Raw genomic sequence first — 57,671 nt, forward strand, 5'->3', positions numbered from 1 at the left:
CTTTCCACCATCCGCCAGGCCCTGGAGGCCGGCCGCTTCATGCGCTCACCTGTCGACATGGACGCATCGCCGGGAAAGGCCCAGGGGGAGGCCATCATCGGCAAGAGCCCGGCCATGCAGGAGGTGTACAAGGCCATCGGCCGCGTGTCGGCCACCGACGCCACCGTGCTTATTCGCGGCGAATCGGGTTCCGGCAAGGAACTCGTGGCCAGGGCGCTTTATCAGCACAGCATCCGGTCGCAAAAACCGTTTCTGGTGATCAACTGCGTGGCCATCCCCGACACCCTGCTGGAGAGCGAGCTGTTCGGTTATGAAAAAGGCGCTTTCACCGGCGCCACCCACCGCCGGGTGGGCAAGATCGAACAGGCCAGCGGGGGTACGGTGTTCCTAGACGAAATCGGGGATATGCCTTTTAACCTGCAGGCCAAAATGCTGCGCCTGCTCCAGGAGAAAAGCGTCGAACGGCTGGGTGGCCGGGAAACCCTCCCCGTGGACGTGCGCATTATCGCGGCCACCAACCGTGACCTGGAGCACCTGATCACCAAGGGCCAGTTCAGGGAGGACCTGTACTACCGGCTCAAGGTGATCACCATCTGGCTGCCGCCCCTTCGCGAACGCACCGGCGACATCCCGCTGCTGGCCAGCTATTTCATGACCCGCTTTGCCACGGAACTGGGCATCGAAAACCCGGGGATCACCCGGGAAGCCATGTCCATGCTTGTCTCCAGCCCATGGCCCGGGAATATTCGGGAACTGTCCAACACCCTGCAAAAGGCATTGATCTTCAACCGGGGCGCGCCGCTCAGCCTGGCGGATATCAGCCTGGCGACCGGCGGCGACGCCAAAAGCCACCATCTCAGCGAAGACGCCTGCGACGACAGCATCCGTTCCTGGATTCGCAACCTGCTTTCAAAGGGGGGGCAGGAGAACCTGTTCGAAAACTGCATGGATCATTTCGGCAGCGTACTGGTGGGAGAGGCTCTCAATCTGACCGGCGGCAATCGCTCCCAGGCGGCCAAGCTGCTGGGCATGTCCCGGCCGACGCTGCATGCCAAGATCGACAAATACGATCTGAAAATCGAAACCAGCGTCAGATAGATACAACGGATGACTGAGGCCAGAAGACAGAGGACGGAATGATGCGCAATCTATAATCACGGCGTTTCGGTTGATGGCGTTCAGGCGGGAATGGTAAATATGGCTTGCAACAGGAGCCGAGAAACGGCCGAAGAAAAGTGACTTCCTTCCCGCCTCGGTCTTCGGACCTCTGGTATCAGTCTCCTGTCTTCCGGCTTCAGTCCTCTGGCGTTCAGCCGGCCGGCACGACACCATTGGTGATCTGTGCGTAGGCGCTGTGGTTGTGAATGGATTCGAAGTTTTCGGCGCTGACGGAAAACCAGGTGATGTTATCGTCGGCCATCAGGCGTTCGGAAACGTCCCTGACCACATCCTCGACGAATTTCGGGTTGGAAAACCCCCGTTCGGTCACATTTTTCTCATCCACCCGTTTCAGCACCGAAAAGACATCGCAGGAGGCGCAGGACTCGACCATCTCGATCATGTCCTCCAGCCAGATAAACTTTTTGAATCGGGTTTGAAGCCGCACGATGCCGCGCTGATTGTGGGCGCCATGGTCTGAAATCTCCTTGGAACAGGGGCAGACCGAGGTGATGGGCACGTTGACTTCGGAAACCAAATCGATGTCGTTGCTGGAATTGCTCGATCCGGTAATCCGGCAGTTGTAGTCCATCAGCCCCGGTGCATGGCTCACCGGGGCCTGCTTTTCGATAAAATAGGGAAAACTCACCTCGATATGGGCCGAGGCGGCGTCCAGGTTCTTTTTCATGGCCTCCAGCAGCACGGAAAATTTCTTCAGCGAGATCTCCGGGTTCAACAGGTGAAGCATCTCGACGAACCGGCTCATGTGCGTGCCCTTGTACTCCTGGGGCAGGTCCACGTACATGTTGATCGAAGCGATAGTGCTCTGGGATCCGTCGCGGCGGTCCTTGACGCGTATGGGGTAGCGCAGGTTTTTAATGCCGACTTTGTCGATCGGGATATTGCGGTGATCCCGCTCGCTTTGTACATCTTTCATGGTCTGCCTGTTCGCTGGCGAATCAGCGCCTTACGTTTATTTCAGCAGGTAATCCATCTTCACATGGCTCATGGCCCGGTAGATGTTGCCCTTGATCTTGCGGTTGGTGCGGTAAAGTCCGTCCAGCATCGTTTTGATTTCCGAACGTTTGGTGTCACCGGCCGATGGACACGGATTGTCAAAAAGGGGAAATGCCTGAGACTTGGCAAAGCGCCGGATGCTGTTTTCATCGACCATCGCCAGCGGCCGGATCACGGTGAACCGACCGTTGAAGAGTTCCTGTCGCGGCACCATGGTGCTGATCTCCCCGGCATAGCATATGTTTAAAAAGAGCGTTTCGATGATGTCGTCTTTGTTATGTCCCAATGCCAGCTTGGTGCATCCCAGCCCGTCGGCGATTTCGAACAGCCGCTTGCGCCGCAGCCGGGAACACAGAAAACAGGGGTTTTCCCGGTTCTCGGCGCTGTGGGCGACGATGCCATGGTCGGTTCGATCAACCGTCAGGGCAAATCCCAGGTGCCGGCAGGTATCGCTCAACCCGTCGGTAAAACCACCCGGGAAACCGGGATCCACGTAGATGGGAAACAGCTCGTAGTGCACCGGCACGCGCTTTTGTCTTTCGGCCAGCGCCCACAACAAGGTCAGGCTGTCCTTGCCGCCGGACAGTCCCAGGGCGATGCGGTCGCCGTCTTCGATCATGCCGTAACGGTGAATGGCCTTTCCAACAAGGCTGTTCATTGCTTTGTATGTGTAGCTGTGCCGGGCCAAAATGAATATATCAGGATCGACGGGCTATTGATCGGCGTCGATCTTTTCCACGACTTTTCCGGCGGCGACTTCCCGAAGGGCGATGACAATATCCTCGTTTTTCGGGGAACTGACCAGGTATTCGGATCCTTCACGGATTTGCCGCACCCGTGCGGCAACCATATGAACCAGCTTGAAGCGGTTCGGTACTTTTTCCAGACAATCTTCAACAGTAATTCGTGCCACGTGAGTCCTCCTGTTTACAATATTTCCACCAGCTCGTAGACCCTTTTGCCAGCCGGTGCGTTGAGCACAATCTCTTCACCGGGTTTTTTGCCGATGATGGCCTTGCCCAGCGGTGAGGTGACCGAAATGCGCCCCTTTTCGATGTCGGATTCCTCGGGACCCACCAGTTGGTATTCCACCTCCTCGCCGGTATCCACATTTTCAAGCATCACCGTGCAGGCGAACACCGCTCGATCCTTGGGCAGGTTGTCCACGTCGATGATTTCTGCGTTTCCCAGTTTGTATCCCAATTCACTGAGCCGGCCTTCGATAAAGCCCTGGCGTTCCTTGGCTGCATGATATTCGGCATTTTCGCTGAGATCACCATGGGCGCGTGCCTCTTCAATGGCCCGGATCACAAGGGGCCTTTCGATGGATTTGAGATGTTCCAGCTCTTTTTTCAGCGTCTGGTAACCTTTTCGGGTCATGGGAATTCTTTCCAAAGGGCGACTCCTAAAATAATTCTCGTTTTCAGTTTTTTTTCCGTTACAGGCTTTACGTTAAATAATCGGAAAAGGCCGTATGGTAATACGGCAACGCCCGATAACGCAGTCCAAACGAATTGTCTTATAGCCTATAGCAGAAAAACAGATCCCCACGGCAAAGGCCATTGGGGAATCATGTGGTTCCGGATTCGAATTACGACAACGGGTTAACGGGCGCTTTTTGCCTGGTCGTTTTTTTTCATTCGCAGGTTGCCCCTGTTGCTACCATTTTCCTAAAATGCTGCTGCCGGCCTGGACACGGTCCCCGACCCCGACCCGGATGTCCGTCTCAGGGGGCAGGTAAATATCCAGCCGGGAACCAAAACAGATCATACCGAATCGCTGTCCCCGTTTCAACTCATCACCGGATTGCACACCGCAGATGATGCGCCGGGCGATTAGACCGGCAATCTGCACGAACCCTACCTTTTTGCCTTCCGGGCTCTCCAGCAGCAGGGCGTTGTGTTCGTTGTCGGTCGACGCCTTGTCGAGGTTCGCGGAAAAAAATTTTCCCGGGTTATAGGTTACCTGCCGGATCGTCCCCTCGTGGGGAACCCGGTTGACATGAACGTTGAAGACGGACATGAAAACACTGATTCGGGTGCAGGCGCCTACGAAGTATGGCGTCCGGTCCACCGGCTCCACTTTTATCACCTTGCCGTCGGCCGGCGAAACCACGATCCCCTCGCCGGTCGGTACCAAGCGATCCGGGTCCCTGAAAAAATAGCAGATGAAGCCGGTGGCAAAAAGTCCCAGGGCAGCCAGCCATCCAACGCCAAGCAACGCAAAAACAGCGGTGGCAAAAGCGGATGCGAATATAAACGGATATCCGGCCTTTGCCACTGGAAATGCGGTCTGACTGGGCGGATCGGACCAGTTCAATTGTGTCATTTCAAGCTCCCCGGCGCCGCTGACTGCCGGTAAAAGTCTTTTTCAAGCCTTTTATTAAAGGGTTATCTATATCCAATGCCTGCGTTCGTGTCAACAGCTACCCGACACCCGACATGAAAACAGACCCAACGCCTGCAAACCGGTCCCTGATGGGGCTGCCCGGGCCCGGCTGGTTCGGCACCCGGTTACTGGCCGGCCATTTGAACCTGGGCGTCGGATTTACGGACATATTCCGGGATCAGGGCATCGACCGGATCGACATCGTTTTGCTTGAACCGCACCGAGGCCAGCATGCCCACGGATGCGGCACGAATGACATGTTGCGTCGCATCGGCGAACCGGATGCCCGGGCAGCGTTCCTCGAAGACACCCCGGTAAAGAAGCGCACCGGAGCCGACCAGGATAGCCTTTTCCGGCAGTGCAGCTGCCGCCTTTTCCGGCGCGCCCACCGACACCCGATTTGCCGGTTGGGCAAACCCGCGGTAAAGGGCATAGTAAACCTCCCCGCGCCGCGCATCGATCATGGCAACCACCGGGCAATCGTTAAGGGCCAGCGGAAAGGCAAGTGCCGCCAGGCTGCTGACCCCGACCACCGGTGCCCGGGTGGCTGCGGCAAGTCCTTTTACCGTGCTGAGTCCGATGCGCAGCCCGGTAAAGGTTCCCGGTCCCCGGGTGACGGCGATGCCGCCGATATCATCGGGTTCGCAGGCGCATCTCTCGAGCACCCGGTGGATCATGGACACGAGATGGCGGGAATGGGTTTTTCCCGCGGTGTAAAGCTCCTCGGCAAGCAAACGGTCGCCACGGAACAGGGCCACGGAGCAACTGGTGGTGGACGTGTCGACGGCCAGAAGGTTCATGACCGGGCTTTACCAGCAGGCTTTTTTTTGGCCTTGGGGGCCTTGGCTTTTTTGGGGGGCGCGGGCTCCAGGGCGATCGCCAGGACCTCGTCCATGTTGCGCACGGGTACAAACTTGAGCTTGCGCTTGACGTTTTTGGGAATCTCCACGAGATCCCGCTTGTTCTTTTCCGGGATGATCACCGTACTTATGCCGGCACGAAGGGCTCCCAAGGCTTTTTCCTTCAATCCACCGATGGGCAGCACACGCCCTCTGAGGGTGATCTCACCGGTCATGGCCACATCCTTGTTGACGGGCCGTTCGGTCAGCGCCGAAATCAGGGCCGTGGCCATGGCGATGCCTGCCGAGGGGCCATCTTTGGGGATCGCGCCGGCCGGCACATGGATGTGGATATCCCGGTTGTCGAAGATCTCGTCCTTCACCTTGAACAGGTCGATATTGGCCCTGGCATAGCTCAGCGCCGCCCGGGCCGACTCCTGCATGACCTCACCCAACTGGCCGGTGAGGATCATCTCCCCTTTCCCGTTGATCAGCGAGGCCTCCACATACAGCACCTCCCCGCCGACCTGCGTCCACGCCAACCCGGTGGAGAGTCCCACCTGGCTGTGCTCCTTGTCCATCTCCGGATAGTACTTGGGGGGCCCGAGATATTTTTCCAGGGACTGCCGGGTCACCTGAAACGGCCCTTTCGCCCCTTCGGCAATTCGTCTTGCCAATTTCCGGCACAGGGTTCCTAACTCGCGTTCGAGGTTTCTCAACCCCGCCTCGGAGGTGTACTCGTTGATCACCTGGACGACGGCCGCATCACTGAAGCGGATCTGGCGGGGCCTGATGCCATTCTCCTTGATTTGGCGCGGTATCAGGTGGGTTTTCGCAATGGTCTTCTTCTCATCCTCGGTGTAGCCGGACAGGTTGATCACCTCCATGCGGTCCAACAGCGCCGACGGGATGGTATCCGAGATGTTGGCGGTCAGGATGAACATGACCTTGGACAGGTCAAAGCTGAGATTGAGGTAGTGGTCGCTGAATTCAAAATTCTGCTCGGGATCCAGTGCTTCCAGCAGGGCCGACGAGGGGTCGCCCCGAAAGTCGGCGCCCAGCTTGTCGATTTCATCCATCATGAACACCGGGTTGTTTGAGCCGGCCTGTTTCAACCCCTGGATGATCCGCCCGGGCAATGCCCCGATGTATGTGCGCCGATGTCCCCGGATCTCCGCTTCGTCCCGTATCCCCCCTAAAGAGATGCGCACGAACTTTCGTTTCATGGCATTGGCGATGGCCCGTCCCAGCGACGTTTTGCCCACTCCCGGAGGGCCGACGAAGCAAAGGATGGGCCCCTTGGTCTGGGGGTTGAGCTTGCGAACGCTCAGGTACTCCAGGATGCGGTCCTTGATGCGTTCCAGGCCGTAGTGGTCCGTGTCCAGCACGGACTTGGCCTTTTTGATGTCGATGACATCGGTCGTGGACTTGCTCCAAGGCAGTTCCACCAGCCAGTCCAGATAGGTTCGAACCACCGACGACTCTGCGGAATCGGGGTGCATTTGCTCGAGGCGGCGAAGCTGTTTCTCGGCTTCCGCCTTGGCATCCTGGCTCATCTTCGCGCGCTTGATCTTGCTTTTATACTCGTCGATCTCCTGGCTGCGCTCGTCCAGTTCCCCCAGCTCCTTGTGAATGGCCCGAACCTGCTCGCGCAGGAAATAGTCTTTCTGACTCTTGGATATTTCGTCCTTCACCTCGGACTGGATCTTGGCCTGCATGGCAGACAGTTCCACTTCGTGGAACAACAGGTCGTTGACTTTTTTAAGGCGCTGAAAGGGGTCGATGATTTCGATGATCGCCTGGGCTTCGTCGATTTTCAGGCGCAGGTTAGAGGCCACCAGGTCCGCCAGCCGGCCGGGATCGTCGATGCTGGTGAGAATGGACCCCACCTCGTTGGTGTACTCGCCCCGCAAGGTGAGAATTCTCTCGGAATACTCCCTCACGTTGCGCATCAGCGCCTCGGCTTCAAGATCAACGGTGGTGGATTCCGGCTCCTCGATGATGTCGATTTTAACGCGGAACAAGGATCGTTTGCGCACATACTTGGCAATCCTGGCCTTGGCGATACCCTGAACGAGCGCCTTGACACGCCCGTCCGGCAGCTTGAGCATCCGTAAAATACGGCTGACCGTTCCGATCTGGTAGATCTCTTCAGGCTTGGGGTTTTCGATGCCGGGGTCGATCTGGGTCGCCACAAACAGGTAACGGTCCTTCGAAATCGACTCTTCAATGGCGTTGACCGACTTTTCACGCCCCACGAACAGGGGCAGCAGCATATCCGTGAAGATCACCACGTCCCGCACCGGCATCATGGGAAGGATCGTTGGAATGGTCGCTTCCGGATCGTCCTCCTCGATAATGCTGATCAGATCATCTTTATCCGTTTCACCCATCTTGGCTCCTGAACCTATCAATACCCGATTTCAATAAACCCTCCCCGCGATCCCAATGAGCGGGGTTTGTGCGTCGCTCCGCCAAGCCGCGGGACATGTTGGGCCGGTACCCGCAACGATTCCCGGCATCGTAAGATGAACATCCCTTCTTCGATCGCCGACCGCTCCCGACGCAAGCGGTGGATAATGCAATGACTATCACGCCTCGCGACCCGGCCAGAACGCCCGTATCGAAAAATGTCTTATATAATAACACTTAATTTTTCTTTGACAATGGCAGGCCGGTTCTTTTAAGAAGCGTTAGCATCGTGGATGGAAACGCTTCGGCAACGGACCGACCTTTCGGGCCCACACGCAAAGACAGGCTGACATGACGACACCACTGGCGGTGAACATCCTGGCATTTATCTTCGGCGCCTGCATCGGCAGCTTTTTAAACGTCTGCATCTATCGCATACCGGCAGCCTTGTCCATCGTTCATCCGGGGTCGAGCTGTCCCCGCTGCAAAACGATGATCCCTTTTTACGACAACATCCCCATCCTCAGCTATCTGCTGCTGATGGGAAAATGCCGTAACTGCGCCGCACCCATTGCCATCCGCTACCCCCTTGTGGAGCTGTTGGGCGGGCTCTTCGCCCTGGCCTGCACCCTCTCCTTCGGCCCCACGCTGCACGCGCTGGCCGTTTTCGCCTTCATCGCGACCCTGATCGTGGTCACCTTTATCGACCTGGACCACCGCATCATTCCGGATTCGATCTCTCTGCCAGGGATCCCCCTCTTTTTCCTGGCCGCGCTTGCCGTCCCCAGCGTCACCTGGCGGGCCAGCGCCATCGGCATCGTGGCGGGCGGCGGAAGCCTTTTCGCCGTTGCCTGGATTTACCAGTCGATCACCGGACGGGAAGGAATGGGCGGCGGAGATATCAAGCTGCTGGCGATGATCGGCGCCATGGTCGGCTGGCAGGGGATACTGTTCACCCTTTTCGCCGCTTCGGCCATCGGCACCGTCGTCGGCCTGCTGGCCATGATCCGTTCCGGAAAAGGCATGCGGCTGGCCATTCCCTTCGGCCCCTTCCTGGCCATGGGGGCGGTCATCTACCTGTTTTCCGGCGAACGCCTGATTTCCTGGTACTTCAATTTTCTCCGGTAATCGGTTTGGACGTCAATCCCGCTCGTGCCCGTCCAGAAATGGCAGGCTGTGGTTCGGATCGGGACCGCAGGGATAGTAAATCCGCAGGCGTAGCAGCGCTGCGTCGAGGACGCCGATATTCCGGGAACGCAGAGCTGGACCACAAAATGCCGTTTCTGCATGGACACGGCCTACTGGATGGAGAGCAAATAGGTGCGCAGGTTGACTTTCTTGCCTTTGATGCCGAGCCGATCGCGGATGGCGTAGCGATATCCTTCGACCGTCCGGGTAGAGATGCCCAGCATGCGGGCGATCTCCTTGGCCTTTTTGCCCTGCTTGACCATGGTGGCCACCTTGATCTCAGTCGGTGTGAATCCGAGGTAATCGAAGGAAAGCTTGCGACTCAGCGGCGAAACGATTTCGTTGAGATTGGATTCCAGGATGTCGAGATAGGCTTTTTGCTTGGCGTTCAGCCCGCTTGTTTTCATCTTGTTCAAATAAGGACGGATCAGCGATTTGACATTGTAAAGAACCTTTTCCTCCAAGGCCTTGCGATCTTCGTCCCGCTTTTTCAAAAGCACCTTAAGCGCCGTGTTCACTTCAGACAGGTTGTCGGATCGAGACTCCAGTTCACGGCCCTTGGCCGCCAGCGCTTCCTTGCTTTTCATCTGGTCGGTGATATCGAAGATGATGCCGTTGACGTAGCTGTCTGGCTGCCCCTTGACACAGGTGGCAACGACATGCATCCAGCGCCATTGGGCCAGGGCACGATGAAAAATCCTGAACCGATGATTGAATTTGAGATCCGTGTAAGCCTTGGCGTAGGCGTAACGCAGCGCCTTTCGATCATCCGGATAAACCTGGAACCACTGGTCGACCGCCTGCGACGGGGTGATGCCGGCGATATCTTTTGCCGACGGACTGACAACAATCGCCTTCAACCGCCTGGGACGGACCGGATTCACCTGAAGCCGGAAGACGGCGAAATCCGAGGCGGTTTCCATGAGCAGCTGCTGGCTGGCGCGGCTCACGGCCAGGTCTTTCTGGATCTGGCGTTCGCGGGTGATATCGCGGCCGCAGCCGACAGTGCCGATCATCGTCCCGGATTCATCCAGAAGCGGCGCCTTGTGGACATCCAGCACCAGATATTGCCCGCGAACCAGTCCGTCCTCGACAAACCGCACGGCCTTTTGCTTGGCTTTGACGATCTCGTCTGAATTCTCACACACTTCGCCGAAGGTGTGCCGTTGGCCGTTCGCCCGTTCCAGGTCGGCGAAGTAGACGTCGTTCTTACCCACCACCGCCTCAGGGCTCTTACACATGAGCAGCCGTTCGCACAGGGCCCGGTTGGCGAACAGGTAGCGGTTATCCATGTCCTTGGCCCAGATCATATCCGGTGCATTATCGGCAATGCGCCGGGTCAGTTTGGCCAGCGCATCGAAATCCGCCTGTCGTTCGGCAAGCGACCGGCATAATTTCCGGTTCTCCGCTTCAAGGGTTTGAACCCGCCTTACCCATTCATCTCGACTCATCGTCTTTCCTATCGTCATATCATGCCTGATCCGTTTGATCGTGCCTGTCCCACCATGCCTGTTTTACGCTTCACCAGCCGGGTTGCTGCGTATTCGTCGTCACAGGAGACTTCGCCCTTCCTCCCGGGCCTCGTTTTCGAATTCGGACGATGGTCAGGCGATGCCGATAAACTCGAAATTCATCTTGGCCTGAAACTTCTCCACCCGTTTGAATATCTCCTTGAGCATGGTTTGTTCGATGTGGGTCAGTTTTTTGGGAGTAATGTAATTGTCCGGCTTTTGATTGTCATCCGTGACCGCAGTGATCTGCCTCACAAAACGAAGCTGCATGAGGAAGCTGTAAGCCTTTTCCAATTCTTCAAATTCCTGGAGAGAAATGACTTTCTTGATCCTGAGCTGATCGAGGCGTTCCAATGTATTGGTTTCATCGACCCCGTTTTTAAGCGCATACACCCGCGCAAAGTCAACGATGGGGGTCATGGCGCTCTTAATGTCGAAGGCATTGCGGTGACGACCCTTGGACTCCACCACAAAACTTCGAAAAAAACCAAGGGGCGGCTTGAAATGAAGGGCATTTTCGGTCATGTGCCGAAAAAACCCGGACCACCCATCCAGGGAGGCGAAAAGATGATTCCGCAATTCGGCAATCAGGGTTTTTTCACCGAATCCACACCGGAAATCAAAAAAAATGCTGGCCTGCAGAAGGTCCTCTGCTTCGGCAGCGTGGATCCAATCGCTGAAGTATCGCTTCCATTGGGAAACCGGTTGGCACCAGAGTGGATTTTTTGCCATGACATCACCGGTACAAAAATCGTAGCCGACCCGATCCAGGTAGGTGCAGGCGATGTCGCCGAATTTTAGAAAATACGCCTTCACCACCTCAGCGGCAGCCGGCTTCGGATCTTGATAAACGATGGCATTGTCCTGATCCGTTTTCAGGGTTTGCTCCTGCCGGCCTTCGCTGCCCAGAATCATGAAGGCGAAGGGTGCCGGAGGCGGACCCATCGCATCCAGGGTCATGGACATCAGCTTATTTAAAATCGCGTCGGACACCGTGGTGATAAAGCGGGTCACATTTTTGGCCGTGGCGCCGCTGTGGATAAGGCTGCGAACCAATCGGGGCAATTGCTGATGCTTTTCGATGATAATATCCAGGCCGGTCGCCATCTGAATTTCGCGCAGCAGAAACAGCGGGGATTGCCCCTGGTAGGCTAAGATGTCCTTGCTGGACAGCATGCCAATAATGTTTTCGGCGGCATCCCTGATGCCCAGATGCTGAAAATCCTCCTCCATCATGGTCATCATGGCCTCGAAAACCAGCGCTTTATCCGATATCGTTCGCAGCGGTGCCGACATGATGCTGCCCACCGGCTGATCGATGGAAAGTCCGCACGCAATCACCTTGCGGGCAAAATCCCTTTCGGTGACAATGCCCACCTGTTCCGGATCATTCGAACGAATGACCGCATAGCTGCTTTTCTGCCGCATCATGGTACCGGCGGCATCCTTTATGGAGTCTACGGCATCGCAGAAAACCGGATTGCGTGAATAGATCTGAGACAGGGGCTGGTTGAAAAACTGAAGGCTGCCCTCTTGTGGCTGCAAGGTTTTGGCAATTATCGCTGCGTATGACCGGCTGAGCATCCGCTTCCCGAAGGTGTCGGAGAAAAAGTCGGAGAATACGCTGTATTTCTCACATAGTTCGAAAAACACACGGCTGGGCAGCACACAAAAGGTGGAGTCTTCGATCACCTCCAGGGTGCGCACAGCCAGCCCGTCATTCAGGAGCATGGAGATACCGCCGAACAGATCACCTTCGGACAGCAAGTCACGCATCTTCTTGGCGCCTTTTTCTTCAAAATACCGTTCCGCGGCACCTTTTTGAAGCATGTACAAGTATCCTACGCGTGTCTTTCCCTGGACAAAAGCGACGGTCCCCCGCGGGTAGGTAATGCGTGAGAGTGCTTGGGCGGCGCGATCCAGTTCATCTTCGGGCAGGAAGGTAAAGGGATCGATGGCGGACAAAAAAAGACGCGCCTGGACGACCCAGGTAATGGCATCCAAGGATTTATCAAAGATGTTATTGCTGAAATTGGCCAGAAAATATTCATAAAAGGCCTTGTTCTTCGTACATATCTCCATGATCACGCTGTCCGGTATGGAGATGGCGTGCAAATCGGTGTCCACCTTGGCCGTCCGCAGGGATATGCCGGCATTCAACATCACCGAAATCCCGCCGAAGACCTCTCCCTGCTTGATATATCCGCTCAATTCCGGTTCCCCGTGATCGTCCTGATAGAGAGAAAGTTGACCTCTCATGATCACCAGCACATTTTCGATGCGGGTCTTTCCCTGCGTGGAAACCGGGTGGCCCTTCGGAAGATGGATCAGTTCGGCTTTGGACACGACCAGGTCGAGTTCTTCCTTGGTGAGAAATGAGAAATGAGGCATGCTGGAAAGAAAACGAAAAATGCCGTCTTTCATCGGGTCATCCTTGTCTTAAAGATGTGAAGGACCGTGTCGAAGAATCAAAATGGGACGATCGACCGGTTCTTGCAATAGCCGATCATCGGTTGCAAAGATTAAACCATCAACACCAAGCAATGTCAACTTCCAGATGTTGGCGATATCATGGTATTCAGGGATGTTATACAATCAACGAGTCGGCAGCGGCAAGCCAGGATCGGCCCACCGTCAATAGGGATAGAAGGCCTCTGGGAGGGGCGATCCAGCACCATCCAAAATCGACGGGTTGATGGCGCTGGAAGGAAGGAATGATTGGTTTACAATGGCTGTGCCATTTTCCGGGCGACTTCCCTGAATGCTTCCGAGACGGGGGAATTCGTGTGCGTTTGCTGATAGGAGACACCGGCATCTGTGCATTCCACCATCTTCGGATCAAATGGAATTTTTCCAAGAAAAGGAATTCCCGTTGCATTAGCGGTCTTTTCCCCGCCACCGGATCCGAAAAGATCAATCACCGAATCGCAGTGGGGACAGGCAAGTCCACTCATGTTCTCAATGAGGCCGTAAATTTCCATCTTGACCGTTTTGCAGAAGTTGATCGACTTTCTGACATCCGCCAGTGAGACTTCCTGGGGGGTAGTGACAATGATGGCCTTGGCATCGGGAATGGTTTGGGCCACGGTCAGCGGCTCGTCGCCGGTTCCCGGAGGAGCATCGATAATCAAAAAATCAAGGTCGCCCCACGCCACATCACCGATAAACTGCTGGATGGCAGAGTATTTGACCGGACCCCGCCAGATGATCGCCTCATCTTTGGTGGGCGTCAGCGACTCGATGGAGACGGCGCTCAAGTGCTTCGAATAGCGCATGGGGTTGAGTTTCCGGTTGGCGCTCAGATCGAGCATCCCGGAAAGCCCCAGCATTCGGGGAACATCGGGGCCATGAAGGTCGACATCCATGATCCCCACCTGGCGGCCCATGCCCGCCAGGGTCAGCGAGAGATTCACAGCGGTGCTGGTTTTTCCGACACCGCCCTTGCCGCTCATGACAATAAACTTGTGTTTGATGCGCCCCAGCGCACCCTTGACATCTGCGTCTCTTTTGGCTTGGGAATGGGCTTGTCGACCGGCGCCTCCCATGCTGCTTTGAATTTGTACCATCCATTGTCTCCAGACCAGCCCGCCACGGCCGCTCACCGGATCAGCGACCGGCGGTTGCTTTCGAAAGACGGCGCTGTCGTAAATGTGGACTGCCGTTTCGATCGGTCACTGGCTCAGAAAACGGTGGAAGTCATCCTGCCCGCACCCGGGGCATTCTTCCGGTCGGCCGGTTCCCAAAGGCTCTTCCCACTGATGTTGACATTTCCGGCACGAGAACCGGCGTTGTTCGTCAACCATTTTGTAATTTCCGCCATCGATTTTAATGGCTTTTCCATTGATCAGCGCATCGGCCACTGTCTGCCTGGCCTTGTGGAGGATCCGGCCGAACGTCGCCCGCGAGACCCCCATGCATTGCCCGGAATCTTCGTGCGACAACCCATCCAGGTCGGCAAGCCGGAGCGCTTCCCGTTCATCCACAGTAATGCACACCTCATCAAGGTCAAGCATGGGGATGCCGCGTGGCTTAAAAAAACTAATTTTAGGATTGAATGCCACGAGTCGGTCTTTTCTGGGTCTTCCCATGAGCCCTCCATTAAAGCATAGGTTCGGTTACAAGCGGTTATTTTTTACCGGTCTACCTATCCAAGCCGATTTTCCCCGGCGGCAGGTAAGGACGGCAAGACGCCAACGATAAGCAGGCAAGGTGTGGTGTCTAATTTCTACCAGTCGGAGGTTGTCGGCCGCGTCGATCGAAAGCTATCAGCGGGGCCGATTGGGGCCGGTGTTCGAGCCAGGGATTTCCGGCGGTTCCGGTTTCGGGTTGACCAGGGTGAAGTAATCACGCGAGTCTTTCACGAAAAGCCAATAGGTGCCCACGATCGTACACAACACCACCGCCACGCATAGCATGGTTGAAATAGTATTATGGGGAGTCACGATAAAATAAAAGAAGTCATTGAGCACGATAAAGATATTCCCCACCACCACCAGCGCCCTGGCCCATTTTTTGATCAACAGATGCAGAAAACATAAACAAAGGCTGACAACCGCCATCTTCATGATGTCTTTGTCTGAAGCCGTCAGCGCCTCTTCGGCCCAGAACAGCGAGTAGATGAAGACCGGATGGCTGACCCAGGCCACAACCAGAAAGGCGAAGCTTTTTTTGAAACTGGCGGGAGACTCGCTGAAACGGGCAAAGTAATCATTCATCAGAGGCTTGCTTACTCCATCGGGTTAACATCGCTGGAAGACCCACCATGGTGGGACTGGTTTTCAGTCGTCGGGTGAACTCACCGTGAGCGTCTGGCCCACATGGATCACCGCCTGCTCATTCAATTTATTGATCGATCTCAGTTTTTCGACCGACAGGTTATACCGCCGGCTGATACTGAAGAGGGTATCACCGGCGGCCACCGTGTGGGTCTTTACCGCCGCCGCCTTCTTTACCGGCGGTGGACTGACCGGAGCAGCCGGTGTTGCCGCCCCCTTTTCAAGATCGCCGACCTTCTTCAGGGTTTCGTCGACTTTCTTCTGCAGGGCATCCAGGCTCATCGCCAGGTGGTCCATTCTCAGGGACATGGAGGCTTCCGATCGATCAAACCGGGTTTTAAACGTTTCAAACGACTTGGCCTGTTCCCAGATGCGGGTAACTTTTTCATCGACGCCATCGTACTTTTCCAGGCGCTGTTCCAATAGTTCGATCTTTTGCTCCAGTGCACGAATGTGCGCCGGGTCGCCGGGTTCGTCGACATCAGAAAAAAGAAGCATCACCAGCAGCACGACGCCGACGGCGCCGGCGATGCCGATTCCCCAATACAGATATCGCACTGGATTGCCCGAAAGAATGGCGGTCTTCTTCAAGCCCTTCTCCTTAAATGAAGCGTAGCCGTCATCTTCATAGTAGGGATCGCTTTTCTCCGGTGTTGCGGTTTCACCGTCACCCGTATCTTTCCACTTCATTGCCGTGCCTCCACAGCGTCCGTTGACCTGATTGTGAGGGTTTAAGAAATGCCCAATGAATTTACCTCTCTATAAACCAAAAGGGTAATGGACATCAACCCCAATTCGATTGTTTTTAGCACGCGGGATCCGTTCTCCCGCTCCTGCAGGCAATGCTCACGACGCCTGACGCGTCCCCGACGGATGCGCCGGTCGGCAGGCATGCGTCACCGGTCCATGGCCGATTGCTTGCTGGGAAAACGCCCCCCGCCGGCATCCGGGTGGGCGCGCTTCAGCCGGTCGTTCAAGCCATCGGCAGCCGGTTCAGCACCGTCATTCAGCAGCCGGCAAGGCGCGCGTCTCCGTATTGACCTGTCCACGCATTTCAATTATGGTTGATCCATCTTATTCATCTGACGCGCAGGAAACGACCATGGCTGACCACTCACATCGTTTTATCGAAGAATTCGAAGGTTTTATCGGATTCGGTCTCAACCCTGAATCCGACATGGACACCGTGACCTATTATCTCCAGAAATTTTCAGATGACCAGTTGATGGCACTGCTCAGGACGCGGCTGACCGACGAAGACCGCCAGGCCATCTTTGATCTGCTTTCGGGCCTGTTGCGAAAGCATCTCACCGAGGCTGAATATCACCGCCATTTCTTGAAAGACGACCATCGACCCTAAGACCCAACGGAAACAACATGCTCACCGACACGCAACTGGAACGCTACGCCGACGTATTGCTGTGGGGACTGACGACCGCACGCAGCAAGCCGTTCAAAAAAGGCGATGTGGTATTGGTCCGTTTTAACCTGGACGCCGTTCGCCTGGCGGAAATCCTTGAATGCCGGATCCTCGAGATGGGATGGAACCCGGTGCGCCGCATGAACCCGACCCCTGAGATGGAAAAGCATTTCTTTGGTCTGGCCAACCGCCGGCAGCTGGTCTTTGACCCGCCCGGAGAAGCGGAGCTCTACCGGAATCTCAATGGTTCCATTTTCCTCCACGCCCCGGCGTCGATCACCCACTTGAGCACCATCGATCCGAAAAAAATAAGCCGGTTCACCCTTTCCAAAAAATTCTTGCGGGATATCCTTGAAGAGCGCGAACAGGCCGGACGCTTCAGCTGGACCCTGTGTATGCTTCCCACAGCCGAACTGGCCCGCCACGCCGGTCTGGCAGACGGAGACTATGACAAGCAAATCGTCAGGGCCTGTTTTCTGAACCGGCGCGATCCGGTGGAACAATGGAAAGCGGTATATAAAAATGCCGCAGCCATCAAAAAGTGGATGAACAGCATGACGGTAAAGTACTACCATGTCGAGTCGGAAACGGTTGATCTGAAGATCACGCCGGGTGAACAGCGACGATGGATCGGCATCTCCGGCCACAACATACCCAGCTTCGAGCTGTTTGTCTCACCGGATTGGCGGGGGACCAGCGGGGTGTATTATGCCAATCAGCCCTCGTACCGCAGCGGGAACCTGGTCAAGGGGGTGAAACTGACGTTCAAAAAGGGGGCGGCGGTAGCTGTTGCTGCCCAATCCGGCGGCGATTTCGTCCAGAAACAGCTGAAAATGGACCGCGGTGCGTCCAGACTCGGCGAGTTCTCGCTGACCGACAAGCGGTTTTCTAAGATCAACCGGTTTATGGCCAACACCTTGTTCGATGAAAATTTCGGCGGTCGTTGGGGGAACTGCCATGTGGCTCTGGGTGCCAGCTATGCAGATACCTACAGCGGGAATGTGCAGACGCTCACCAAAGAAAAAAAGGCCCGGCTGGGGTTCAATGATTCGGCGCTTCATTGGGATCTGGTCAACACCGAAAAGAAACGGGTGGTGGCCCACCAGGCCGACGGCCGCCGGACGACCATCTATGAAAATGGATGCTTCACGTATTAGCAGTTGTCAGGCCGCATAAAGCCGGTTCACGCCGCCCGTGAAGTCAGCTTTTCAGCCGTTTCCATGAGGCGTTGGAGGTGGAAGGGCTTGGGCAGCACCCGATCGAACAGGTGGTTGGCCAGCTTCCAGGGCGTGCCGGACATACCGATCACGGGCGTGCGGTTCCGCGGTGAATTACGGATGTGATCGACGACCCGGTTGCCGTCCGTTTCCGGCATACAGACGTCGGTGATCACCAAGTCGAAATTGCCCGCGTCAAACTTATCGATCCCCTTCATTCCGTTTTCCGCGGTTTCGACCGAATAGTTCAGTCGCAGCAGGGCCTGCTCAACGAGCTGGAGGATCATCACTTCGTCGTCGATCAATAGAACCTTACGCATAGGCAATACCTGATTGGATGGTTTTCCGTGGATATAGCGTGGACCGGAACGGATCGTTCCTAACCCAACCGGTGGAGTTTGTCAACACCATGTGGTATCTTTATTAATGACATACCACAATATATTGTAAATATTGAACCTTTAGCCACCTTCCGCGGCTTGCTGCGGAATAGGTCCAGCGGTCGGTTTGAAATCGATTTGCGGATGGCTTGGCCACCCAGGCGCACCGGTTCTCGGGACCCCTGCTTCGCGCCCCCAGGCAAACGGGGAATGCGCTCGCTGTCGCGATTCAAAACAACCGCTTACCATCGAAACCACGGTCGCCGCCATTTGGAACCGGCAGCAAGAACGACAAAAAAAGCCCGGCAGTTGTTTGCCAGGCTTTTGGGGTGTCGACAGGGGGCTTCGAAAGCGTTAGACTTTGTATTTACCGAAATCCTCGGGGGAGAGCGTTTCAAGATATTTGGCCCACTTTTTCCCCTCTTCGCTGTCGTCCAGGACCTCTCCGGTGGGCTTGCCGCCTTGCGATTTTTCCATTACCCGCTCGTCCACGAAGATGGGCGCGTGAAAACGCAGAGCCAGGGCGATGGCATCACTGGGACGGGCATCCATGGTAAATGACCGCTCTTCCGACGCAAAGTGGATCTCTGCGTAGAACGTATTCTCCTTCAGGTCGCAAATGTCGATCCGGTTGATGTGGACATTGAGCACCTGGGTCAGGTTCTTGAACAGATCATGGGTCATGGGCCGGTCAAATTGAATATCCTGAAGGGCCGATGCGATGGAGGTCGCCTCGAGCAGACCGATCCAAATGGGCAGGGTTTTATCCCCTTCTTCGGTTTTCAAAAGGATAATGGGAGTATTTGACGCGGGATCCATGGCCAGCCCCGCGATGTTTACCTTATGCAGCAATGGTCGTCTCTCCTTTTCCCGGTGCGGCGTTCTTGGGTTGGCGAACCAGCCGCCCCCACAGCGAGTGGGCGTGGGCTCCCTCTATCATTATATCCGCAAAGGTCCCTGTCAACAGTTCTTTCTTGGCCAACAGGTCGTCGGGAACGTCAAAATGGATGATGTGGTTGGATGACGCACGCCCAGACCATCGGGTGGGCGGGGATACGCTGTCGCTGTCATCGGATTTGAGCCCCCGGCTGGGGCCTTCCACCAGAATCTGAAGGGTCCGGCCGACGATGGCCTGGTGCTTCTCCCAGGTGATTTTTTCCTGAAGATCGAGCAGCGCCTGCAATCGCTCATGTTTGACCGATTCGGCGATCTTGCCGGAAAAGGCGCTGGCCGGTGCGCTGGGCCGATCCGAGTACATGAATGCGAAGAGCCCGTCGTAACGGACCGTTTCGATCAGATCCAGCGTGGCCTGGAATTGACCGTCCGTTTCACCGGGAAAACCCACGATAAAATCAGAGGTGATGGCGATGTCGGGGCATGCCGACCTGAGCCCGTCGATCTTCTCGAGGTAGGCGCTGCGGGTATACTTGCGATTCATGCGCTTCAATATGCCGTCGTCACCGGATTGCACCGGCAGGTGAATGTGGTGGCACAGTTTTTCAAGGCGGCCGAACGTGCGGATCAGATCGCCGGAAAGGTCTTTGGGATGGGAGGTGGTAAAGCGGATCCGCTTCAATCCGGCGACGTCGTTGACCCGCGCCAGCAATTCGGCAAAGCTGCAAAGCCCCTCTTTGCTTCCATAGCTGTTGACGTTCTGGCCCAGCAGGGTCACCTCCCGCACACCCTGTTCCACTCGCATGCGGACCTCTTCAATGATGCGCTCCGGATGGCGGCTGGCCTCCCGACCGCGCACATGGGGCACCACACAATAGGTGCAGTAGTTGTCGCACCCGCGCATGATGGTGACGAAGGCCGACACCTGGCCGTCGGAAACCGGACCGGCCACCGGACCATCCGCGTCGATGGTGTCCGACAGGCGCACATCCACGATGCGGCACCGGGAGGATTCGATGCGACGAACCATTTCGGGCAGGCGGAAAATCGCGTGGGTCCCGAAAACCAGGTCCACATGGGGCATGCGTTTTAAAATGGATTCGCCTTCCTGCTGGGCCACGCAACCGCCGACGGCCACGATCAGGGACGGTTTGGCGAGCTTGATTTTGGCCAGGCGACCGAGAAAGCTGAAAGCCTTCTGCTCCGCTTTCTCACGGATGGTGCAGGTGTTGACGACCACCATGTCCGCCGATTCGATCGCATCGGTCCCGGTATATCCCAACGGCGCCAGCACACCGGCGATCTGATTGGCGTCGTACACGTTCATCTGGCAGCCGATGGTGCTGATATGCAGCAGTTTTGACTTCATCAAAAAAATCGATCCCTTCTGTTCAACGGCCACTTATCCGTTTTTCCCGGCCGGCCATCTATAATGATCGTCAGCAGATCCGTCCGTTTCCGCATCGCCGACCGCAACCACCTCCACCTCGCCGCCAAGGCCGGTCATGACCCCTTCCACCATTGTTTCACCGCCCGGCGCGATGACCACCTGAACCAAGCCCTGTCGGGGGTCCAGGGTGGACACGACGGCCATATTGTCATAGGCCTCGAGAATAAATTTGACGAAACTGATCTGAGACCGGTCCACCCGGTAAACGCGTCGGGTCGTTTTCACAGTCACCACCTATCATTTGGCCGTTGCCGTTGACAACCCGAAACCGGCATCACGGTGTTTCTTGCTTGTCTGGATACGGTTAATAAGATATGCCCCATCCATGGAAAAACAATGGCAGACCATCGATCCGGACCCGGAAACGGTTCGCCGCCTGTCCGATCAGGTTCAATGCAGCCCGCTTATCGCGAGGCTTCTGGCCATCCGGGGCATTCAATCCAAGGTCCAGGCCACCCGATTCCTTCATCCGTCGTTGAGCGATCTTACCCCGCCAATGGAACTGGCGGGCATGCACGAAGCGGTCCTGAGAATCCACCGGGCCATGGAGACCGGCGAAAAAATTCTCGTATTCGGCGATTACGATGCCGACGGGGTCACCGCCACTGCGGCACTGGTCGGCTTTCTCAGGCACTGCGGTGCCCGAGTCGGCTATTACATTCCCCACCGGATTGCCGACGGCTACGGTCTGGGGGCCGACTTCATCAACAACCGGGCGATCCCGGCCGGCGTCGGCCTGATCATTACCGCGGACTGCGGTTCAGGCAGCGGTGACGCCGTGTCTTTGGCCCGGCAGGCCGGTATCCACACCATCGTCACCGACCATCACCCGGTTGCCCGCATTCCCGGTGATGCCGTTGCCGTGATCAACCCCACCCGGCCGGAATGCCAGGCGAACCTTGCTCACCTGGCTGGCGTGGGCGTGGCCTTTTACCTGGTCATCGCCTTGAGGACCCACCTGAGAAAAGCAGGGTTTTGGAAAAACCGCCGTGAACCCAATTTGAAGCAGCTGTGCGATTTAGTGGCAGTGGGCACTGTCGCCGACGTCGCGCCCCTGATCGCTGAAAACCGGGCACTGACCACCGCCGGCCTTCGACAGATCAATCAGGGTGCCCGGCCCGGCATTGCCGCATTGATGCGCATGAGCGGCCCAGCGGACACCCCGACGGACGCGGAAGCCATCGCGTTCAGACTGGCCCCCCGTCTCAACGCGGCCGGTCGCCTGGTCCATGCCCGCATGGCCTGCGAGTTGCTGCTCACCGACAACCGGCATAAAGCCGACCGCCTGGCCAGGGCCCTTTGCCGGCTGAACAACCGGCGGCAATCCATGGAGCAGGACCTGCTGGAAACGATCCTGGAACGCCTGCCCCGCTCGCCGGGGCAGACGACTCAGCCGGTGCTGGTATTGGACGGTAATCGCTGGCATGAGGGAATTCTGGGCATTGTCGCTTCCCGCCTTGCCCGTCAGTTCAATCGCCCAACGGTCGTGATCAGCACCCGTAACGGCGTGGGCAAGGGATCGGCCCGCAGCATCGACGGCATAGACCTGTCGGCGGTCCTGGAACGATGTGCGGATCTCCTGGATCGATTCGGTGGCCATCCCCTGGCGGCGGGGTTGTCGCTTTCCACTGCCAATATCCCCGCATTCAGGAGTCGCCTGGAGACCATTGTCGATCAAATGACGGCCGATCGCGGTGCGCAACCGGCGGCACTGACGATCGATGCCCACGTGCCGCTGGAGGCCATCACGCCGGATCTGATGCACAATCTGGAGCGCCTTGAGCCATTCGGTCAGGGAAATCCGTACCCGCTTTTCATGGACAGCGGGGTAAGGGTGCACGCCAGCAAAACCGTCGGTGACCGCCACCGCCAGATGCTTCTGGAAAGCGGGTCGGGGAAGGGTGGGAAACACCCGGCCATTCAGTTCAACGTCCCGGGTATGCCGCCGGGGGTGAACCGGTTGAGGAAAATCGCCTATCGGCCCCAATGGAATTACTGGAACGGCAGAAAAAGCCTTCAATTGATCGTCGAAGGAACCGACCCGGAATCCTGATGCGTGATTCATCCCGAAGTAAAATGGACAAACGCCTGCAGTGGCAAACCCTTCGCATCGATTTTTTAATCGGTGCTTTACTTTTTTGTCTTGCAATGGCCCGGATATCTTTCTTATAAAGAGTCAGTCGAAAGGCAGGTATCCATCCATTAACCACAGGTGAACATCCATGGCAAAAGTTTTCAGACCCAGCAATCGCGAGTCCAGTATTCTTTCCCGAATCGAATCTTCGAAAGAGCATGCCAGACGCGCGGCTATCAATATCGTAAGGGAAGATCCGACCCGCTTCGCCAACCCCATCGCCATGAAGCTGGTGGAAGAGCACCTGGTGGAAACCACCAATAAAAATGCCCTGGAAGAACAGCTTCTCAAGTGTCTGGATACGCTCTGCCATGCCGATGAGTTCGATGTGGACTACCAGATCGCCCCTTTCAGGAATCTGGTTCAGCAGCCCAACGTGGTCAGCCTTTTTGTGACCGCCTTCGTCATCGAAAAACTGATCAACCACAAATCGGTGGTGGACATTTTCGGGTCGGACGCAGACATCTACCTCTGCGTGCACAAGCAGGTTGCCAAGCTGCTTCCCTGAGCGAAGCCATGGCCCCCAGTTTCCTTCCCCGGCTGGTCAACGGTCCGTTTGAAGATCCTGCCCTGTTCGTCCCCTTCCGGTTTCAACACCGCGCACTGCTCTTCGACCTGGGCGACATCGCGTCCCTGCCAGCCCGTGACCTTCTCAAAGTCACCCACATTTTTGTATCGCATACGCACATGGATCATTTTGTGGGGTTCGACCGGCTGCTGCGCATCTTCCTCGGCCGGGACAAGAACCTTTTCCTGTGGGGGCCGCAGGGGTTCCTGGAAAACCTGGAGGGAAAACTGGCGGGTTACTGCTGGAACCTGGTGGAAAATTACCAGAACCGATTCATTCTTCAAGCCACCGAACTGCATCCGAACCGGGCCTTCGTCAAAAGCTACGCATGCCGAACCGGTTTTACCGCCGAGGGTGCCATCCGGGAAGTGTCCTTTGACGGTACCGCCCTGGCCGAACCGGGGTTAACGGTGAAAGCGGTTCACCTGGACCACGGCATACCCGTATTAGGGTTTTCCCTGCACGAACGGTTTCACATCAACATCATCAAAAGGCAGTTGGACAACCTGGAATTGGCACCGGGCCCCTGGCTGAACCGCTTCAAGGCCATGATCCACCGTGGCGCTGACCCGCAGACATCCGTGGCGATTCCATCAGCCCACCATCCCGGTGTCGACTTACGGTTTCCCCTGGGCGAACTGCAATCGGCCATTGCGCGCATCACACCGGGCCAAAGCCTGGCCTACGTGGCCGACGCCGCCGGAACCGGCGAGAATGTAGAAAAAATTAAACATCTTGCGGCTGACGTGGATCATCTGTTCATCGAGGCGGCTTTCTCTCACGTCCACCGGGAGATCGCCGTACGCAAACGTCATCTTACCGCCCGCCAGGCAGGTGAAATCGCCCGTGCCTGCCGGGTGAAGCAATACCACCTGTTCCACTACTCTCCCCGCTACACGGACTGTCCCGGAATGTTGCCGGCGGAAGCGCAAAACGCCTTTGAGGGGCGTCCGGCAGCGGCAGATGATGCCTGAGCCCGTCGGCAGCGGTCATTCGTCGACCCGTTGTCCCCTGGCGCCAAATCATTCCATCCGTCCCTATCCCTTCGCTTTTCACCGGTCGGCCGTGATCGATCCGGTGCCGAGCGGCACCGGCGGCGCCATGGTCTCCTGAATACGGTAGAAGGAATCCCGTCTTGCCGGTGTAAAACCGCTCCGTCGGATGATCGTGACGACCGTGTCAACAGTGGCCCGGCGGTCGTGGCCGGCCTCTTTGTGGACATGTTCTTCCACCAGCACGCCGCCAAAGTCATCCGCGCCGGCCAGAAGGCCCAGCTGTCCGGCAGAAATGTTTTCCGAAAACCAGGATGACTGAATGTGGGGGAAATTATCCAGCACCAGGCGTGCCACGGCTATGATCCTCACGTATCTGGCCGGGTGGGCGGAATGTTTCACGTGTTGGGACAGGGGTGTCCGGCCCGGCTTGAATGACCAGGGGATAAAACTGGTAAATCCCGACGTGAGGTCCTGAAGGCTGCGCAGCCTAAAGAGGTGGTCGATGATGTCATCGTCGGTTTCCACATGGCCGAACATCATGGTGGCCGTGGTCTTGAATCCGATGCGATGGGCCTTTTCACAGACATCCAGCCACTGGTCGGTAGTGGCCTTGCGCGGGGCGATGACCCTGCGTACCGCTTCGGTGAGAATTTCGGCACCCCCGCCGGGTATGGTTCGAATACCGGCCTCCCACAGCGTCTGCAGCACGTCGGTCACGGCGCATTTCTCCCGATCGGCCATGAAAACGATCTCCGCCGGGCTGAATGGATGGATGTGCACATGCGGGCAAGCGCTGCGAATGGCCGCAATATAGGCCTGCCAGTCTCCAAGTGCGACGGCTGGATTGTGTCCGCCCTGGAGCAGCACCGTTGTCGCCCCTTTGGCGGCGGCAACAGCCACCTTTTCCGCCACCTCCCGCGGGCTGAGCAGATACGCGTCTGCATCGTTGGTCTTGCGGCAGAAGGCGCAAAAGGCACAGCCGGTCACGCAGACATTGGTGTAATTGGGATTGGTGTCCACCACAAAGGTAACCGTGCCGTCGGGAAAACGTCGCCTTCGCTCCTGGTGGGCCATATTCATCAGCTGTCCCATCGGTAAATCGGCGAGCAGTTCCAGTGACTGCTGTCGGTCGTATCGTGTCTTGTTGATTTCCGGTCTTTCCATCGCTGCCGCCGTTTGCTTTTGCCGGTATGGTTGAAAATCTAAGGGGCGGGTTGAAAAAGCAGGCTTCGCCCCCGTTCCTCAAACTGCCTGATAAACAGTTGCTGACCGAGGACATCCCGCTCGCCCAGGCTCCGCCGGATAACCTGAAAATACCGTCGGATCGCTGCCGGCGGAAGGTTGAGGGTTCTGGCTGCCTCGGGTACGGCCTGTTCGACCAGGGATGCTTCACGGGCCTTGAATTCGTCCAGCCAGTCTGAAATGGCGGATTTAATGGGTCCGGGAGCGTCTTTTCTCACCACCCAGCGGGCAAAGACAAAAGGGAGCCGATGGATGTCGAACCATTTTTGGGAAAGGTCGGTGATGAAATGCCGCTCTTCACCGGCTGTTGCCTGGCCTTTGACCAGGGCACGGTCGCCGATCAGCAGTTCCCCATCGAAAACCCGCCCATCGGCTGCGATATGCGGAAGCCGGTTGAACCCGTGGATGCTCCCCAACAGCAGGTACAAAAGCCGGACGCTCGAGGCCGACTCGCCGGTAACCCGGATGGTTCTCGGAAAGTGCATCTCCTCAAAGGGAACGCATGAGAAAAAAAGCACGCTCATGCATTCACCTTCGGCGGCGATACCGAAGCGCCCCACCGTTTCCACCACACCCTCGAGCGCTTTCAGGCCGCCGACCGGTACGGCAGCGGCAACCACCTCACCGGACAAGAGGGCCCCGATGCTCACCCTGGGCACCACCGGCACGAACCGGCAGTCCCGGGGAGCTCCCAGTTGCCGGTAGGGCGCCATGTTGGTATAGGGGATCATGGCCACCGGTGAGCTCATGCAGGCCCGCCTTGGGGTGAGAACACACCGTTTCGCTCCACGGGCGTGAATCCGGCTGCGTGGATGCTTTCCACCATCCTTGCCCGGGCCATCCCCACCGGTGTATCTGCGCCGGCAAGATGGGCGATTTTCTCTTCGCTGATGGTGCCGTCCATGTCGTCAGCCCCCCAGCTCAATCCGGCCGCCCCGGTTTCCAACCCGGTCATGGGCCAATACGACTTCAAATGGGGGATGTTGTCCAGCACCAGCCGCGATATCGCCAGCACCGACAGCGTTTCCAGAGGCGTGGGTCCGTGGTCGATGAAATTGCCGGCTCCCGGCTGGAATGGCAACGGGATAAAGCAGGAGAAGCCACCCGACTGGTCCTGGGCGTGCCTTAAGATCAACAGATGCTCGATCCGCTCGTTCCAGGTGTCGCCGAACCCGAAGAGCATGGTGGCGTTAGTGGGTATCCCTTTGCTGTGGGCCAACTGGTGGATGCGCACCCAGCCGTCGGGGCTGGTCTTGTTTTTCCAGTGCTGCCGGTAGAGCCGGTCGGAGAAGATCTCTGCACCGCCGCCGGGCATCGCGTCCATGCCGGCGGCCTTGAGTTGGTCCAATACGGTCGATTCGGACAGGCCGGTGGTTTTGGCAAAGTAATCGATCTCTACGGCCGTATAGGACTTGATGTGCAGTCCCGGATATCGATTGCGCAGGGATCGGACCAGTTCCAGGTTCCGCTCGAAGGGCCAGATCTGGTTCAGTCCGCCGACGATATGCACCTCCGTGGGCTTCAGGCGTTCCACCTGTTGGAAGATCTCCGGTTCTTCCAGCACGTAGGCATGCGCAGCATGTTTAGACGCGGCGTAATTGCAGAAGGTGCACCCGCTGCCGCAAATGTTCGTGGGATTGATCTGCAGGTTGAACACGTAGGTGGCCTGCCGGCCGAAACGCTTTCGGCGGTTGGCCAGCGCCGCCACGCCCAGCCGGTGAAGGCGGTCCGGCGTGATGGCAACGGCCAGTCCATATGCCTCTTCACGGGAAAGCCGCTCAGCGAGCGCGCCTTTCTCGAGAGCCCGCTCAAAGATAGTGTCGACCATATTCAAACAGTACCTAAGTTGATTCTCAGCAATCGGGTAATCCGAGTGTATCCCACATGCGATTCACCCTTTTTTCAACGTCCGGATCAAATTCAACGGGTCTGGGATACCCTGTTTTCCAACGGGCGTCAATGGCAATGGGGAATTCGAGAATCAGGCGGTTGCCGGCAATCGTGCGGCCGGCCGGGTAAAGATCCGCCAAGGGATCGAAACGGGTGAACCACCCCCAGAGCATCAGGGTCCGGTCGTCTAACGGGACATCCTCGGATACGATGATGTGAAACAGGTAGTCCCTGGCTGCCGCATGGCGGATCAGCGACCGGCGCACCGGTTCCGTGTCCCGGCAGGTGTCCTTGACCTTGACCATTAAAAAGGCCGGTCCAAGCGCCGCTGTCTCCTGCACATCCGGATGGAGATCGACCGGTTCGGGGAGATGCCGGGGTGCCTCGCTGCGAACGGGCCGGCCGCTGTCGGTGGCCATGAGGATCAGGCGGCTGCCGGTGTTCATCGCCGGCCCGGTGAAGTCCAGGGTGTCCTGGGCCGTGGGGGCCAGCAGGTAGATGCCGGTCCGTGCATCCAGGTGCCTCCAAAGGGCCCGGCTGACGGCCAGCATGTCTCGGACATTCACCCGATGATCCACCGTGATCATCACCTTGGTCAGGGACACCTGCCCTTCTCCGAGCATGCCCAGGGTGTGTTTCAGCGCCTCTTGGGGATAGCGTTCGGCCACCGACATGACTGCCAGTGAATGAAAGCCGGTCTCCGGATAGGCCCACAGATCGACCACCGCCGGCCGGATCATCTTCAGCAGCGGCAGGGTCATCTCCTGCAGGGCTTCGCCCATGTAGAAATCTTCCTGAACCGGTTTGCCCACGACTGTGGCCGGGTAGATCGCGTCTTTTCTGGCCAGCACGCGATCTACCCTGAACACCGGGTAATCGGCGGCATGGGAGTAATGGCCGAAGTGATCGCCGAAGGGCCCTTCCCATTGCATGTCACCGGGGGTCACCGAACCTTCCAGAACGAATTCGGCACGGGCAGGAACGCAGTGGCCGGTCGTTTGGCGGGCGATCACGTCCAGCGGCCGGTTCATCATGTAGGCAGCCAGCAGGCGCTCGTCGATGCCCTCGGGCAGCGGGGCTACCGCCGCGGCGATCAGTGCCGGCGGACCGCCGAGCACGACGCTCACCGGCAGCGGCCGGTTCATGGCGGAAGCCTTGTGGAAGTGAAACCCTCCGCCTTTTTCGATCTGCCAGTGCATGCCGGTGCTTTGGCCGTCAAAACGCTGCAGCCGGTATATGCCTAAGTTTCCCGTACCATTTTCCGGGTCCGTGGTGTGCACCAGCGGCAGGGTGAAAAACGGTCCTCCGTCGTCGGGCCAGCAGACCAGCACCGGCAGCCGCTTCAGATCGGGGGGTTGGGAAACGGTTTCCAGGACCGGCCCGCTGCCCACCTTGCGCATGCGTGCCGTGGCCAGGGCCAGCAGATCCCGACGGGCCTTGACGATGCCCGTGATGCTCGGCGGCATCAGGGTTCTGGAGAGTCGCAGCACCCGTTGGCCCAACGCTGACGGATCGCCGCCGAAGGCCAGACGGGTTCGCCGGCGGGTGCCGAACAGGTTGGTGACGGCGCGGTAGGGGGAACCCGCGACGTCTTCGAAGAGCAGGGCAGGTCCGCCGCTGGCCATGACCCGGTGCTGGATGATGGTCATCTCCTGATCGGGGTCCACACGAGCGCGAATGCGGGCCAGGTCACCGGTCTGTTCCAGATGGGCAAGAAAAGCGCGCAGGTCGACGAAGGTCAACGGATATCCTCCCATGTTCGGGAAGGGTGTTGACCCAGCAGGGCGAACACCCGATCCACATAGGCATCCAGCAGATCGTCCATGGACACCGTTTTCGGATCGGCTCCGGCAAACATGAAAAAAGGAGGGCTCATGGGCATGATCACGGCACCGGCAGCCGATGCGCGCCGGGCATTGTCCAAATCGATCAGGGTCAACGGCGTTTCCCGCAGGCAGAGAATCAGCGGGCGCTGCTCTTTGAGTTGGCAGTGCGCCGCCCGGGTGATCAGGCTGTCGCCCAGTCCAGCGGCGATCTGGGCCAGGGTGTGCGCCGAGCAGGGCAGCACGACCATCCCCACAGCGGCCACCGATCCCGACGCCAGGGGCGCAAAGAGATCGTCGGGCATGAACACCCGTTGTGCATGGGATTCGATGGTTTCGAGGCCGCCGCATTCGGTGCCGGCGACCCGGCTGCCCCAGCGGCTGGCCACCAGGTCCACCGGCCAGGGAGATTTTTCCGCCAGCAACCGGGCGGCATGAATACCCGACGCCCCGGTAATGCCGAGGATCAGATGGGGGGTGTCCGCTTTAGCCATGATTGTCGCTCCGTTCGCATCCCCGACTCATGCGACCATGGGTGCCAGGGCACCGGCAATGCCGGCCAAGGTGGAGATGGGGAAAAACCGTTTCGGTACGGGAATGGTAGGGACGTACATCAATCCAAAAAACACGGCCGCCGTGGCGAGAAGCAGCCAGGCCATCGCCCCGCCGCCCACCGTCTGGACCACTGCCACCAGGATGCCCCAGGCCATCAGGTGAACCCCTGCGGCCACACGGATGGCACCATCGGCACCCAGCCTGGCCGGCAGGCTGTGGATGTGGTTCAGCCGGTCGCTCTCCACGTCCATGATCGCATAGATGATGTCCGCCCCGCTGAGCCAGCAGAATACGAATCCGGAAAAAAGGATCACCGCCCCTGAAAATTGCGGGTGACCGGCAGCCGCCACATAGGCGCCCAGGGGCGCCAGGGCCAGACAAAGGCCGATGCCGAAATGGCAAAAGGGGGTGAAGCGCTTGAGCAGCGAATACCCCAACAGCGGGACCAGCGGAATGGGACTCAGGATCAGACACCAGCCGCCCAACAGCCAACAGGCCATCAGATAGACCAGCAGTCCCGTCATGGCGATGGCCAAGGCTAGGTTCAAGGTCATTTTCCCGGCTGGCAGTTCCCGGCCGGCGGTGCGAGGATTCATCCGGTCGATGCGCCGATCGAGCACCCGGTTCATGGCCATGCCGAAGATACGGGCGCCCACGGCGGCGGCAACGATCAGCAGCATCACCGCCATCGACGGGAAGCGGTTTCCCGCCCCCAGCCAGGCACCGGTGAAAATAAGCGGCAAGCTGAAGGCGGTGTGTTCGATCCGGGTGAAGTTCAAGATGTGTTGCAGGGTCGATTCAGGCTTCATGGCTGTCTGTCTGTCGGGTTCATGGATAGTTCACGGGCCAGTGCATCGGCGATGCGCCCCGATACCCGGTCGATATGGCTGGCCACATCCTGCCTCCCGTTTTCATCAGCGGCGTCGCTGATGCCTTTGATCATGGCGCACGGGATGCCGTAAAACCCGGCTACCCGTGCTACGGCGGCGCCCTCCATGTCTGCTAGGTCGCCGATGCCGGCCAGCTGGTCGCGGCGGGACGTATCAAAAACGGGCCGATCCTGCGTGACCAGCCGTGCCGCGTCGAATTGGCTGAACCATCGGGCATTGCATTCCACGCGTTGCGCTTCCTTGCCGAACCGGTCGCAGTCGCTTTCCACGGCGGTCTCGATGCGAAAAAGGTCGCCGACCGACCAGCGGTTGTCCACGGCCAACCGTCCGCAAAGCCCGGCGCTGATCAGCGTCGTGACCCGGTGGACCAGCACCAGGTGGGTGGCCGCAATGGCGGCGGCCACCTTACCCATGCCGCTGATGACCGTCACAAATGCCCCATGGCTAACCACGTCCTTTCGGAACGTCAAAAACGGTCGTTCGGTTAAACGGTCGGCAGACAATTGCGACAGGAAAGGCGCCGCTTCTCGTCGGGTGGCAAAAACGATGCCCACCATCAGATGGCACCGGCCTCACGGGCCATCGATTCCAGCATCTCGATCGCTCGGCGTCCCCGGTCTGTCTGCGCCAGGCTGAAATCGTTCACGAAGGTCCGAACATGTGCCTGCAGCACCGTGTCATCCAGTTCCTGGGCGTGCCGCCGCATGTAAGGCAGCGTTTCATCCGGATCGGCCATGGCCCGCCGGATGCTGGTGTTGACCGCCGCATCGATCTGCCGGATCAGCGCTTGTCCCAGGCTCCGCCGGGCGGCGATCCCCCCCAAAGGGATGGGCAGTCCAGTCGTCTCCTCCCACCATGCCCCCAGATCCATCACTGGCGTGAACCCGGCGGATTCGAAGGTGAAGCGGCTTTCGTGAATGATCACCCCGCAGTCGGCCTGCCCTGACGCCAGGGTCTCGAAAATCCGATCGTAAGTCGTAAAAATCCGCTGGTCGGCATCCGGGGCCCACAGGCGCAGCAACAGGTGGGCGGTCGTCCACCTGCCGGGCAGGACCACCCGGCAGCGTTGGATCTCCGCCCGGGACAACGGCTTTCTGGCAATCAGCATCGGGCCGCAGCCGAATCCCATGGCCGTGCCGCTGTCAAGCAGCCGGTATCGGTCTTTGGCCTTGAGCCAGGCGTAAAAAGAGAGCTTGGTGACGTCCAGCAGCGCATCCATGGCCATGCCGTTAAGGGTTTCTATATCGTGAAGCACCGGCTTCACCCGGTATCCGTCAACCCCAACGGCACCATGGGCAATGGCGTTGAACATGTATGTGTCGTTGGGACAGGGGGAATAGCCGAATGTCAGTTCCTTGGCCATGTGACCATCCTAACGGTTCAAAAACGCATCGATTTTCTCGACCACGTAGGCCTGCTGGGATTCGGTGAGTTCCGGATAGATGGGCAGGGCCAGGGTCTGGTTGGCGGCCTGTTCGGAAACGGGATAATCACCGGCCTGACATCCCAGGCCCGCGAAGCATTCCTGCAGATGCATGGGGACCGGGTAGTACACCTCGGTTCCGATCCCCTGCTCCCCGAGATAGTCCCGCAAGTCGTCGCGGCCGGCATCGACTCGGATGACGAACTGGTTGTAGATGTGGCGGTTCTCTTTCTCCACCGGCGGGTGGACGCGCTCCGTCAGCCCGGCCGAGGCGAACATCTTCCGATAGCGCGCCGCATTGTTCTGGCGCGCGGCGGTCCAATCGTCCAGGTAATCCAGTTTGACGGCCACGATAGCCGCCTGCAGGGCGTCGAGGCGGAAATTGCCTCCCACGACCTTGTGATAATATTTGGGTTTGGAGCCGTGAACCCTCAGGATTTTCAGCCGTTCGTAGACTTGTGGATCGCCGGCGGTCACGATGCCGCCGTCACCGAAGGCCCCCAGGTTCTTGGACGGAAAAAAGGAGAAACAGCCGTAATCACCCATGCTTCCTGCCCGTCGGCCTTTGTATTCGGCACCGATGGCCTGGGCGGCGTCTTCGATGACCACCCACCCGTGGGTCGCTGCCACATCCAGGATGGGGTCCATATCGGCGCACTGGCCGTAAAGATGAACCGGGATGATGGCCTTGACCGTCTTCAGGGTACCTTCATCCATGGCCGCCACGGCGGCGTTGAGCTTGTTCGGAGAGAGGTTGTAGGTGTCCGGGTCGATGTCGACAAAAACCGGCGTGGCGCCCACCCGCGCGATGGCACCGGTCGTGGCGAAAAAGGTATAAGGCGTGGAGATCACCCGATCTCCCGGCCCGATTCCCGCCGCCATCAGGGACAACACCAGCGCATCCGTTCCCGACGAGACCCCCACTGCATGGCCGGTCCGGCAGTAGCCGGCGATTTCCTTCTCCAATGCTTCCACCTGGGGGCCCAGAATGAAGTACTGGCTTTCGTAAACCTGTTGGGTAACTTCCATGACCCGATCCTTGATGGTCCGGTATTGGGCTTTAAGATCCAGCAACGGTACATTCATGGTCTATATCCTGTTTGTTGGTATTTTCGACAAACGCTGAGGGAGATCCCCGATCAATTCCTGGCAAAATGGTGGCCGCCGTTACCGCGGCGCCCGTTGAGATCGCTGTTTCGCATGGCGCTTGCCGCGTCGCTGCAGCGGGTCTGCACGGCGGCGTAGCCGAAAATGCCGTTGACTTCGCGGGTCATGGCCTCGCAGCAGTGGATACGCACCGCTTCGGGCAGGGAGACGACGACTTCGCCCTGATCCTTGAGGCAGAGATGCACAAACCCTCTACAGGAGCCCGGATATCGCTTAAGCGTCCGATGCACGCGTGACAGGGTTTCCCGATCCGTAACTTCGGGATCCACCATCAGGCGGACCTCCACGGTCCAGGTCGATTCAGCCTGGTCCATGGGAATGACGGCATCGGCAAGGATTTTTACCCCGTTTTCCTCGACCTGGGCCTGTCCCTGCACCAGGACCGGCGTGTCCGACGATAGCAGGTCGGCACAGCTCGCATAGATGGATGGAAAGATCACCACTTCCACGGTCCCGTGCAAGTCCTCCACGGTAGCAAATCCCATCAGCTCTTCCTTGCGGGTGCGGATCACCTTGGAACTGCTGATGGTACCGCCGATGCGTACGGCGCTCTTGTCGGCCACCTCCCGAATGCTGATGGCATCCACATTGGTAAACTTCTCCAGAATCTTCTGGTAGCGGTCCAACGGGTGTCCGGTGACATAAAAGCCGAGGGTCTCCTTTTCCTGCTGGAGTTTATCCCGCTCGTCCCATTCGTCGATGACGGGAATGGCCGGCTGGTTGATGGCCAGGTCATCTCCGGCGCCGGTGTCGAACAGGCTCATCTGGGCGCTGTTCTTTTCCCGCTGAATGCGCTGGCCATAGTCCAGCGCCTCTTCCAGCACCGCCATGAGGCGGGAGCGATATATCCCGGTGAAATCCAGCGCCCCGCATCGGATCAGGCTCTCCAGCACCCGCTTGTTCACTTTGGTCAGATCCACCCGCTGGAGAAAATCGAAGAGGGAGGAGAATTGTCCGTTTTCTTCACGCTCCCTGATAATCAGGTCAACCGCGGCTTCGCCCACATTCTTGACCGCCGCCAGACCAAAACGGATGCGGCCGTCGACGGCGGTAAACACCGTGCTGCTCTCGTTGACATCCGGCGGCAGCACTTCAATGCGGTGGCTGCGGCACTCGTTGATGAATTTGACCACACCGTCGATGGTGTCGATTTCACTGGTTAGCAGGGCCGCCATGAACTCGACGGGAAAGTGGGCCTTGAGATAGGCCGTCTGATAGGCGATCAGCGCGTAGGCGGCGCTGTGGGATTTGTTGAATCCGTAGCCGCCGAATTTTTCGATCAGGTCGAACAGCTCAGTGGCAACGGCTTTGTCCACCCCGTTTTTCACCGAACCGCTGATGAACTTCTCCCGGTGCTTGGCCATCAGGGCTTCAATCTTCTTGCCGATCGCCTTGCGCAGACTGTCCGCGTCGGCCATGGAATAGCCGGCCAGTTCGCCGGCCACCTGCATGACCTGCTCCTGGTAGACCATCACCCCGTAGGTTTCCTGAAGGATCGGTTCCAGGCAGGCCACCGGGTAGACCACCTTCTTGCGGCCGTGCTTGCGGTCCACAAAATCGTCAACCATGCCGCTGTCCAGCGGGCCGGGGCGGTATAGCGCGACCAGTGCGGTGAGATCATCAAAGGATTCCGGATGCAGGCGGACCAGCAGGTTTTTCATGCCGCTGGATTCCAGCTGAAACACGCCGGTGGTGTCTCCGGCCTGGAGCAGGGCAAACGTTTTTTCGTCGTCGAAGGGCAGGTCAGTCAGATCCGGCGCGGTCTTTCCCTGGGCGGTGATGCTTTTCAACGCGTGGTCGATGACGGTCAGGTTGCGCAGGCCCAGGAAATCGAATTTCACCAGGCCGATGTCCTCGACCTTTTTCATATCGAACTGGGTGACCACCTCCCCCTTTTTGCCCTTGTACAGGGGCAGGTAGTCCACCAGGGGCCTGTCGCCGATCACCACACCGGCCGCGTGGGTGGAGGCGTGCCGGGAAAGCCCTTCCAGCGCCCTGCTGATATCGATCAACTCTTTGATGCGCGGGTCCGCATCCACCATCTGGGCCAGCTTGGGTTCTTCTTTAAGGGCCTTGTCGATGGTCATCTTCAGGCTGTCGGGAATCAGTTTGGCAATGGTATCCACCTCCGCCAGCGGGAGCCCCAGGGCCCTTCCGACGTCCCGGATCACCAGTTTGGCTTTCATCTTGCCGAAGGTGATGATCTGGGCCACATAATCCCCGCCGCCGTAGCGTTCGACCACATAGTTGTACACCCGCTCCCGTCCGTGGATGCAAAAATCCACGTCGATGTCAGGCATGCTGATCCGTGAGGGATTTAAAAAGCGCTCGAATATCAGGCCGTGCTCGATGGGGTCCAGGTCGGTGATGTTCAGGGAGAAGGAGACCAGGCTGCCGGCGGCGGAACCGCGGCCGGGCCCCACCGGGATGCCGTTTTCCTTGGCATACCGGATAAAGTCGGCGACGATGAGAAAATAGCCGGGAAATCCCATCTCCTTGATGGTCTTGAGTTCGTATTCCAGGCGCTCACGGTAGACCGTTTCGTCCAGGTCCGCCGTTTTCTTGCGCACCACCGCCATACGGCGCGCATAACCCTCGCGCACCTGCTGGTCAAACAGCTCGTCGGCCGTCTTGCCCGATTCCGCATCGAACTGGGGAAAGTGGTAGGTCTTGAAGTCGAACTCGATGTAGCAGCGGTCGGCGATGGCTACGGTGTTGTCAGTGGCGCCGGGATAGTCTGCAAAATAGCCCTTCATCTCATCGGGGGATTTGAAATACAGCTGGTTGGAATCGAAAACGAACCGGTCGGCATCGCCCATGGTCTTCTGGGTCTGGACGCACAGGAGAATCTCATGGGCCTTGGCGTCCTGCTGATTCAGGTAGTGGCAATCATTGGTGGCGACCAGCGGGATCGAAAGTTTGCCGCTGAGTTCGACCAGGCCCTGGTTGACCTTTTCCTGGGCCGGGATACCGTTGTTCTGCAACTCAAGGAAATAGTTCCCTTCACCAAAGATCCGCTGGTAGTAACGGGCCGCTTCCTCGGCCTTGTCCATCTGGTTGGCCAGGATGTATTGGGGAACGTCTCCTTTGAGGCAGGCGGACAGCGCGATGAGACCGTCGGCGTGGGCGGCGAGCAACGCCTTGTCTATCCGCGGTTTGTAGTAGTATCCTTCCATCTGGCCGACGGTGGCCAGCTTGCACAGGTTGCGGTACCCCTGCTGGTTTTCGGCCAGCAGTACCAGATGACGGGTGCCATCCCGATCGAGCGGGGTTTTGTCGGCAAGCGTTCGCGGGGCCACGTAGCATTCGCAACCGATAATGGGTTTGATTCCGGCGGAGGTTGCCTGCTGATAGAAATCCAGCGCGCCAAACATGGTGCCATGATCGGTCAGTGCCACTGCCGGCATGCCGAACGCCTTCACTTTCTTGAACAGGTCTCCCAGTCGGATGGCCCCGTCCAGCAGACTGTATTGGGTATGGACGTGGAGATGGACGAAATTGGAGGTTGTCTGGGTCATGATCGCATTAATTCTCAACCCGGTAATTGGGAGCTTCCTTGGTGATGATGACGTCATGAACATGACTTTCCCGCATACCGGCGGCACTGATCTTCACAAACCGCGCATTCTGACGCAGTTCTTCGACGGTCCGGCAGCCCACATAGCCCATACCGGCCTTGAGTCCGCCGATGAGCTGGTGGATATTCACGGAAAGGGTTCCCCGGTAGGGTACCCGGCCGACGATGCCCTCGGGCACCAGCTTGTCGTCGGTCTCCTGTTCGGTCTGATAGTAGCGGTCCTTGCTGCCTTGTTTCATGGCTTCCAAGGATCCCATACCCCGATATACCTTGTAGCTTCGGCCCTGGAAAAGGATGGTTTCCCCCGGGCTCTCCTCGGCACCGGCAAAGAGGCCGCCGACCATGATGGTATGCGCGCCGGCACCAATGGCCTTGGTGATGTCCCCGGAAAATTTGATGCCGCCGTCGGCCATTAAGGGGACCCCCGTCTTTTCCGACACCTCCCGGCAATTCATGATGGCGGAGATCTGGGGCACGCCAATACCCGCCACGATGCGCGTCGTACAAATGGATCCCGGACCGATGCCGATCTTGACCGCATCCACACCGGCCTCGATCAGCGCCTGGGCGCCTTCACCGGTGCCCACATTGCCCGCTATGAGCTGCAGCGCGGGAAAATCACCCTTCAGCCGCTGGACCGCCCGGATGACGTTGCCCGAGTGGCCGTGGGAGGTATCGATAACGATGACATCGACACCGGCTTTGACCAGGGCCTGCGCCCTGGGCATCATGTCTTCACCCACACCGATGGCCGCCCCCACCCGCAGCCGACCCATGCTGTCCTTGCAGGCATTCGGGTATTTTTTGATCTTCTCGATGTCCTTGATGGTGATCATTCCGGTCAGCCGCCCGTTCTTGTCCACTACCAGCAGCTTTTCGATGCGGTGGGTCTGCAGCATCTTCTTGGACTCCTCCAGGCCGATGCCCTCGCTCACCGTCACCAGGTTTTTACTGGTCATGACGTCGCTGACTTTTTTGGTCATGTCGGTTTCGAAACGCAAATCGCGGTTGGTGACGATGCCGACCAGTTGCTCTCCCCGGGTCACCGGAACCCCTGAGATACGGTAATGGGCCATCAGCTTCATCACCTCCTCGATGGGCCGGTCCGGTCCGATCGTAAGGGGGTCGACGATCATGCCGCTTTCCGATTTTTTGACCTGGTCCACTTCCATGGACTGGTGTTTGACACTCATGTTGCGGTGGATAAACCCGATCCCCCCTTCACGGGCCATGGTGATGGCCGTCTGCGCTTCGGTAACCGTATCCATGGCCGCGCTGACAATGGGGATGTTCAACGTCAATTCACGGGTCAGGCGGGTTCGGGTATCGACATCTTTGGGAAGGATGTCGGAATAGCTGGGCACCAGCAGGACATCATCAAAGGAATAGGCTTCCTCTGCGATCAGGTTGGTCATGGGATCCTCCGCATCCAAGTGGAAGTTGGCCGGGTCGGCGATGGTGATGGTGATTATGGATGACGCCCGCCATACGCCCCGTTGGCCCTGGAAAAGGGCGGGAAAAGGCTCAAAGGACGGGGGTCGCAATGGTTTCGGCTTGTGGGCCACAGACCCGTTTAACGCGGACCGGGGTAACACCGGACCGTAAACCGATTAAGCGGTTAAACTAACAAATGAAGGGGGCTTTATCAATCTTTATTTGGTTGCTTGACACCCCCGGCGGGTCGTAATAAGTTGTGCCCTTTGTGATCGATGACAAGCACCGAAATCAGATGCGATCAGCCGGGGGACGGGAGACCATCGGCCAGATCGTCATCCGCATCTTTCAATCGACTGGAGTCGCGACATCGCCATGCTGTTTACCATCAATCCAGACAATCCCCAGCAACGACTGATCAACCGGGTTGCGGAAGTATTGAAAAACGGGGGGCTGATCGCCTATCCCACCGATACCTATTACGGGATCGGATGCGACATCCTGAACAAGCGGGCCATCGAAAGAATTTACCAACTCAAACAGCGCAACAAGAATCAGCCCTTCAGCTTCATCTGCGCCGACCTGAAAAACATCAGCCAGTACGCCAAAGTCTCCAATTACGCCTATAAAACCATGCGACGGATGCTCCCCGGCCCCTATACCTTCATTTTGACGGGATCCAAACTGGTCCCCAAGATCATGCTCACCAAACGCAAAACCGCCGGCATTCGTGTTCCCGCCAACAACATCTGCCTCGCCCTGGTCAAGGCCCTGGGTAATCCCGTGATATCCACCAGTGCCACCGCGACGGACGGCGAGGTCTTCCACGACGCCACCCTGATCAACGATCACTTCGGATCGAGGCTGGATGCGGTGATCGACGGGGGGCCGGTCTCGGGCATGCCCTCCAGCGTGGTTTCATTGGAGCAGGACATCCCTGAAATCATCCGCGAGGGGTTGGGTGATGTCAGCCTGTTCACATAGGGCTGTCTTGCAGGCTGTTTAAAAACGCCGGGAGCGCAGGCAAGACAAGGCAAAATTTGGCGAAAAGCGCAGTTTATGGATGATGGATGAGTATGTTGAGTCGAATGTTAACGCCCTGGGGCCAAGCGCAATCGTTTTTGACCACTGCCTGCTGCAAGCGGCCGGGAATGCGCTCGCTATCACGGTTCAACAGCCTGTTAGTCGTTTGAGCAGTTGGCTGGCCTTTCCCCGGTCCATATCGTCCAGCGCAAAGTGCAGGGCCATTTCGGCCAGCGCCGATTTGTTGTCAACAGGCACTCCGTCTAGTTTCAACTGATGGAATTTACGGGTAAACCGGTCCAGCAGGGCCTCCGAGAAATAAAAACCGGCCTTCCTTTTGGGCACCGCCGGCTTGCCAGCCGCCAGCTTGGATACCGAACCTCCGGTGGCCACGGAAACCGGATCCATTCGTTTATCGTCAAAAAAATCGGGGATGGTCTTGTTGTCTGATGCCGTCATCGATCAACCTTTCTGCCAGCTTTCGGTAGTCCTGTGCTCCCGAGGCGCTGTCGGCGAACTCGAATATACTCTGCCCGACCACCGGTGCCTCGCATAAGCGGACGTTATGGTGGATGGGATTGCAGATCTGTTTACGGAAGAGCCGCCTGAGCCGATTGTAGATGTCATGGCTCTGACGGGTGCGGCGGTCGAACATGGTGGGCAAAATATACTTGAGCCGAAGGGATTTGTTCAGCTGCTGGACAGAGACCAGGTATCCGAAAAAGGTTTTAAGGCCCTCCAGGGCCGGCCCCTGAAGCGCCACCGGGCACAGCACTTCCTTGGCGGCCATGAGGATGTTTACGCTCAACACATCCCATCCCGGTGCACAGTCGAAAATCAAGTAATCCAGCCCGTTTTTTTTCGGCGTCAGGCTCTGGTGCAATATGGCATGCCGGTTTTCACGAGGCTGCTCACCCAGCCAGTTTTTGAGCTCCACCAGCTTGATGCCACCGGCCAGCACCCAGAGATTCTGTCGGGCAGAGTGAATGGCCTCTTTCTTTAAGATCGTCCTGCCGTTGCCGTCGTGACCGGTAATGAACTCATACAGTCCGTGGGGAGGCGCAATGCCGAGGAAGGTCGTTGTCTGTGCCTGGGTGTCGCAATCGACAAGCAGCACCCGCTTGCCGGCCAGGGCCAGCCCGTGGGCAAGGTTTACGGCTGTTGTGGTTTTCCCCACCCCCCCCTTAGCCATGGCCACTGCGATGATTCGCATACGCGTTCCTTTTCACTCACGGCCCTTCAGGCAGGTATCGATATTCGGCATAGATGCCGGGGTGGATGACCCTTGACATCCAGTCGGATATCGACGAGGACATCAGGTATCGCAGCAGTGACAGTTTTTCATCGCGGGCGTAGACCGGAACCACGTCGCCGTCAATGCCACCCAATTCTCCGGCCCATTCAAGGGCATCTTCAAAATTGCCGAGACGGTCCACCAATCCCCGGGACTTGGCATCTTCGCCGGTGAAAATGCGCCCGTCGGCAACTTTTTCGACTAGTGCGCGGTCCATTTTTCTGCCTTCGGCAATGGCCGTGACGAATTGTTCGTGGATGTTGCCGGTAATGGATTGAAGGATTTCACGTTCGTCGTCCAGCATCTCCCGGGTGGGCGACCCGGTATCCTTGTATGGCCCGCTCTTGATAACCACGGGCACCATGCCGATCTTGTCCAACAGCTGACGAAAGTTGGTGTATCCCATGATGACCCCGATGCTGCCGGTGATCGTGCCCGGGTTGGCCACGATGCCGTCCGTGGCACAAGCCACATAGTAACCGCCTGAGGCGGCTACGGCCCCCATGGAGGCGACCACCTTCTTGGTTTCAATGGTCTTGCGGATCTCCCGGTAAATTTCCTGAGACGGTCCTACGGCCCCGCCGGGTGAATCGATGCGGATCACAATGGCCTTGATGTCCTCGTCCTCACGGAAACGCCGGATGGTTTCGATCGTATCCCGCGCATCGGCGATCGCCCCCTCGATTTCAACAACCCCCACCGCCTCGCCGTCGAAACCGCCGGCCCCCCGGCCGATCCAGGCCGCCATGGCCATGACGCCCATAATCAGACCGGTAAAAATGGCAAAAGCAACCAGCAGGAAAAAAAGATAAGGATGGCGTCTGGAAAACATGTCAGATTCCTTCTTTCGGTATGGGTCCAGGCGAGAAAGACAAAGCCTCGGCCGGCGCAATCAGCGGACCGTGTACGAAGAATGAAGAAGGCAGGTCGAGAAGGACGGAGCGGACGGCAACGGCCAGGTAAACGGCGCCTGTCAGTCGATGACGATGAATGCCGGCGGGCCTTTCAGCCAAACCGCCGGCATTCATCATTGGTGTCAATGGTTTTATTGGTCGTCGTTGTTGAGTTTTTCCTGCAGGTTCTCGCGAAGGATTTCGCCGAAACTGGAGGTTACCGGTCCCATGTTGGTGACGTATTCGTTCAGCAGTTCCTGGTCATCTTCCATATCGAGACGCTTGATGGAGAGACCGATGCGCCGTTCGTCACTGTTGATGTTCATGACCTTGGCGGTCATCACCTGCCCCACTTCAAACTGGCCTACCGGGGTCTTGATCTTCTCTTTGCTGATTTCGGAAACATGCACCAGTCCCTCTATACCCTCCTCCAGTTCGACGAAGACGCCGAAATCGGTTACATTGGTGATGGTACCGGTGATCTCCTTGCCCACCTCGTAGCGCTCGGCAACCGTATCCCACGGGTCGGCCTGCAACTGCTTGATACCCAGGGAAAACCGTTCCTGCCCCTTATCGATTTCAAGTACGATGGCCTGAATCACATCCCCTTTCTTGTAGATTTCCGAGGGATGCTTGATGCGTTTGGTCCAGGAGATGTCCGAAATGTGGACCAGGCCGTCGATACCCTCGTCGATGCCGATGAACAGGCCGAAGTCGGTGATGTTCTTTATTTTTCCTTCGATGGTCGTGCCCACGGGGTATTTGTCGCTGATCACGTCCCAGGGATTGGGTGCAGCCTGCTTCATTCCCAGGGAAATCCGCCTGTTTTCCGGTTTGATATCCAGCACGAGCGCATCGACGATCTCACCTACGGAGACCACCTTGGAGGGATGGCGGACCTTGCGTGTCCATGACATCTCAGATACGTGAATCAGCCCTTCGATGCCTTCTTCCAATTCGACAAAGGCGCCGTAATCGGTCAGGCTAACGACCTTGCCGCTGATACGCGAACCCACGGGGTACTTGTCGATGGCGCTGGCCCATGGATCTTCACTGAGCTGCTTCATGCCCAAGGAGACGCGCTCGCGCTCCAGGTCCAGGCTGAGGATCTTGACATTGATCTTGTCACCCACGCTGAACAACTCGGACGGGTGTTTGACTCGGCCCCAGGAGATATCGGTGATGTGCAGCAATCCGTCCACGCCGCCGAGGTCGACAAACACGCCGTATTCGGTCAGGTTCTTGACGATACCGGAGACCACCTTGCCTTCATGAATGGTGGCCAGCGTCTTGGTTCGTTTGGTTTCACGCTCTTCTTCCAGCAGCACTCTTCTGGAGAGAACGATATTGCTGCGTTTGCGGTTGTATTTCAGAATTTTGAAATCGAATTCCTTGCCGACCATTTCATCCAGGTTGCGAATGGGTCGAAGATCCGCCTGTGATCCGGGCAGAAATGCCTGAAGGCCGATATCCACGGAAAAGCCGCCCTTGACACGGTTGGTGATGGTCCCGGTGATGGTATCGTCGGCTTCGTGACGTTTTTTGATGTCGTCCCATACCTTGACCTTCTCGGCCTTTTCCTTGGACAGCACGACCACCTCGTTCTCGTCGTCCCACCACTCAACCATGACTTCGACGGTGTCGCCGACCTTGGCGCTGACTTCACCATCCACTTCGAATTCCCGGATGCGGATCTGGCCTTCGGATTTGTATCCGATGTCCACCAGGACGTGGTCTTTGTCCACGGAGATGATCTTCCCGTTGACCACCTCACCTTCGGCAAACCGTTTGAAGCTCTCCTCATACAAGTCCATGAGCTCCGCCATGCTTTCGCCGGTAACACTGTCTTTCTCGATCGGTTCTTCAGCTGATTCGTTGTCTACAAAGTTGTCCATTGACTGATGATTACCCCCTTAGCCGCTTTTTATTTTACTGCAAACGCTTGCGCCTACAGTATAGCCCAAAGACAATACAGAAGCGTAAGGCAAAATGCAATGATTTATTTACCATGGCCGCCACGATCGTCCACTGAAAGATATCGCCGGGTGGATATTTGGTAGAAACCGGTGCCCGATCCAGGTTCAGGACAAGTCGATGATCCTGCGGACACGTGCCATCATGGCGCCGACCACCTCTCGGGCGGTCATGGTCGTCGAATCGATGCTGATTGCGTCCTCGGCCGGCCTGAGCGGTGCGACATCACGGCTGCTGTCGTTTTGATCCCTGAGGCGGATATCCTGCTCGATCTGCTCGAGGGTCTGGCCGCTTCCCTTGTCATACTGCGCAAATCGCCGCAGCGCCCGCTGACGAACCGTGGCATCCAGAAAAAATTTGAGATCGGCATCGGGAAATACCACCGTTCCCATATCGCGTCCCTCGGCTACCAGGCCTCCGGTCCGCCCCATGTCCCGCTGAATACCCAGCAGTGCCTGCCTCACCACCGGACGTGCCGACACGGCAGAAGCCAGCATGCTGATCTCGGGGGAACGGATCCGATGGGTGACATCCACGCCGTTCAAAACCAATCGGTTTTCCTCGATGCTGAGCCGCAATTTACGACAAATGCCACCGAGCCGTTGATCATCGTCCGGTTGGATACCGGCCGAGCGGGCGCATAAGGCGACGGCCCGATACAAGGCCCCCGTGTCAAGGTATCGGTAACTGAGTTTGCGGGCCAGCATTTTGCTGACAGTGGTCTTGCCGGCACCTGCAGGTCCGTCGATCGTAATCAGCAGCATCGGTTGTTTGACCATTTGGTGTCACCCGGACAAATCCGCTGGGACGTCTTTTCAGGAAAGGACCGTTTCCAGTGCATGCAAAAAACGCTGGTTTTCCGATTCAAGGCCCACGTTGATGCGGATATAGGTGGGAAAGCCGTAGGCGCGCATGGATCTGACGATCACCCCCTGCCGCAGCATCTTTTGAAACACGACATCGGCCGGTTGCTCAACGTCGATGAGAAAGAAGTTGGCCTCGGTCTTAAAGCAGGTCAGGCCCAACCGGTCCAACGCTTCATACAGCTCCCCCAGCCCCCGGTGAACCAGCCCGACCGTCTGATGCAGAAACGCCTCATCGTCAAGGGCGGCAGCGGCTGCAGCCTGAGCCAGGCTATTGACATTGAATGGCGGGCGGACCCGGTTGAGGAGTTCCGCCAGCGAAGCCGGCATGATGCCGTATCCCACCCGCAATCCGGCGAGGCCATAAACCTTGGAGAAGGTGCGCAGGGTCACCAGCGGACGGTTTACGTCCGACGGCTTGCCGGTCTTCAGGCATTCGGGATTGCTGACAAACTCGATATAGGCCTCATCCACGACCACGACCACCGCTTCCGGCAGTCGGGACATAAAACGATCAAACGCCGCCTGAGTGACTACCGTGCCGGTTGGGTTGTTGGGGTTGCACACGAACACCAGGCGCGTGTCGGCGGTCACCCGCTCGGCCATGGCGTCAAGATCCATGGTCAGGTCTTTCAGGGGCACGTCGTCCACCACCGCACCGGCGGCGCTGGCCGTAATGGCGTACATGAGAAATGAGGGACGCGGCACGACCACCCGGTCGCCGGGCCGTATCAGGGCTCGCACCAACAGGGCGATAATATCGTCCGACCCGTTTCCGACCACCACGTTCGCCGCAGAAATACCATTGGCAGCCGCGATCTTGTTAGCCAGCAGGTGGCCGGCACCGTCCGGGTAGCGGTGAAGCGACGACAGCGCGTTTCGGATGGCCGCCAAGGCCTTGGGAGAAGACCCCAGCGGGTTTTCGTTAGACGCCAGCTTGATCGAATCGCTGATGCCGAATTCTCGTTCCAGTTCCTCCAGCGGCTTGCCGGGGACATACGGCTCGATCGCCTGCAGGTAATCGGGAATCGTCAATTTCATGGTCCACATCCGGTCAAGATGCAGCCGGGCGTCCGGCCCGGCCGTCGATGCATGCATGTCCACACGCCGCAGGATCACCCTGGCATGCCGTGGATCTATTTCCGGGCGGCCTTCTCGCCGGCCGCCACAGCCTCCATGTTCAACGGAATCAGCTTGGGTTTTTTGCTGAACTCTTCCTTGATGCAGTTTTTCAGCGTTTCCATGGAAACGATACCGCTGCGGCTAACGAAAGCGGAAAGCGCCACGATGTTGGCGGCCTTGACGCTGCCCAGATCCTTGGCGATTTCTACCACCGGCACCCGCAGCTCATCCACATCGTCACGATTCGCCCCAAAAGCGATCAGCGAACTGTTGACGAAGATGATGCCGTCTTTTTTAACCGTTGGGGCAAATTTCTCGAGGGAGGGGCCATTCATCGCCACCAGGTGCAGCGGATTCTTGATGATCGGCGAACCGATGGGCCGGTCGCTGATCACCACCGTGCAATAGGCGGTTCCGCCCCTCATTTCGGGCCCGTAGGAAGGAACCCAGGCCACTTCGTAGCCCTCCTCCATGGCGGCATGCGCAAGAACCTTGCCGATCAACAGTATGCCCTGCCCACCGAACCCGGCGAACATAATTTCGCTCTGCATGGTGCCTCCTTCAATCACGTCCGACATTGCGGATCCATTGGTCACGACGGAACTTTGTAGTCCCCCGGTTGGTAGTATGCCAGCAGCGTCTTCTCGGTCCATTCCACCGCCTGAACCGGCGTCATACCCCAGTTGGTCGGACAGGTGCTGACCACCTCGACAAGGCTAAAGCATTTGTTCTCCAGCTGATAGGTAAATGCCTGTTTTATCGCTTTTTTCGCTTTTGTTATATACTTCGGCTTGATCACTGTCTGGCGGCTGATATAAGCCGGCGTCTGCAGAGCAGACAGCAGTTCGGCCATCTTGATGGGCATACCCACCTCTTGGACATTTCTGCCGAATGGCGATGTGCTGGTTCGCTGGTCCGGCATGGTGGTTGGCGCCATCTGGCCGCCGGTCATCCCGTAAATGGCGTTGTTGACGAAAATGGTGGTGAATTTCTCTCCCCGGTTGGCCGCATGGATGATCTCGCCCATGCCGATGCTGGCCAGGTCGCCGTCACCCTGGTAGGTGAACACCATCAGGTCGGGTCGCACCCGCTTGATGCCGGTGGCCATGGCCGGTGCACGGCCGTGGGCCGCCTCCTGAAAATCAAAATTGAAGTAGTTGTAGGCCAATACGGCACAGCCGACGGGGGCGACACCCACGGTGCGCCCCCGGATGCCCAGTTCATCGATGGTCTCAGCCACCAGTCGGTGGATCACGCCATGGGTGCACCCCGGGCAGTAGTGGGTGTGGGCATCGGAGAGGGCCTCCGGTTTCTTGAACGTCTTTCCCATTTTACCTATGCTCCTTGCTTGTGAGACTGAAATCCATTGGGGATTGTCAGTCGATCAGGCGATACGTTGCTTAACCACCTCGATGACCTCTTCAGGGGTGGGGATATCTCCGCCACACTTGCCGTACCAGCTGACCGGAACCCGTCCCATGACGCTGCGCTCCACATCCTCGACCATCTGGCCCATGCTCATTTCGATGCTCAGTACGTGCGTGCAAGACGGCTTCATGGATGCCTCGGCAACGGCCTGTGCCGGAAACGGAAAGACCGTTTGGGGGCGCACCATGCCCACGTCGATGCCTTCGGCCGCCAACATGTCGACGGCCGTACGGCACACCCGGCTCATGGTGCCGTAGCTGACGATGAGCGCCTGGTAGTCGCAGTCGGTATGGTACGATTCGGACATCACCTCTTCGGCACGCATGCGGTCATACTTGGCTTTCAGCGCCAGGTTGTTGTCGTTGAGTTGAACCGGGTCGAGAAAAAGGGACTTGACCAGATTGCGGGTGTTGGCCTTGCGGTGATCCATGCCGTTGGTGGCCCAGGCATCCTTGTTGGTGGGCGCCGTTTTCAAATGGTCGGGGAATTCCACCGGCTCCATCATCTGCCCGATGAGGCCGTCGCCCAGGATCATCACCGGGTTGCGGTATTTCTCAGCCAGGGGAAAGGCGTTCATGACCATTTCAACGGCCTCCTGAACGCTGGCCGGCGCCATCACCAGCAGGCGGCAGTCGCCGTGCCCGATCCCCTTGGTGGCCTGAAGATAGTCCGCCTGGGAGGGCAAAATACCTCCCAATCCCGGCCCGCCACGCATAATGTTAACGAAAACCGCCGGGCACTGGGCTGCGGCGATGTAGCTGATGGCTTCGCTCATGAGGCTGATCCCCGGACTGGAGGAGGTGGTAAAGACCCGTTCCCCGGCTGCGGCAGCCCCGAAAATCATGTAGCCCACCGCCACCTCGCTCTCCCCTTGCAGAAACACCCCCCCAACCTCCGGCATGCGCCGGACCAGATATTCGGCCACTTCGGACTGAGGGGTGATCGGATAGGCGAAGTAGTTCAGACAACCGGCCCGGATGGCTGCTTCACCGATGGCCTCGTTTCCCTTCATCAACACCTTTGCCATGGTACTCCTCCATTTACCGCCCTTAAGCGTTTGATTCTTCGGTTTTCTTGATGGTTATGGCCACATCCGGACACATGATGCAGCACATGGTGCAATGGATGCAATCCTCAGGACGCGCCTGAAATGCCGGGAAGTAGCCTTTCGCATTCACATCGGGAGATATTTCCAGAACATTTTTTGGGCATACGGTGATACACAGGCCGCAGCCTTTGCAGCGGTCCTTTTCGATGCTGTGTTGATACGCCATTGATAGCTGCTCCTTGTCACGGTGGAATCGTGTTCCATTGGAAGTGCGGCGATGCCGTGCCTGTGGACGGCCGACATGCCGGTGGTTGCCCTCGTGCCGCATCGGGACGATCAGGAGGCCTTTTCGGCGGGTTCAGCCGCCGGCTTCCCATGCACCCAACGCGTCAGCCCGCATCCAGGGCGGCACCAACTGCCGCCTAAGCGCGAGCACCGGGCAATGGATATCCTTTTTATCAAGCCGGGTCAACAGTGCCGCCGGCGTGGTGATAAACACCAGGGGGATATCGGCCGCCTCAGCCACGTCCTTCGAGAATGCGTAACCCGCCAGCACATCCGCTTCGGTGGTCTCTTCCATGAAGTTGGCGTTGCCGATGATACCCGTGATCGTCATCCTGGCCTTGGCCTCGATCGCTTTCCGCATTTTCAGGCAACCGCTTACCGTATCCGTGTAGGGACGATTGGGATTGATCACTTGAAGGACCTGCATAGATTGCCCTTCCATCGCATCGGCAAGCGCCGCCAGGACCGTCGCTCCCACGTCGTCCCCCCCCACATCCAGAACGGCCAGCCCGGACGGATGTCTCAGCATGCCGGACACCTCGGGAGCGAGGATGGGAAGGTCTGCCTGCATATACCGGGCGGGCGGCAGCACCACCTCAATGCCAAGGCGGCGCAGCGCTCGGCGGGCTTCCCGGGTCCTGAAATAGGGATTGACCAGATCCAGATCAGCCAACCGAACCGCAGTTCCTTTGGCATTCATGTGAACGGCAAGATTGATGGAGACCTCGGTTTTTCCGCTGCCGTATGCACCGACAATGATCACGATGCCGCTGAGTTCAAGTTCCAACTGACAATGGCCCTTTTGCTGATCGATGACCGCAGCGTCCGGCAGGTGGCTTGTGTGTACCAGAAGATATCGGGATCATGCGGTCTGTTTCGGGAGTCGAATGAAAAAGGAACTACATATTTTCAAAAACCGTTTGTGTCAAGGGATTTGGCCCTGCCTGTGGATTTCGCCTTTTACTGGCAGATGCGGTGTGCTAAAGGACATTGGACGCATGGAGTCGCTGTGAACCCTGTCCCAGCCAAGGATCGATCCAGATGACAGCCGTAAAGACCGGTCTCGACCTATTCTCCGAATCGCCCCCCGCGGCGCTGAAACACCAGCGTTTCGGATTGCTGTGCAATCCGGCATCGGTGGACAGCCGCTACACGCATGCCCGTGAACGGATTCGACGGGCCTTTCCGGGCCAGTTGAAAGCGCTGTATTCGCCCCAACACGGCTTTTACGCGGAAAGGCAGGACAATATGATCGAGTCCGCCGACCGGTCGGATCCGGTGACCGGCCTGCCGGTGTATTCCCTTTACGGAGACACCCGCATTCCCACGCGTTCCATGCTGGACCCGATCGACGTGATGCTGGTGGACCTGCAGGATGTGGGCACCCGGGTCTACACCTTTATGTACACCCTCTCCCACTGCATGGAGGCGGCCCGGCAATACGACAAGAAAATCATCGTCCTGGACCGTCCCAACCCGTTGGGCGGGCTTCGGGTGGAAGGGAACCTGCTCTCCCCGGACTGTTCATCTTTTGTGGGCCGCTACCCCATCCCCATGCGCCACGGCCTGACCATCGGCGAGCTGGCGATCCTGTTCAACACCCGCTTCGGCATCGGTTGCGACCTTGAGGTGGTTTCCATGCGGGGGTGGGAAAGAGCGATGACGTTCAGCCAGACTGGCCTGCCCTGGGTGGCACCGTCGCCCAATCTGCCGACACCGGCGTCGGCCATGGTCTATCCGGGCCAGGTGATCTGGGAAGGCACCAATATCTCGGAAGGCCGGGGAACCACCCTGCCCTTCGAGCTGTTCGGAGCACCGTTTTTAGCACCAGCTCGCCTGCTGGAGCATATTGACACAAACCTGATGATCGGCACTGTACTCAGGCCTGTTGAATTTGAGCCCACGTCCAACAAATGGGCCGGTCATCCGTGCAAGGGGTTTCAAATCCATGTCACCGACCCGGGCGTCTATTCACCCTATGCCCTCTCATTGGCACTCTATCAGGCCATATACCAGACCAGCCCGGACCACTTTGCCTACAAACAGCCGCCTTACGAGTACGAATACAAACGCCTGCCCATGGACTTGATTTTAGGTGACCGCCGGGTCCGTTCTCAGATCGAAGCCGGAACGCCGTTGACGGACATTCTTTCGGGCTGGGAAGCGCCGCTGTCGGCATACACGACGATGATCGAAACGATACATATCTACAAATAAAAGCCCCGAACGGCAGGCCGTTCGGGGCAGCATTTCCAATTTCGGGATGTGGGCGTGTTTATTTTTCGGTTTTCAGCGTCTCAATCTCTTTCTTGAGTTCGTCGATCTCTTTCTTGTACTTCTCGGCATCGTCATCGGCGGCGCCTTCATCAGCGGTATTGTCGTCTTTTTTCCAGGTATCCTTGAGTTCATCGAATCCCAGATAGAGCGCCAGACCACCACCGAGCAACAGCATCACCGGGATCGCCCCGGCCAGAAGTTGAAGAAATTCACCGAACCATACCGACAGGCCGATTAAGCCTAAGACTGCTGCCACTGCCCCACCAATTAACGTTTTCATAGAGAATCGTCCTCCTTCTTGAACCTTTTTGAGTTAGTCAGATAAAATGGCTTCATCGGTCCACCCACGCGCATGACGCTGCAATGGCTCGACGTGCTTGGCGATGATCTTCGTTTTCTCCGGCGGCTGCCGGATGCTTCGTAATTTTTGGAATATCAATGGGATTTCAATTAGATAGCAACTTGGTGGTGACGCTATCAAGTAATATGGCAATACCATAGAAGCCCGAGCAGCGCAAGCATATTTTTCTCCGGTGAATATGGCGTTGCAAAGGGTCAAGGCTTCTGTTATTTTTTCGCAATATCGTCAACGTCCATCCTTCTTGGAACCTTGCATTCTCAAATGATGAACAATCCCAAAAAGCACCCAGTTTCTTCAATTACGCTGAAGATTCACAAGTGGATCGACCGGCTGCTCAAGCATTCACACGACCACTATTTCTGTTACCTGCCGTCTCCCACCGGGATCGTTTCCGCTTTTTTTCTGAATCGCCTGTTCTCAGGGATATTCATGGGCGGCGAACAGGCGGACATCGTTAAAAACATCCCCGATGAGGCGATCATCGTCTATACGACCAAGTATAAGAGCCGCTTCGAATTTCTCTTTGCCCATACCCGGTATCGACAATTGCGTCTGCCGGTACCGATAGTGGCCTTTGACGCCGCCATCTATTTGTGGCAGCCGCTGTCGCGGATATTCCGCATCTGCCTCGCCAACCTGGACGAGCTGGTTCGGCGGCACCGGATCCAAAACCCTTATATCAGTGGTTACTATCAACGCGCCCTTCTCTCATCGGGTTGCGGATTGCTCTCACTGGTTGAAAAAAAAGGGTTCTATCGCCGGTTCATTAAGGAGAAGACCGATCCGCTGAGCTACCTGATCCAGATGCAAAAAGAGATCGACAAGCCCATCTACCTGGTTCCCCAGCTGATGTTTTTCGGCAAAAAGCCCCTGCCTGCCGTTCCCAGCCTGGTAGACACCTTTTTCGGCACGTCGCAACGTCCGGGAAAGATAAGAAAGATCGTCACCCTGATCCGATATCCCGGGAAAATTTTTGTTGAGCTTTCCCAGCCACTGAACCTGAGACAGTGGCTGAGCCAATCCGCACAACCGGACAAAAACGTCGATTACCATGCCCTTCAGCTGCGGCGCCACCTCCTCTTGCAGAACAACCGTCACCGCCAGAGTATCACCGGGCCGATCTTGAAATCCAGCGAAGAGCTGAAAGAATCCATCCTCACCAGCGACCGGATGGGAGCCTTCATCAAGAAACATGCGGCATCCCGGCAGGAACCGATCCATAAGATCCGCAAACAGGCCGATGGTTATCTGGACGAAATTGCCGCACGCTACAGCCCGACCGTGATCCGCATCATGTCATCGGTAGTGGGGTGGATCATCAACTCCATGTTCGACGGTGCCGTCATCGACAGAGCCGGCCTGGCCAAAGTCAAGGCCATCTCCAGAAAAGGGCCGCTGATTCTCATTCCCTGCCACAAGAGCCATATCGACTATCTGATTCTGTCCTACGTGCTTTACCATAACAACATGCCCTGCCCGCACATTGCCGCAGGCAAAAACCTCTCGTTCTGGCCACTGGGGCCTATTTTTCGCGGAGGAGGCGCCTTTTTTCTGAGGCGCACCTTCAAGGGCGCAGTGCTGTATGCCCGGGTCTTTTCCGCCTATATTCATAAACTCCTGGAAGAGGGCTTCCATATCGAACTGTTCATCGAAGGGGGCAGGAGCCGGACCGGCAAACTGCTCATTCCCAAGCTGGGGCTGATCTCCATTCTCTTGGATGCCTATCGCAATGGGGCCTGCGAGGATATGATCTTCGTTCCCGTTTATATCGGCTACGACCGGATCGTTGAAGAACACGCCTACGTTCACGAAGTGGAAGGCGGCAAAAAAGAAGACGAGAACCTCAGCCAGGTGATCCGTGCCCGGCGCTTTTTGAAAAAGCGTTACGGAAAAATCTATATCAATTTCAATGACCCCATCTCTACCCGTGAACTGTTGGCTGACGCCCCGGTGGCCCTGGACCGGATGACCCAAAAAGATATGAATGCGCTCTGCCGCAACCTGGGATGGCGGATCATCAACGCCATCGACAAGCAGACCGTGGTCACTCCTCATGGCCTGGTGGCCGCCGCCGCCTTGAACATTTCCAAGCCCCGCTTCACCCAGGAGGAACTGTTGGAAGCGGTGAATGCTTACCTGACGTTCGCCACCGCCCAGAACGCCAAGCTGGCCGACACGATTATTATCAACCCGGACGGTGCCATGGAATATGCCATCGACCGCTACCTGTCGCGCAAGCTGCTTGAAAAAGCGCCCGGAGACAAAGACCTGCCTGAAGATCAGGTCGACTTTTCGGTGAACATGGCCAAGCGATCACTGCTGGAGTTCTACAAAAACAACTGCATCTCCTATTTCGTGCCGGCGGCATTCACCGCCCTGGCCATCCTGAAAAAAGATGCTTTCCAGTTCAATGCCACCGAACTGCACAACGAGTACCATTTTTTCCAGGATTTCTTCAAATATGAGTTTGCCTTCGATCTGGATCGACCGCCGGTTCACTATGTGAGAAAAACCATCAAATCCTTTATCGATGACGCGATGCTCATGCCCCATCAGACCATACCAGACAGCTACCAGATCACATCCTCGGGCTACCGTAAATTAAAACTGTTTGCCGCCTTTTTGAAGCCTTATTTCCAATCCTACAAGGTGGTGCTCCACTTTTTGAGAACCAACCGCAAGGAAAAGATGGAGACCAAGGACAAACTCAAGAAAATCCAGGGCATTGGCCTCCAGATGATAAAAAACAAGGAGATCGAGCTGATCGAATCGGTCTCCAAGGTCAATTATGCCAACGGTCTGAACTATTTCTCCACCAACGGCATCAGGGATCATGAGAACGAGGCGGCCATCTCGCATTACGAAACGCTCATCCAGACCTACTTGAATCTGTTAGGCCCATGAAAGCGCTGATTCTGGCTGCCGGGTTTGGCACCCGGCTGGCCCCCCACTCCCAGGTCTTTCCAAAGGCCCTGTTCCCGGTTGCCGGCACCCCGGTATTGGGAAGAATGTTGGCCAGCTTGAAACGGGCCGGTTTCACCGCTGTTGCCGTAAACGCCCACCACCTGGCCGATCATATCCGATCCTATCTGGATAAAAACGACTTCGGTATGCCGGTAACCCTGAGCGTCGAACCGGAGATCTTGGGCACCGGTGGCGCCATCCGACAGCTGGCCGGCTTTTGGGACGACGATCCGTTCATGGTGATCAATGCGGATATCGTCACCGACATCGACTTAGCTGAGGTTTGTCGCTGCCACCGGATGGGCGGGGCTCGGGTAACGATGGTCCTGCATGACCGCCCCCCCTTCAACCAGGTGTGGGTGGACAAACAGAATCGAATCGCCGGCTTCGCGCGTTTTTCCGACCCGGCTAACCCTGGCCGCCATCGGAAAATGGCTTTTACCGGCATTCACGTCATGGACGCCGGCATCATCCGGCACATACCCAAAGACGGATTCAGCGACATCATTGCCGTCTACCGGCAAATGCTGGGAGAGGGCCTACCGATTCATGCCCATGTGGTCCACCATCATTACTGGCAGGACATGGGAAGCCCGGATCGCTACCGGGAGGCGGTGGTGGATGCCATGGCCCCGGGCGTATTTCAATCGTCCTTTCCCGGCTACCGGGGCGCCGCCATCCGTTGCCGGAAGCTGACTGGCGATGGCTCCGACCGCGGGTGGTTCCGCCTGACCGCCGGGCCATGCCGGCTGGTCCTGGCTGACCATGGCATCACCACCACTCTGCCGGGCAGCGAGGTCAACGCCTTCGTCAGGATCGGCGCCCACCTCCGCGCCTGCGGACTGCCGGTGCCACGCATACACGCCCATGACGGGTTCAGTGGACTGGTGTTCCTGGAAGATCTGGGTGACAACCACCTTCAGCAGGTGGTGCGACGAGCCCCGGACGGCAGCGGCATTGAAACGCTTTACCGGAAGATCATCGACACCCTCTTCGACCTGACGAAAAAGGCCGCAGACGGCTTCGACCCGGGCTGGACCTGCCAGAGTCCGGCCTACGACAGTGCGCTAGTGCGGGATAAGGAGTGCCGTTATTTCGTAGACGCCTTTTTAAACGGCTACCTGGAGTTGGGGGTGGACGATGAGGACCTGGCTACGGAATTCGACCACCTGGCCACGAGCGCTATCCGTCACGGCTTGACCGGGTTGATTCACCGGGACTTTCAATCCCGCAATGTAATGCTTAAAGACGGGCGACACTATCTCATCGACTTTCAGGGAGCGCGTATCGGCCCGATCCAGTACGACGTGGCTTCTCTGCTGATCGATCCCTATGCAGGATTGGCGCCGGACCTTCGACAACGGCTGTTGATGTATGCCGCCGAACAGGGGGAACGGCGTTTGAACTGCCCCCCGGACCGATTCATTCGGGGCTATCGCTACTGCGCCGTCACCCGGAATCTTCAGATGCTGGGGGCCTTTGGGTTCTTGAGCCGGGTCAAGCAAAAAGAGGCCTTCGCACGCTGGATCCCCGCAGCGGCAGGCATGCTGTCCGGCCACATCCATGACGCTGATCAAAAGGCCTTTCCCAAACTCACCGCCATTGCCAAAAAAATCGGTTTGGGATAACTGGGGTAATCGTCGCCGGGCCGATCAACTGCGATGCCCCATCAAAAAAAGGACGGAACACGATGAAACCAGTAAGAGTAATGATCAACGGCCTGCCGGGAAACGTCGCCTCGATCATCGCGGGCCATGCCTTGGATGATCCCCGACTCACCCTGATTCCCCACTCCCTCACCGGTCCGGAGATCCAAGCCGACCGCCACACCATCTCCGGGACGGTCTTCGAACTCATCCGGCCATCCGACCGCGACAAGAAAATCGATCGGCTGGTCGAGACGCACGGGGATTTCATCAGCGTGGATTTCACCCACCCCTCGGCCGTTAACGCCAACGCCGACTTTTACTGCAACCAGGGCCTGCCGTTTGTCATGGGCACCACCGGCGGCAATCGGGAGATGCTGATCCGCACCGTGGTCGATTCAACCGTCTGCGCAGTCATCGCACCCAACATGGCCAAGCAGATTGTCGGGTTTCAGGCCATGATGGAATACGCGGCCAGCACCTTTCCCGGTATTTTCAGCGGCTACTCGCTGACCGTCCGCGAAAGCCACCAGGCCGGCAAGGCGGATACCAGCGGCACGGCCAAGGCCATGGTCGCCTGTTTCAACCGCATGGGTGTTGACTTCTCGCCGGAAGCGATCGCCAAGGAACGGAACCCGGAAATACAACGCGCGCAATGGGGAATTCCCGAGGCTTATCTGTCCGGACATGGATGGCACACCTATCGGTTGACCTCTCCGGACAATACCGTTGTCTTTGAATTCCAGCACAACGTCAACGGCCGCGACATTTATGCGGAGGGCACCGTGGACGCCGTTTGTTATCTTGATCGAAGAATGAAGGCGGGCGAAACCGGCCGGGTGTTTAGCATGATCGATGTGCTCAAAACATGATGCCCGTCAAAGGGCGCCATTTCATAGCAATCCGGCATTGATGTAAATTTGAGGTAAAGTCGGCGGGAAAGTGGCCGATTATAATCCTGTGCGTCCAACCACCGGGAAACGCCCAACGCCGAATAACCGTGCAAACAATCAATGAAACCGGCAGGATCGGTCGCCCGAAAACACAATCAACCAATGGATGGGGGGAAAATGGACGTCAAGTACATCAATCCATTTATCAAGGCGGTTAAAAAACTGTTCAACACCATGATCGACGTGCCCTTCAAGCTGGGCACACCCAGCCTGAAGAAAGGCAACATACCGGAATATGAGATCAGCAGCATCATCGGCCTTTCCGGAACGGTGACCGGTTGCGTGGTGATCAACCTGTCCAAGGAAATTGCCCTTCAGCTGGTGTCGGCACTGATCGGTGAGGAGGTCAGCGAACTGGATGACGACTGCACCGACGCCATCGGCGAAATTGCCAACATGATCGCCGGCAATGCCAAGACCGATTTCCCCTCCGCCGGCACCTCCATCAGCGTGCCCAGCGTAGTGGTAGGCAAGCACAAGGTCTCCTATCCGTCCGGCCTGCCCATCATTGCCATCCCCTGCATCACCGACAGAGGCGAGCTGGTCATTGAAGTGGCGCTTAAAGAAAACAGCTGAACCACCCATCGGTTCCCCGGTCCGTTTTAACCCGTGCAAAGTACAGAACCCGGAGAAAAAAACATCCGCCCGGCCATGACAGCCCACGCGGATGTTTTATTTTAGGCCCTATCGAAGAAAAACGATCGGGGTAAATGAATCCACTCAATCATGCCCGGCGCCGCCATGTGAATGCCGGATATCGATCAAAAGAACAATATCCGGTCTTGGCCATGCATCGCCACGAGGCCTTCTTCTGACATCTGAAACCAGGCTGCAACACTCAGGGCCTATCCCAGTTGGATCAACTCACCCGCTTTTTCAAGTGCCTGGGGCAGATTCTGAGGCTGGGTGCCGCCGGCCTGGGCCATGTCCGGCCGACCGCCTCCGCCGCCACCCACCACGCCGGCAATCTGTTTGATCATGTCGCCCGCATGGAACCGGGGATTGAGGTCCTTGGTCACGACAACGATCAGCAGCGCCTTGCCATCGGTCTCACACCCCAGGACCACGATGCCAGAGCCGATGCGGTCCTTGAACCGGTCGGCCAGATCCCTCAGGGCGGACGGCTTGTCGACGGTCACCTGCTGGATGATCGCTTTAACCCCATTGATCTCGAGAATCTGATCACCGCTGCC

54 protein-coding genes (1 of these 54 running past the window's edge) are annotated in these 57,671 nt (G+C 57.6%); 13 read left to right on the plus strand and 41 right to left on the minus strand.

Going from position 1 to position 57,671, the window contains the following annotated elements; genetic code table 11:
* The coding region (locus ACZCED_RS10600; protein ID WP_464860761.1) for a sigma-54 interaction domain-containing protein at window positions 1-1,098 on the plus strand (1,098 nt) is incomplete at its 5' end.
* A 211-nt stretch (window positions 1,099-1,309) separates the two neighbouring features.
* On the opposite strand, the gene folE2 is transcribed toward ACZCED_RS10600, so the two are convergent.
* The 7 genes from folE2 to lon all read right to left on the minus strand — a co-directional run bounded on the left by folE2 (window position 1,310) and on the right by lon (window position 7,795).
* A complete protein-coding gene (gene folE2 / locus ACZCED_RS10605) occupies window positions 1,310-2,095 on the minus strand; it encodes a GTP cyclohydrolase FolE2 (protein ID WP_462970463.1) in 786 nt (261 codons plus the stop codon).
* A 36-nt stretch (window positions 2,096-2,131) separates the two neighbouring features.
* Window positions 2,132-2,833 carry a PP-loop family protein gene (locus tag ACZCED_RS10610; RefSeq protein ID WP_462970464.1) on the minus strand — a complete coding sequence of 234 codons (702 nt, stop codon included), beginning with the start codon at window positions 2,831-2,833 and terminating at the stop codon, window positions 2,132-2,134.
* A gap of 54 nt (window positions 2,834-2,887) precedes the next feature.
* Entirely contained in the window at window positions 2,888-3,088 is a 201-nt protein-coding gene (gene rpoZ, locus ACZCED_RS10615; RefSeq protein WP_462970465.1) for a DNA-directed RNA polymerase subunit omega, read from the minus strand.
* 14 nt (window positions 3,089-3,102) lie between these two features.
* On the minus strand, window positions 3,103-3,570 hold the full coding sequence (gene greA, locus ACZCED_RS10620; RefSeq protein WP_462970466.1) for a transcription elongation factor GreA: 468 nt from the start codon (window positions 3,568-3,570) through the stop codon (window positions 3,103-3,105).
* Window positions 3,571-3,834: 264 nt separating this feature from the next.
* Window positions 3,835-4,503 carry a phosphatidylserine decarboxylase family protein gene (locus ACZCED_RS10625; protein ID WP_462970467.1) on the minus strand — a complete coding sequence of 223 codons (669 nt, stop codon included), beginning with the start codon at window positions 4,501-4,503 and terminating at the stop codon, window positions 3,835-3,837.
* 185 nt (window positions 4,504-4,688) lie between these two features.
* Window positions 4,689-5,363 carry a tRNA (adenosine(37)-N6)-threonylcarbamoyltransferase complex dimerization subunit type 1 TsaB gene (gene tsaB, locus ACZCED_RS10630; protein ID WP_462970468.1) on the minus strand — a complete coding sequence of 225 codons (675 nt, stop codon included), beginning with the start codon at window positions 5,361-5,363 and terminating at the stop codon, window positions 4,689-4,691.
* A complete protein-coding gene (lon, locus tag ACZCED_RS10635) occupies window positions 5,360-7,795 on the minus strand; it encodes an endopeptidase La (protein WP_464860762.1) in 2,436 nt (811 codons plus the stop codon). The genes tsaB and lon overlap by 4 nt, the downstream gene beginning before the upstream one ends.
* Window positions 7,796-8,165: 370 nt before the next feature.
* On the opposite strand from lon, the gene ACZCED_RS10640 reads away from it, so the two are divergent.
* The gene (locus tag ACZCED_RS10640) at window positions 8,166-8,942 is read left to right on the plus strand and encodes a prepilin peptidase (RefSeq protein WP_462970470.1); all 777 of its coding nucleotides are present in this window, start codon (window positions 8,166-8,168) and stop codon (window positions 8,940-8,942) included.
* Between the two features lie 170 nt (window positions 8,943-9,112).
* On the opposite strand, the gene ACZCED_RS10645 is transcribed toward ACZCED_RS10640, so the two are convergent.
* From ACZCED_RS10645 to ACZCED_RS10670, 6 genes are all read right to left on the minus strand, one after another.
* Window positions 9,113-10,453, minus strand: a complete 1,341-nt coding sequence (locus ACZCED_RS10645; protein WP_464860763.1) for a PAS domain-containing protein — start codon at window positions 10,451-10,453, stop codon at window positions 9,113-9,115.
* Window positions 10,454-10,606: 153 nt separating this feature from the next.
* Entirely contained in the window at window positions 10,607-12,937 is a 2,331-nt protein-coding gene (locus ACZCED_RS10650; protein WP_464860764.1) for a DUF294 nucleotidyltransferase-like domain-containing protein, read from the minus strand.
* 299 nt (window positions 12,938-13,236) lie between these two features.
* Window positions 13,237-14,079, minus strand: a complete 843-nt coding sequence (locus tag ACZCED_RS10655; RefSeq protein WP_464860765.1) for a P-loop NTPase — start codon at window positions 14,077-14,079, stop codon at window positions 13,237-13,239.
* A 105-nt stretch (window positions 14,080-14,184) separates the two neighbouring features.
* Window positions 14,185-14,601, minus strand: a complete 417-nt coding sequence (locus tag ACZCED_RS10660) for a DUF134 domain-containing protein (protein ID WP_462970474.1) — start codon at window positions 14,599-14,601, stop codon at window positions 14,185-14,187.
* A gap of 177 nt (window positions 14,602-14,778) precedes the next feature.
* Entirely contained in the window at window positions 14,779-15,228 is a 450-nt protein-coding gene (locus ACZCED_RS10665; protein ID WP_462970475.1) for a hypothetical protein, read from the minus strand.
* Window positions 15,229-15,291: 63 nt separating this feature from the next.
* A complete protein-coding gene (locus tag ACZCED_RS10670) occupies window positions 15,292-15,978 on the minus strand; it encodes a LysM peptidoglycan-binding domain-containing protein (RefSeq protein WP_462970476.1) in 687 nt (228 codons plus the stop codon).
* 412 nt (window positions 15,979-16,390) lie between these two features.
* Here ACZCED_RS10670 and ACZCED_RS10675 point away from each other — a divergent pair, with 412 nt between their 5' ends.
* Both ACZCED_RS10675 and ACZCED_RS10680 read left to right on the plus strand, forming a co-directional pair.
* Window positions 16,391-16,648 carry a cytoplasmic protein gene (locus ACZCED_RS10675; RefSeq protein ID WP_462970477.1) on the plus strand — a complete coding sequence of 86 codons (258 nt, stop codon included), beginning with the start codon at window positions 16,391-16,393 and terminating at the stop codon, window positions 16,646-16,648.
* Between the two features lie 17 nt (window positions 16,649-16,665).
* Window positions 16,666-17,865, plus strand: a complete 1,200-nt coding sequence (locus tag ACZCED_RS10680) for an aminopeptidase (protein ID WP_462970478.1) — start codon at window positions 16,666-16,668, stop codon at window positions 17,863-17,865.
* A 26-nt stretch (window positions 17,866-17,891) separates the two neighbouring features.
* Here the strand turns inward: ACZCED_RS10680 and ACZCED_RS10685 are convergent, their stop codons facing one another.
* From ACZCED_RS10685 to ACZCED_RS10700, 4 genes are all read right to left on the minus strand, one after another.
* Window positions 17,892-18,245 carry a response regulator gene (locus tag ACZCED_RS10685; protein WP_462970479.1) on the minus strand — a complete coding sequence of 118 codons (354 nt, stop codon included), beginning with the start codon at window positions 18,243-18,245 and terminating at the stop codon, window positions 17,892-17,894.
* A 414-nt stretch (window positions 18,246-18,659) separates the two neighbouring features.
* Complete coding sequence (locus tag ACZCED_RS10690; protein WP_462970480.1) at window positions 18,660-19,157, minus strand: bifunctional nuclease family protein; 498 nt, start codon at window positions 19,155-19,157, stop codon at window positions 18,660-18,662.
* A complete protein-coding gene (gene miaB, locus ACZCED_RS10695; protein ID WP_464860766.1) occupies window positions 19,147-20,568 on the minus strand; it encodes a tRNA (N6-isopentenyl adenosine(37)-C2)-methylthiotransferase MiaB in 1,422 nt (473 codons plus the stop codon). The genes ACZCED_RS10690 and miaB overlap by 11 nt, the downstream gene beginning before the upstream one ends.
* 33 nt (window positions 20,569-20,601) lie before the next feature.
* Window positions 20,602-20,874 (minus strand): DUF4911 domain-containing protein, encoded by a 273-nt coding sequence (locus ACZCED_RS10700; protein ID WP_462970482.1) that lies wholly within the window; start codon window positions 20,872-20,874, stop codon window positions 20,602-20,604.
* A gap of 100 nt (window positions 20,875-20,974) precedes the next feature.
* On the opposite strand from ACZCED_RS10700, the gene recJ reads away from it, so the two are divergent.
* The 3 genes from recJ (at window position 20,975) to ACZCED_RS10715 (ending at window position 24,325) form a co-directional block, all read left to right on the plus strand.
* Entirely contained in the window at window positions 20,975-22,702 is a 1,728-nt protein-coding gene (recJ, locus tag ACZCED_RS10705) for a single-stranded-DNA-specific exonuclease RecJ (protein WP_462970483.1), read from the plus strand.
* A gap of 169 nt (window positions 22,703-22,871) precedes the next feature.
* Window positions 22,872-23,291, plus strand: coding sequence for a hypothetical protein (locus ACZCED_RS10710; RefSeq protein ID WP_462970484.1), 420 nt, complete (start codon window positions 22,872-22,874; stop codon window positions 23,289-23,291).
* 8 nt (window positions 23,292-23,299) lie between these two features.
* Window positions 23,300-24,325, plus strand: coding sequence for a ribonuclease Z (locus ACZCED_RS10715; RefSeq protein WP_464860767.1), 1,026 nt, complete (start codon window positions 23,300-23,302; stop codon window positions 24,323-24,325).
* Window positions 24,326-24,403: 78 nt separating this feature from the next.
* Here the strand turns inward: ACZCED_RS10715 and mqnC are convergent, their stop codons facing one another.
* Genes mqnC through guaB form a run of 11 tightly spaced genes read right to left on the minus strand, consistent with a single transcriptional unit; the run spans window position 24,404 to window position 38,328 of the window.
* The gene (mqnC, locus tag ACZCED_RS10720) at window positions 24,404-25,510 is read right to left on the minus strand and encodes a cyclic dehypoxanthinyl futalosine synthase (protein ID WP_462970486.1); all 1,107 of its coding nucleotides are present in this window, start codon (window positions 25,508-25,510) and stop codon (window positions 24,404-24,406) included.
* Window positions 25,511-25,548: 38 nt separating this feature from the next.
* Window positions 25,549-26,337, minus strand: coding sequence for an MqnA/MqnD/SBP family protein (locus ACZCED_RS10725; RefSeq protein WP_462970487.1), 789 nt, complete (start codon window positions 26,335-26,337; stop codon window positions 25,549-25,551).
* Window positions 26,334-27,416, minus strand: a complete 1,083-nt coding sequence (locus ACZCED_RS10730) for a CofH family radical SAM protein (protein ID WP_462970488.1) — start codon at window positions 27,414-27,416, stop codon at window positions 26,334-26,336. Before ACZCED_RS10730 ends, ACZCED_RS10725 begins: the two co-directional genes overlap by 4 nt.
* Before the next feature lie 25 nt (window positions 27,417-27,441).
* Window positions 27,442-29,220 carry a UbiD family decarboxylase gene (locus tag ACZCED_RS10735; RefSeq protein WP_462970489.1) on the minus strand — a complete coding sequence of 593 codons (1,779 nt, stop codon included), beginning with the start codon at window positions 29,218-29,220 and terminating at the stop codon, window positions 27,442-27,444.
* On the minus strand, window positions 29,217-29,795 hold the full coding sequence (locus ACZCED_RS10740) for a UbiX family flavin prenyltransferase (protein WP_462970490.1): 579 nt from the start codon (window positions 29,793-29,795) through the stop codon (window positions 29,217-29,219). Before ACZCED_RS10740 ends, ACZCED_RS10735 begins: the two co-directional genes overlap by 4 nt.
* A gap of 27 nt (window positions 29,796-29,822) precedes the next feature.
* Window positions 29,823-30,665, minus strand: coding sequence for a UbiA-like polyprenyltransferase (locus tag ACZCED_RS10745; RefSeq protein WP_462970491.1), 843 nt, complete (start codon window positions 30,663-30,665; stop codon window positions 29,823-29,825).
* Window positions 30,662-31,303, minus strand: a complete 642-nt coding sequence (locus ACZCED_RS10750; protein WP_462970492.1) for a 5'-methylthioadenosine/S-adenosylhomocysteine nucleosidase family protein — start codon at window positions 31,301-31,303, stop codon at window positions 30,662-30,664. Before ACZCED_RS10750 ends, ACZCED_RS10745 begins: the two co-directional genes overlap by 4 nt.
* Window positions 31,303-32,109: a 1,4-dihydroxy-6-naphthoate synthase gene (locus ACZCED_RS10755; protein ID WP_464860768.1), complete on the minus strand. Its 807-nt coding sequence runs from the start codon at window positions 32,107-32,109 to the stop codon at window positions 31,303-31,305. Before ACZCED_RS10755 ends, ACZCED_RS10750 begins: the two co-directional genes overlap by 1 nt.
* A 9-nt stretch (window positions 32,110-32,118) precedes the next feature.
* Window positions 32,119-33,255, minus strand: a complete 1,137-nt coding sequence (locus ACZCED_RS10760) for a DegT/DnrJ/EryC1/StrS family aminotransferase (RefSeq protein ID WP_462970494.1) — start codon at window positions 33,253-33,255, stop codon at window positions 32,119-32,121.
* 53 nt (window positions 33,256-33,308) lie between these two features.
* Entirely contained in the window at window positions 33,309-36,854 is a 3,546-nt protein-coding gene (gene dnaE / locus ACZCED_RS10765) for a DNA polymerase III subunit alpha (RefSeq protein WP_462970495.1), read from the minus strand.
* Window positions 36,855-36,861: 7 nt separating this feature from the next.
* Window positions 36,862-38,328: an IMP dehydrogenase gene (guaB, locus tag ACZCED_RS10770; protein WP_462970496.1), complete on the minus strand. Its 1,467-nt coding sequence runs from the start codon at window positions 38,326-38,328 to the stop codon at window positions 36,862-36,864.
* Between the two features lie 394 nt (window positions 38,329-38,722).
* Here guaB and ACZCED_RS10775 point away from each other — a divergent pair, with 394 nt between their 5' ends.
* Window positions 38,723-39,331 carry an L-threonylcarbamoyladenylate synthase gene (locus ACZCED_RS10775; RefSeq protein WP_462970497.1) on the plus strand — a complete coding sequence of 203 codons (609 nt, stop codon included), beginning with the start codon at window positions 38,723-38,725 and terminating at the stop codon, window positions 39,329-39,331.
* A gap of 186 nt (window positions 39,332-39,517) precedes the next feature.
* Here the strand turns inward: ACZCED_RS10775 and ACZCED_RS10780 are convergent, their stop codons facing one another.
* From ACZCED_RS10780 to ACZCED_RS10830, 11 genes are all read right to left on the minus strand, one after another.
* Window positions 39,518-39,829 carry a hypothetical protein gene (locus ACZCED_RS10780; RefSeq protein ID WP_462970498.1) on the minus strand — a complete coding sequence of 104 codons (312 nt, stop codon included), beginning with the start codon at window positions 39,827-39,829 and terminating at the stop codon, window positions 39,518-39,520.
* A complete protein-coding gene (locus ACZCED_RS10785; protein WP_462970499.1) occupies window positions 39,789-40,583 on the minus strand; it encodes a ParA family protein in 795 nt (264 codons plus the stop codon). The genes ACZCED_RS10780 and ACZCED_RS10785 overlap by 41 nt, the downstream gene beginning before the upstream one ends.
* A 16-nt stretch (window positions 40,584-40,599) precedes the next feature.
* Window positions 40,600-41,496: a signal peptide peptidase SppA gene (gene sppA / locus ACZCED_RS10790; protein WP_462970500.1), complete on the minus strand. Its 897-nt coding sequence runs from the start codon at window positions 41,494-41,496 to the stop codon at window positions 40,600-40,602.
* Between the two features lie 213 nt (window positions 41,497-41,709).
* Entirely contained in the window at window positions 41,710-43,452 is a 1,743-nt protein-coding gene (locus tag ACZCED_RS10795; RefSeq protein ID WP_462970501.1) for a 30S ribosomal protein S1, read from the minus strand.
* A 186-nt stretch (window positions 43,453-43,638) separates the two neighbouring features.
* Window positions 43,639-44,310 (minus strand): (d)CMP kinase, encoded by a 672-nt coding sequence (gene cmk / locus ACZCED_RS10800; RefSeq protein ID WP_464860769.1) that lies wholly within the window; start codon window positions 44,308-44,310, stop codon window positions 43,639-43,641.
* 36 nt (window positions 44,311-44,346) lie between these two features.
* Window positions 44,347-45,492, minus strand: coding sequence for a histidinol-phosphate transaminase (gene hisC / locus ACZCED_RS10805; RefSeq protein ID WP_462970503.1), 1,146 nt, complete (start codon window positions 45,490-45,492; stop codon window positions 44,347-44,349).
* A 38-nt stretch (window positions 45,493-45,530) separates the two neighbouring features.
* Entirely contained in the window at window positions 45,531-46,067 is a 537-nt protein-coding gene (locus ACZCED_RS10810) for a 2-oxoacid:acceptor oxidoreductase family protein (RefSeq protein WP_464860770.1), read from the minus strand.
* A gap of 41 nt (window positions 46,068-46,108) precedes the next feature.
* Window positions 46,109-46,846: a thiamine pyrophosphate-dependent enzyme gene (locus ACZCED_RS10815; protein ID WP_462971654.1), complete on the minus strand. Its 738-nt coding sequence runs from the start codon at window positions 46,844-46,846 to the stop codon at window positions 46,109-46,111.
* 54 nt (window positions 46,847-46,900) lie between these two features.
* Complete coding sequence (vorB, locus tag ACZCED_RS10820; RefSeq protein ID WP_462971655.1) at window positions 46,901-47,971, minus strand: 3-methyl-2-oxobutanoate dehydrogenase subunit VorB; 1,071 nt, start codon at window positions 47,969-47,971, stop codon at window positions 46,901-46,903.
* 22 nt (window positions 47,972-47,993) lie between these two features.
* Window positions 47,994-48,218: a 4Fe-4S dicluster domain-containing protein gene (locus ACZCED_RS10825; RefSeq protein ID WP_462971656.1), complete on the minus strand. Its 225-nt coding sequence runs from the start codon at window positions 48,216-48,218 to the stop codon at window positions 47,994-47,996.
* Between the two features lie 132 nt (window positions 48,219-48,350).
* Complete coding sequence (locus ACZCED_RS10830; RefSeq protein ID WP_464860771.1) at window positions 48,351-49,064, minus strand: cobalamin biosynthesis protein CbiA; 714 nt, start codon at window positions 49,062-49,064, stop codon at window positions 48,351-48,353.
* Window positions 49,065-49,318: 254 nt separating this feature from the next.
* Between ACZCED_RS10830 and ACZCED_RS10835 the strand changes: the two genes are divergently transcribed.
* Complete coding sequence (locus ACZCED_RS10835) at window positions 49,319-50,494, plus strand: exo-beta-N-acetylmuramidase NamZ family protein (RefSeq protein ID WP_462971658.1); 1,176 nt, start codon at window positions 49,319-49,321, stop codon at window positions 50,492-50,494.
* Window positions 50,495-50,552: 58 nt separating this feature from the next.
* Here the strand turns inward: ACZCED_RS10835 and ACZCED_RS10840 are convergent, their stop codons facing one another.
* Entirely contained in the window at window positions 50,553-50,834 is a 282-nt protein-coding gene (locus tag ACZCED_RS10840) for a hypothetical protein (protein ID WP_462971659.1), read from the minus strand.
* Window positions 50,835-51,176: 342 nt separating this feature from the next.
* Between ACZCED_RS10840 and ACZCED_RS10845 the strand changes: the two genes are divergently transcribed.
* The 4 genes from ACZCED_RS10845 (at window position 51,177) to ACZCED_RS10860 (ending at window position 57,054) form a co-directional block, all read left to right on the plus strand.
* Window positions 51,177-53,819, plus strand: coding sequence for a 1-acyl-sn-glycerol-3-phosphate acyltransferase (locus tag ACZCED_RS10845; RefSeq protein ID WP_462971660.1), 2,643 nt, complete (start codon window positions 51,177-51,179; stop codon window positions 53,817-53,819).
* Window positions 53,816-55,507 (plus strand): sugar phosphate nucleotidyltransferase, encoded by a 1,692-nt coding sequence (locus ACZCED_RS10850; RefSeq protein WP_464860772.1) that lies wholly within the window; start codon window positions 53,816-53,818, stop codon window positions 55,505-55,507. Before ACZCED_RS10845 ends, ACZCED_RS10850 begins: the two co-directional genes overlap by 4 nt.
* A gap of 62 nt (window positions 55,508-55,569) precedes the next feature.
* Window positions 55,570-56,397 carry a dihydrodipicolinate reductase gene (dapB, locus tag ACZCED_RS10855; protein ID WP_462971662.1) on the plus strand — a complete coding sequence of 276 codons (828 nt, stop codon included), beginning with the start codon at window positions 55,570-55,572 and terminating at the stop codon, window positions 56,395-56,397.
* Window positions 56,398-56,595: 198 nt separating this feature from the next.
* The gene (locus tag ACZCED_RS10860) at window positions 56,596-57,054 is read left to right on the plus strand and encodes a chemotaxis protein CheX (protein WP_462971663.1); all 459 of its coding nucleotides are present in this window, start codon (window positions 56,596-56,598) and stop codon (window positions 57,052-57,054) included.
* Between the two features lie 269 nt (window positions 57,055-57,323).
* Here the strand turns inward: ACZCED_RS10860 and alaS are convergent, their stop codons facing one another.
* On the minus strand, window positions 57,324-57,671 hold the final stretch of the coding sequence (gene alaS, locus ACZCED_RS10865) for an alanine--tRNA ligase (RefSeq protein WP_462971664.1). It continues 2,280 nt past the right edge of the window; 348 of the gene's 2,628 nt are visible here — the last part of the coding sequence; the start codon falls outside the window, past its right edge — the gene reads right to left on this strand; its stop codon occupies window positions 57,324-57,326.

This window comes from Desulfosarcina sp. (genome assembly GCF_055467485.1).

Bases quoted from the DNA above. Each gene is read 5' to 3' on its own strand.
- ACZCED_RS10715 (WP_464860767.1), top strand. From the start codon at position 23,300: ATGGCCCCCAGTTTCCTTCCCCGGCTGGTCAACGGTCCGTTTGAAGAT.
- ACZCED_RS10780 (WP_462970498.1), bottom strand. From the start codon at position 39,829: ATGACGGCATCAGACAACAAGACCATCCCCGATTTTTTTGACGATAAA.
- ACZCED_RS10740 (WP_462970490.1), bottom strand. From the start codon at position 29,795: ATGGCTAAAGCGGACACCCCCCATCTGATCCTCGGCATTACCGGGGCG.
- ACZCED_RS10815 (WP_462971654.1), bottom strand. From the start codon at position 46,846: ATGGGAAAGACGTTCAAGAAACCGGAGGCCCTCTCCGATGCCCACACC.
- mqnC (WP_462970486.1), bottom strand. From the start codon at position 25,510: ATGGAAAGACCGGAAATCAACAAGACACGATACGACCGACAGCAGTCA.
- ACZCED_RS10645 (WP_464860763.1), bottom strand. From the start codon at position 10,453: ATGAGTCGAGATGAATGGGTAAGGCGGGTTCAAACCCTTGAAGCGGAG.
- guaB (WP_462970496.1), bottom strand. From the start codon at position 38,328: ATGACCAACCTGATCGCAGAGGAAGCCTATTCCTTTGATGATGTCCTG.
- ACZCED_RS10825 (WP_462971656.1), bottom strand. From the start codon at position 48,218: ATGGCGTATCAACACAGCATCGAAAAGGACCGCTGCAAAGGCTGCGGC.
- ACZCED_RS10860 (WP_462971663.1), top strand. From the start codon at position 56,596: ATGGACGTCAAGTACATCAATCCATTTATCAAGGCGGTTAAAAAACTG.
- lon (WP_464860762.1), bottom strand. From the start codon at position 7,795: ATGGGTGAAACGGATAAAGATGATCTGATCAGCATTATCGAGGAGGAC.
- miaB (WP_464860766.1), bottom strand. From the start codon at position 20,568: ATGAAGTCAAAACTGCTGCATATCAGCACCATCGGCTGCCAGATGAAC.
- ACZCED_RS10610 (WP_462970464.1), bottom strand. From the start codon at position 2,833: ATGAACAGCCTTGTTGGAAAGGCCATTCACCGTTACGGCATGATCGAA.
- folE2 (WP_462970463.1), bottom strand. From the start codon at position 2,095: ATGAAAGATGTACAAAGCGAGCGGGATCACCGCAATATCCCGATCGAC.
- recJ (WP_462970483.1), top strand. From the start codon at position 20,975: ATGGAAAAACAATGGCAGACCATCGATCCGGACCCGGAAACGGTTCGC.
- ACZCED_RS10685 (WP_462970479.1), bottom strand. From the start codon at position 18,245: ATGCGTAAGGTTCTATTGATCGACGACGAAGTGATGATCCTCCAGCTC.
- ACZCED_RS10745 (WP_462970491.1), bottom strand. From the start codon at position 30,665: ATGAAGCCTGAATCGACCCTGCAACACATCTTGAACTTCACCCGGATC.
- ACZCED_RS10655 (WP_464860765.1), bottom strand. From the start codon at position 14,079: ATGGTACAAATTCAAAGCAGCATGGGAGGCGCCGGTCGACAAGCCCAT.
- ACZCED_RS10710 (WP_462970484.1), top strand. From the start codon at position 22,872: ATGGCAAAAGTTTTCAGACCCAGCAATCGCGAGTCCAGTATTCTTTCC.
- ACZCED_RS10665 (WP_462970475.1), bottom strand. From the start codon at position 15,228: ATGAATGATTACTTTGCCCGTTTCAGCGAGTCTCCCGCCAGTTTCAAA.
- ACZCED_RS10835 (WP_462971658.1), top strand. From the start codon at position 49,319: ATGACAGCCGTAAAGACCGGTCTCGACCTATTCTCCGAATCGCCCCCC.
- ACZCED_RS10625 (WP_462970467.1), bottom strand. From the start codon at position 4,503: ATGACACAATTGAACTGGTCCGATCCGCCCAGTCAGACCGCATTTCCA.
- ACZCED_RS10680 (WP_462970478.1), top strand. From the start codon at position 16,666: ATGCTCACCGACACGCAACTGGAACGCTACGCCGACGTATTGCTGTGG.
- ACZCED_RS10660 (WP_462970474.1), bottom strand. From the start codon at position 14,601: ATGGGAAGACCCAGAAAAGACCGACTCGTGGCATTCAATCCTAAAATT.
- hisC (WP_462970503.1), bottom strand. From the start codon at position 45,492: ATGCATGCATCGACGGCCGGGCCGGACGCCCGGCTGCATCTTGACCGG.
- ACZCED_RS10640 (WP_462970470.1), top strand. From the start codon at position 8,166: ATGACGACACCACTGGCGGTGAACATCCTGGCATTTATCTTCGGCGCC.
- ACZCED_RS10730 (WP_462970488.1), bottom strand. From the start codon at position 27,416: ATGGTCGACACTATCTTTGAGCGGGCTCTCGAGAAAGGCGCGCTCGCT.
- dapB (WP_462971662.1), top strand. From the start codon at position 55,570: ATGAAACCAGTAAGAGTAATGATCAACGGCCTGCCGGGAAACGTCGCC.
- ACZCED_RS10810 (WP_464860770.1), bottom strand. From the start codon at position 46,067: ATGCAGAGCGAAATTATGTTCGCCGGGTTCGGTGGGCAGGGCATACTG.
- ACZCED_RS10775 (WP_462970497.1), top strand. From the start codon at position 38,723: ATGCTGTTTACCATCAATCCAGACAATCCCCAGCAACGACTGATCAAC.
- dnaE (WP_462970495.1), bottom strand. From the start codon at position 36,854: ATGACCCAGACAACCTCCAATTTCGTCCATCTCCACGTCCATACCCAA.
- ACZCED_RS10650 (WP_464860764.1), bottom strand. From the start codon at position 12,937: ATGAAAGACGGCATTTTTCGTTTTCTTTCCAGCATGCCTCATTTCTCA.
- ACZCED_RS10845 (WP_462971660.1), top strand. From the start codon at position 51,177: ATGATGAACAATCCCAAAAAGCACCCAGTTTCTTCAATTACGCTGAAG.
- ACZCED_RS10750 (WP_462970492.1), bottom strand. From the start codon at position 31,303: ATGGTGGGCATCGTTTTTGCCACCCGACGAGAAGCGGCGCCTTTCCTG.
- ACZCED_RS10725 (WP_462970487.1), bottom strand. From the start codon at position 26,337: ATGAGCTCACCGGTGGCCATGATCCCCTATACCAACATGGCGCCCTAC.
- sppA (WP_462970500.1), bottom strand. From the start codon at position 41,496: ATGTTTTCCAGACGCCATCCTTATCTTTTTTTCCTGCTGGTTGCTTTT.
- ACZCED_RS10795 (WP_462970501.1), bottom strand. From the start codon at position 43,452: ATGGACAACTTTGTAGACAACGAATCAGCTGAAGAACCGATCGAGAAA.
- ACZCED_RS10755 (WP_464860768.1), bottom strand. From the start codon at position 32,109: ATGGCCAAGGAACTGACATTCGGCTATTCCCCCTGTCCCAACGACACA.
- tsaB (WP_462970468.1), bottom strand. From the start codon at position 5,363: ATGAACCTTCTGGCCGTCGACACGTCCACCACCAGTTGCTCCGTGGCC.
- ACZCED_RS10785 (WP_462970499.1), bottom strand. From the start codon at position 40,583: ATGCGAATCATCGCAGTGGCCATGGCTAAGGGGGGGGTGGGGAAAACC.
- ACZCED_RS10850 (WP_464860772.1), top strand. From the start codon at position 53,816: ATGAAAGCGCTGATTCTGGCTGCCGGGTTTGGCACCCGGCTGGCCCCC.
- ACZCED_RS10840 (WP_462971659.1), bottom strand. From the start codon at position 50,834: ATGAAAACGTTAATTGGTGGGGCAGTGGCAGCAGTCTTAGGCTTAATC.
- ACZCED_RS10670 (WP_462970476.1), bottom strand. From the start codon at position 15,978: ATGAAGTGGAAAGATACGGGTGACGGTGAAACCGCAACACCGGAGAAA.
- ACZCED_RS10760 (WP_462970494.1), bottom strand. From the start codon at position 33,255: ATGAATGTACCGTTGCTGGATCTTAAAGCCCAATACCGGACCATCAAG.
- ACZCED_RS10675 (WP_462970477.1), top strand. From the start codon at position 16,391: ATGGCTGACCACTCACATCGTTTTATCGAAGAATTCGAAGGTTTTATC.
- vorB (WP_462971655.1), bottom strand. From the start codon at position 47,971: ATGGCAAAGGTGTTGATGAAGGGAAACGAGGCCATCGGTGAAGCAGCC.
- cmk (WP_464860769.1), bottom strand. From the start codon at position 44,310: ATGGTCAAACAACCGATGCTGCTGATTACGATCGACGGACCTGCAGGT.